Annotated in this window: 49 protein-coding genes and 3 tRNA genes (1 of these 52 cut by a window edge); 31 read left to right on the forward strand and 21 right to left on the reverse strand. The window is 71.1% G+C overall.

Annotation, left to right across the window (positions count from 1 at the left end):
* A partial coding sequence (locus BMW78_RS04350; protein WP_218144220.1) for a helix-turn-helix domain-containing protein occupies positions 1-1,504 on the reverse strand: 1,504 nt, incomplete at its 3' end.
* 63 nt (positions 1,505-1,567) lie between these two features.
* Positions 1,568-2,341, reverse strand: a complete 774-nt coding sequence (locus tag BMW78_RS04355) for a 3-hydroxybutyrate dehydrogenase (RefSeq protein ID WP_091756822.1) — start codon at positions 2,339-2,341, stop codon at positions 1,568-1,570.
* 218 nt (positions 2,342-2,559) lie between these two features.
* Here BMW78_RS04355 and BMW78_RS04360 point away from each other — a divergent pair, with 218 nt between their 5' ends.
* Together BMW78_RS04360 and BMW78_RS04365 are read left to right on the forward strand one after the other, a co-directional pair.
* On the forward strand, positions 2,560-3,603 hold the full coding sequence (locus tag BMW78_RS04360) for an SDR family oxidoreductase (protein WP_245735656.1): 1,044 nt from the start codon (positions 2,560-2,562) through the stop codon (positions 3,601-3,603).
* Positions 3,604-3,695: 92 nt separating this feature from the next.
* Entirely contained in the window at positions 3,696-4,181 is a 486-nt protein-coding gene (locus tag BMW78_RS04365; protein ID WP_091756826.1) for a MarR family winged helix-turn-helix transcriptional regulator, read from the forward strand.
* 38 nt (positions 4,182-4,219) lie between these two features.
* Here the strand turns inward: BMW78_RS04365 and BMW78_RS04370 are convergent, their stop codons facing one another.
* The 5 genes from BMW78_RS04370 to BMW78_RS04390 all read right to left on the reverse strand — a co-directional run bounded on the left by BMW78_RS04370 (position 4,220) and on the right by BMW78_RS04390 (position 10,592).
* Positions 4,220-5,749: a helix-turn-helix domain-containing protein gene (locus BMW78_RS04370; RefSeq protein ID WP_091756828.1), complete on the reverse strand. Its 1,530-nt coding sequence runs from the start codon at positions 5,747-5,749 to the stop codon at positions 4,220-4,222.
* A gap of 15 nt (positions 5,750-5,764) precedes the next feature.
* A complete protein-coding gene (locus BMW78_RS04375; RefSeq protein ID WP_143056142.1) occupies positions 5,765-5,998 on the reverse strand; it encodes a hypothetical protein in 234 nt (77 codons plus the stop codon).
* A gap of 127 nt (positions 5,999-6,125) precedes the next feature.
* Complete coding sequence (locus BMW78_RS04380; RefSeq protein ID WP_091756832.1) at positions 6,126-7,079, reverse strand: hypothetical protein; 954 nt, start codon at positions 7,077-7,079, stop codon at positions 6,126-6,128.
* 130 nt (positions 7,080-7,209) lie between these two features.
* Positions 7,210-9,378 (reverse strand): 3-hydroxyacyl-CoA dehydrogenase NAD-binding domain-containing protein, encoded by a 2,169-nt coding sequence (locus BMW78_RS04385; protein WP_091756834.1) that lies wholly within the window; start codon positions 9,376-9,378, stop codon positions 7,210-7,212.
* Complete coding sequence (locus BMW78_RS04390) at positions 9,375-10,592, reverse strand: thiolase family protein (protein ID WP_091756836.1); 1,218 nt, start codon at positions 10,590-10,592, stop codon at positions 9,375-9,377. The genes BMW78_RS04385 and BMW78_RS04390 overlap by 4 nt, the downstream gene beginning before the upstream one ends.
* 282 nt (positions 10,593-10,874) lie before the next feature.
* Here BMW78_RS04390 and BMW78_RS04395 point away from each other — a divergent pair, with 282 nt between their 5' ends.
* Complete coding sequence (locus BMW78_RS04395; RefSeq protein WP_245735657.1) at positions 10,875-11,573, forward strand: alpha/beta hydrolase; 699 nt, start codon at positions 10,875-10,877, stop codon at positions 11,571-11,573.
* A 65-nt stretch (positions 11,574-11,638) separates the two neighbouring features.
* Here BMW78_RS04395 and BMW78_RS04400 read toward each other — a convergent pair whose 3' ends face one another.
* Both BMW78_RS04400 and BMW78_RS04405 read right to left on the reverse strand, forming a co-directional pair.
* Positions 11,639-12,883, reverse strand: coding sequence for an HRDC domain-containing protein (locus tag BMW78_RS04400; protein WP_091756838.1), 1,245 nt, complete (start codon positions 12,881-12,883; stop codon positions 11,639-11,641).
* A gap of 32 nt (positions 12,884-12,915) precedes the next feature.
* Positions 12,916-13,497, reverse strand: coding sequence for a DUF3000 domain-containing protein (locus tag BMW78_RS04405; RefSeq protein ID WP_091756840.1), 582 nt, complete (start codon positions 13,495-13,497; stop codon positions 12,916-12,918).
* Between the two features lie 105 nt (positions 13,498-13,602).
* Between BMW78_RS04405 and BMW78_RS04410 the strand changes: the two genes are divergently transcribed.
* Together BMW78_RS04410 and hemE are read left to right on the forward strand one after the other, a co-directional pair.
* Positions 13,603-14,427 (forward strand): DMT family transporter, encoded by an 825-nt coding sequence (locus tag BMW78_RS04410; protein WP_091756842.1) that lies wholly within the window; start codon positions 13,603-13,605, stop codon positions 14,425-14,427.
* A 68-nt stretch (positions 14,428-14,495) separates the two neighbouring features.
* Positions 14,496-15,539: a uroporphyrinogen decarboxylase gene (gene hemE / locus BMW78_RS04415; RefSeq protein WP_091757380.1), complete on the forward strand. Its 1,044-nt coding sequence runs from the start codon at positions 14,496-14,498 to the stop codon at positions 15,537-15,539.
* A gap of 14 nt (positions 15,540-15,553) precedes the next feature.
* Here hemE and BMW78_RS04420 read toward each other — a convergent pair whose 3' ends face one another.
* Complete coding sequence (locus BMW78_RS04420; RefSeq protein WP_091757382.1) at positions 15,554-17,161, reverse strand: glycoside hydrolase family 13 protein; 1,608 nt, start codon at positions 17,159-17,161, stop codon at positions 15,554-15,556.
* 14 nt (positions 17,162-17,175) lie between these two features.
* Positions 17,176-18,147 carry a DUF4349 domain-containing protein gene (locus BMW78_RS04425; protein ID WP_177180268.1) on the reverse strand — a complete coding sequence of 324 codons (972 nt, stop codon included), beginning with the start codon at positions 18,145-18,147 and terminating at the stop codon, positions 17,176-17,178.
* Between the two features lie 118 nt (positions 18,148-18,265).
* Between BMW78_RS04425 and hemG the strand changes: the two genes are divergently transcribed.
* The 5 genes from hemG (at position 18,266) to BMW78_RS04450 (ending at position 22,563) form a co-directional block, all read left to right on the forward strand.
* Complete coding sequence (gene hemG, locus BMW78_RS04430; protein WP_091756844.1) at positions 18,266-19,681, forward strand: protoporphyrinogen oxidase; 1,416 nt, start codon at positions 18,266-18,268, stop codon at positions 19,679-19,681.
* Positions 19,682-19,691: 10 nt separating this feature from the next.
* The gene (gene hemQ / locus BMW78_RS04435) at positions 19,692-20,393 is read left to right on the forward strand and encodes a hydrogen peroxide-dependent heme synthase (protein ID WP_091756846.1); all 702 of its coding nucleotides are present in this window, start codon (positions 19,692-19,694) and stop codon (positions 20,391-20,393) included.
* A gap of 266 nt (positions 20,394-20,659) precedes the next feature.
* A complete protein-coding gene (locus tag BMW78_RS04440) occupies positions 20,660-20,992 on the forward strand; it encodes a hypothetical protein (protein ID WP_143056143.1) in 333 nt (110 codons plus the stop codon).
* A 102-nt stretch (positions 20,993-21,094) separates the two neighbouring features.
* Positions 21,095-22,111, forward strand: a complete 1,017-nt coding sequence (locus BMW78_RS04445; RefSeq protein ID WP_177180269.1) for a cytochrome c oxidase assembly protein — start codon at positions 21,095-21,097, stop codon at positions 22,109-22,111.
* Positions 22,112-22,128: 17 nt separating this feature from the next.
* The gene (locus BMW78_RS04450; protein ID WP_091756852.1) at positions 22,129-22,563 is read left to right on the forward strand and encodes a DUF1810 domain-containing protein; all 435 of its coding nucleotides are present in this window, start codon (positions 22,129-22,131) and stop codon (positions 22,561-22,563) included.
* 9 nt (positions 22,564-22,572) lie between these two features.
* Here BMW78_RS04450 and BMW78_RS04455 read toward each other — a convergent pair whose 3' ends face one another.
* Positions 22,573-23,214, reverse strand: a complete 642-nt coding sequence (locus tag BMW78_RS04455; protein WP_091756854.1) for a response regulator — start codon at positions 23,212-23,214, stop codon at positions 22,573-22,575.
* Positions 23,211-25,220, reverse strand: coding sequence for a sensor histidine kinase (locus BMW78_RS04460; RefSeq protein ID WP_143056144.1), 2,010 nt, complete (start codon positions 25,218-25,220; stop codon positions 23,211-23,213). Before BMW78_RS04460 ends, BMW78_RS04455 begins: the two co-directional genes overlap by 4 nt.
* A 113-nt stretch (positions 25,221-25,333) precedes the next feature.
* Here BMW78_RS04460 and BMW78_RS04465 point away from each other — a divergent pair, with 113 nt between their 5' ends.
* Positions 25,334-25,765, forward strand: coding sequence for a hypothetical protein (locus tag BMW78_RS04465; protein WP_091756858.1), 432 nt, complete (start codon positions 25,334-25,336; stop codon positions 25,763-25,765).
* Between the two features lie 63 nt (positions 25,766-25,828).
* Here BMW78_RS04465 and msrB read toward each other — a convergent pair whose 3' ends face one another.
* A complete protein-coding gene (gene msrB / locus BMW78_RS04470; RefSeq protein WP_091756860.1) occupies positions 25,829-26,251 on the reverse strand; it encodes a peptide-methionine (R)-S-oxide reductase MsrB in 423 nt (140 codons plus the stop codon).
* A gap of 70 nt (positions 26,252-26,321) precedes the next feature.
* On the opposite strand from msrB, the gene BMW78_RS04475 reads away from it, so the two are divergent.
* Together BMW78_RS04475 and BMW78_RS04480 are read left to right on the forward strand one after the other, a co-directional pair.
* On the forward strand, positions 26,322-28,460 hold the full coding sequence (locus tag BMW78_RS04475; protein WP_091756862.1) for an ATP-dependent DNA ligase: 2,139 nt from the start codon (positions 26,322-26,324) through the stop codon (positions 28,458-28,460).
* A 5-nt stretch (positions 28,461-28,465) separates the two neighbouring features.
* Positions 28,466-29,635 (forward strand): alpha/beta hydrolase family protein, encoded by a 1,170-nt coding sequence (locus BMW78_RS04480; protein ID WP_245735658.1) that lies wholly within the window; start codon positions 28,466-28,468, stop codon positions 29,633-29,635.
* A 21-nt stretch (positions 29,636-29,656) separates the two neighbouring features.
* Here the strand turns inward: BMW78_RS04480 and BMW78_RS04485 are convergent, their stop codons facing one another.
* Positions 29,657-30,391, reverse strand: coding sequence for a dihydrofolate reductase family protein (locus BMW78_RS04485; protein ID WP_091756864.1), 735 nt, complete (start codon positions 30,389-30,391; stop codon positions 29,657-29,659).
* Between the two features lie 32 nt (positions 30,392-30,423).
* Between BMW78_RS04485 and zapE the strand changes: the two genes are divergently transcribed.
* The 4 genes from zapE to BMW78_RS04505 all read left to right on the forward strand — a co-directional run bounded on the left by zapE (position 30,424) and on the right by BMW78_RS04505 (position 35,406).
* On the forward strand, positions 30,424-31,470 hold the full coding sequence (gene zapE, locus BMW78_RS04490; protein WP_091756866.1) for a cell division protein ZapE: 1,047 nt from the start codon (positions 30,424-30,426) through the stop codon (positions 31,468-31,470).
* A 15-nt stretch (positions 31,471-31,485) separates the two neighbouring features.
* A complete protein-coding gene (locus tag BMW78_RS04495) occupies positions 31,486-32,487 on the forward strand; it encodes a polyphosphate kinase 2 family protein (RefSeq protein WP_091756868.1) in 1,002 nt (333 codons plus the stop codon).
* 74 nt (positions 32,488-32,561) lie between these two features.
* Positions 32,562-34,943, forward strand: a complete 2,382-nt coding sequence (locus BMW78_RS04500) for a molybdopterin oxidoreductase family protein (protein ID WP_091756869.1) — start codon at positions 32,562-32,564, stop codon at positions 34,941-34,943.
* A 4-nt stretch (positions 34,944-34,947) separates the two neighbouring features.
* Positions 34,948-35,406 (forward strand): hypothetical protein, encoded by a 459-nt coding sequence (locus BMW78_RS04505; RefSeq protein WP_091756871.1) that lies wholly within the window; start codon positions 34,948-34,950, stop codon positions 35,404-35,406.
* A 2-nt stretch (positions 35,407-35,408) separates the two neighbouring features.
* Here the strand turns inward: BMW78_RS04505 and BMW78_RS04510 are convergent, their stop codons facing one another.
* Complete coding sequence (locus tag BMW78_RS04510) at positions 35,409-37,055, reverse strand: acyl-CoA dehydrogenase family protein (protein WP_091756873.1); 1,647 nt, start codon at positions 37,053-37,055, stop codon at positions 35,409-35,411.
* Between the two features lie 100 nt (positions 37,056-37,155).
* Here BMW78_RS04510 and BMW78_RS04515 point away from each other — a divergent pair, with 100 nt between their 5' ends.
* The 14 genes from BMW78_RS04515 to BMW78_RS04575 all read left to right on the forward strand — a co-directional run bounded on the left by BMW78_RS04515 (position 37,156) and on the right by BMW78_RS04575 (position 53,059).
* Entirely contained in the window at positions 37,156-38,310 is a 1,155-nt protein-coding gene (locus tag BMW78_RS04515; protein WP_245735659.1) for a YihY/virulence factor BrkB family protein, read from the forward strand.
* A gap of 115 nt (positions 38,311-38,425) precedes the next feature.
* A tRNA-Gly gene (locus tag BMW78_RS04520) sits at positions 38,426-38,498 on the forward strand.
* 23 nt (positions 38,499-38,521) lie between these two features.
* Positions 38,522-38,592, forward strand: a tRNA-Cys gene (locus BMW78_RS04525).
* A 28-nt stretch (positions 38,593-38,620) separates the two neighbouring features.
* Positions 38,621-38,695, forward strand: a tRNA-Val gene (locus tag BMW78_RS04530).
* Positions 38,696-39,209: 514 nt separating this feature from the next.
* Entirely contained in the window at positions 39,210-40,424 is a 1,215-nt protein-coding gene (locus BMW78_RS04535; protein WP_091756877.1) for an ROK family transcriptional regulator, read from the forward strand.
* Positions 40,421-41,302 carry a carbohydrate ABC transporter permease gene (locus BMW78_RS04540; RefSeq protein WP_091756879.1) on the forward strand — a complete coding sequence of 294 codons (882 nt, stop codon included), beginning with the start codon at positions 40,421-40,423 and terminating at the stop codon, positions 41,300-41,302. Before BMW78_RS04535 ends, BMW78_RS04540 begins: the two co-directional genes overlap by 4 nt.
* Before the next feature lie 102 nt (positions 41,303-41,404).
* Positions 41,405-42,256, forward strand: coding sequence for a carbohydrate ABC transporter permease (locus BMW78_RS04545; RefSeq protein ID WP_218144221.1), 852 nt, complete (start codon positions 41,405-41,407; stop codon positions 42,254-42,256).
* A 131-nt stretch (positions 42,257-42,387) separates the two neighbouring features.
* Positions 42,388-43,653 (forward strand): ABC transporter substrate-binding protein, encoded by a 1,266-nt coding sequence (locus BMW78_RS04550; RefSeq protein ID WP_091756881.1) that lies wholly within the window; start codon positions 42,388-42,390, stop codon positions 43,651-43,653.
* A 128-nt stretch (positions 43,654-43,781) separates the two neighbouring features.
* Complete coding sequence (locus BMW78_RS04555; RefSeq protein WP_218144222.1) at positions 43,782-44,999, forward strand: glycoside hydrolase family 15 protein; 1,218 nt, start codon at positions 43,782-43,784, stop codon at positions 44,997-44,999.
* Positions 44,996-47,260 (forward strand): glycoside hydrolase family 31 protein, encoded by a 2,265-nt coding sequence (locus BMW78_RS04560; RefSeq protein WP_218144223.1) that lies wholly within the window; start codon positions 44,996-44,998, stop codon positions 47,258-47,260. Before BMW78_RS04555 ends, BMW78_RS04560 begins: the two co-directional genes overlap by 4 nt.
* Before the next feature lie 2,672 nt (positions 47,261-49,932).
* Complete coding sequence (locus BMW78_RS04565) at positions 49,933-51,015, forward strand: fatty acid desaturase family protein (protein WP_091756885.1); 1,083 nt, start codon at positions 49,933-49,935, stop codon at positions 51,013-51,015.
* Positions 51,016-51,713: 698 nt separating this feature from the next.
* Entirely contained in the window at positions 51,714-52,052 is a 339-nt protein-coding gene (locus BMW78_RS20410) for a hypothetical protein (RefSeq protein WP_143056145.1), read from the forward strand.
* A 317-nt stretch (positions 52,053-52,369) separates the two neighbouring features.
* Positions 52,370-52,594, forward strand: a complete 225-nt coding sequence (locus BMW78_RS04570; protein WP_091756887.1) for a CsbD family protein — start codon at positions 52,370-52,372, stop codon at positions 52,592-52,594.
* A gap of 33 nt (positions 52,595-52,627) precedes the next feature.
* Positions 52,628-53,059: a hypothetical protein gene (locus BMW78_RS04575; protein WP_091756889.1), complete on the forward strand. Its 432-nt coding sequence runs from the start codon at positions 52,628-52,630 to the stop codon at positions 53,057-53,059.
* 737 nt (positions 53,060-53,796) lie between these two features.
* Here BMW78_RS04575 and BMW78_RS04580 read toward each other — a convergent pair.
* From BMW78_RS04580 to BMW78_RS04595, 5 genes are all read right to left on the reverse strand, one after another.
* Positions 53,797-54,726: a ribokinase gene (locus BMW78_RS04580; protein ID WP_091756891.1), complete on the reverse strand. Its 930-nt coding sequence runs from the start codon at positions 54,724-54,726 to the stop codon at positions 53,797-53,799.
* An 85-nt stretch (positions 54,727-54,811) separates the two neighbouring features.
* Positions 54,812-55,207 (reverse strand): D-ribose pyranase, encoded by a 396-nt coding sequence (gene rbsD / locus BMW78_RS04585; protein WP_245735660.1) that lies wholly within the window; start codon positions 55,205-55,207, stop codon positions 54,812-54,814.
* A 123-nt stretch (positions 55,208-55,330) separates the two neighbouring features.
* Positions 55,331-56,281, reverse strand: coding sequence for a substrate-binding domain-containing protein (locus tag BMW78_RS20670; RefSeq protein WP_177180286.1), 951 nt, complete (start codon positions 56,279-56,281; stop codon positions 55,331-55,333).
* Between the two features lie 84 nt (positions 56,282-56,365).
* A complete protein-coding gene (locus BMW78_RS20675; protein WP_245735661.1) occupies positions 56,366-57,364 on the reverse strand; it encodes an ABC transporter permease in 999 nt (332 codons plus the stop codon).
* Positions 57,357-57,671: the 3' portion of a sugar ABC transporter ATP-binding protein gene (locus tag BMW78_RS04595; protein WP_091756893.1), read on the reverse strand. The gene runs 1,188 nt beyond the window's last position; only the last 315 of its 1,503 coding nucleotides appear in the window; the start codon falls outside the window, past its right edge; the stop codon is at positions 57,357-57,359. Before BMW78_RS04595 ends, BMW78_RS20675 begins: the two co-directional genes overlap by 8 nt.

The following is a 57,671-nucleotide window of genomic DNA, read 5'->3' on the forward strand; positions in this document are numbered from 1 at the left end:
CTGCCGGCACCTGCTCGGCCGATGTCACGGGACCTGCACCGCCCACGGTGACGGTGCCCACCCGCCGCAGCCGGCGGGCCAGCTCGCAGGCCGAGCCCTGGGCGTCCTCCGAGGGTACGAGCGCGACCACGTGGCCGTCGTGCTCGCCGACGATCGAGCCGGAGCCGGCGGCGGCGTGCGCGGACATCAGGAGGGAACGCCGGGGAGTGTCACCGTCACCGGCGGCCACGAGCACCACGTGGGGGCGAGTGGGGTCGACCCCGTTGGCGCGGGCCCGGGAGTGCAGCGAGGTGGTGTCGCCGCGGCCGGTGATGAGGTCGGAGACCAGGTCGGTGCGCACGCGCTGCTCGGCGTCGGCGGCGGCCCGTTCGAACAGGAGGACCAGCGCCGAGACGACGGCCGCCCGCTCGAGGGTCCGCTGGTCGGCGTCGTCGAGCTCGTCGATGCCGCCGAGCACCAGCACGCCCATCTGGGAGTGCGAGGCCTGCACCCCGATGGCCCAGGTCTGCCCGTGCCGTGCCAGCCGTCCGGTGCGCATGGTCTCGAGCACCGCCGGGCTCGACCCGAGGCTGCCCGGGTCCGGGCCACCGTCCAGACGACCGTCGGCACCACCGTCCGGCTCGCCGTTTCGCGCGCCGGAGAGGCTGAGCACCTCGCCGTCGTCGCCCATGAGCACGACCCACCCGCCGAGGAGGTCGGCGAGGGCCGCGGTGATGTCCTCGACGCCACCGCCCTCGAGCACCAGGGCGGCGAACCGGTCGTGGGCGGCGGCCGCGCGCTCGACGCCGGCGGTGTGGCGGCGCACGAGGTCGTGTGCCTCTGACAGCTGCGCCAGCGCGTCGGCCGTCTCTGCCGCAGCACGGGTCTGCACGATCGACACGGCGGCGAGGGCGGCCAGTGACGCGAGCAGCGCCACCTGGTCGGGGCTGAACGGGCGGGGCGAGCGGTTCGCGGCGAACAACACCCCGAGGAACTCGCCCTCGGCCAGCAGCGGTGTGCCGCAGATGGCCACCAGGCCCTCGTCGCCGACCGCGCTGTCGATGGGGCCGGTGTGCGCGAACCGGGCGTCGTGGAAGTAGTCGGCCGTCCAGTACGGCTTGCGGCTCTTGGCCACCAGGCCGCCGAGGCCGTCGCCGAAGGACAGGCGCACCACCTGGAACTCGGCGCTCACCGAGCCGTCGGTGGCGCGCATGTAGGTGTCGCCGGCCTCGGGGTCGTAGAGCGTGAGGTAGGAGACGTCGGTGCCGATCAGCGAGCGGGCCCGGCGCACGATGGCGTCGAGCACGCCTGAGGGGTCGCGCAGGGCGGCGAGGTCGCGGGCGGTCTCGACCAGGGCGGTCAGCTCCGCCTCCCGGCGGCGGCGGGACTCCAGCGCCGCGCGCACCCGCAGCGCCAGCTCACGGGCCTCGCCGTCGCCGTCCTCGACCGAGGAGAGCTCAGCGACCGTGGCGCCCTCCGCGAGGAGACGCAGCAGGCGCAGGGCGGCGGCCTCGTTGCTGTCCATCGGCGCGAGTCTAGGTGGGGCGCCGACGGCGGCATCCGTTCGGTGGTCGGGGCGTGTCACGGGTCAGTGGGCGGTCCAGCCGCCATCCATCGTGAACGAGCTGCCCGAGACGGAGGCTGCCGAGGGCCCGCACAGGAAGGCGACGAGGTCGGCCACCTCGGCGGGCTCGATGAGGCGCTTGACGGCCACGGGGGCGAGCATGACCTTCTCGACCACCTCGTCCTCACCGATGCCGTGGCTGAGGGCCTGGTCGGCGATCTGGCGCTCCACGAGTGGGGTGCGCACGTAGGCGGGGTTGACGCAGTTGCTGGTGACGCCGTGGGCAGCGCCCTCCAGGGCGGTCACCTTCGACAGGCCCTCGAGGCCGTGCTTGGCCGACACGTACGCGGCCTTGTAGGCGCTCGCCCGCAGGCCGTGCACGCTGGAGATGTTGACGACGCGGCCCCACTGCGCGGCATACATGTGGGGGAGCGTCCGCCGCACGAGCCGGAACGGCGAGGTGAGCATCAGGCGGATGATGAGGTCCCACGTCTCGGTCGGGAACTCCTCGATCGGGCTGACGTGCTGGATGCCCGCGTTGTTCACGAGGATGTCGACGTCCGCCGGCAGCGCGTCGACCGCGTCGAGGTCGGAGAGGTCGGTCGGCAGCGGCGTCACGGCGCCCAGGTCGGCGAACTGGTCCAGCCCCTCGGCGTCGCGGTCGACGGCGTACACCTTCGCTCCGGCCTCGGTGAGCCGCGCGACACAGGCGGCTCCGATGCCACTCGCGGCTCCGGTGACGAGGGCGGAACGCCCGGTGAGGTCGAGGAGCGCAGCGGGCTCGGTCGTCGGCGACATGCGCGGAACACTAGGTAGGGACCCCGGCCGCGAAGATGTGCGCCGGCCCCACAGTTGTGCCCGGTCCTGTGTGGTGCGGCTCCCGGGGAACGCCGCGTCCCGCTCCGCGCGCCGCCCGCCGAGAACACTTGTACGGTGGCAAGGGTTCGGGTGCTGGTCCGTCCGGCGCGGACCGCGGAAGGAGTGGGCAGCCAGTGAGCGCAGAGACGGGCATACAGATGGGCACACAGACAGGCACGCAGATGGATGCAGGACGCAGCGCGGGACGGCGGGTGGTGGTGGTCACCGGTGCCAGCGGCGGTATCGGGCGTGCGACCGCCAGGGCGTTCGCCGCCCGGGGTGACGCCGTCGCCTTGCTGGCGCGCGGTGACGAGGGGCTCGAGGGCGCTGCCCGCGACGTCGAGGCGGCCGGCGGCACGGCCCTGGTCGTGCCCGTCGACGTGGCGGTCGCCGACGAGGTCGAGCAGGCGGCGGCCAGGGTCGAGGAGCAACTCGGGCCCATCGACACCTGGGTCAACGTGGCGTTCTCGTCGGTGTTCGCGCCGTTCTGGGAGATCAGCCCCGAGGAGTTCGCCCGCACCACGGAGGTGACCTACCTCGGCTACGTCTACGGCACGATGGCGGCCCTGCGCCGCATGCGTCCGCGCAACCGCGGCACCATCGTGCAGGTCGGCTCCGCCCTCGCCTACCGCGGGATCCCGCTGCAGAGCGCCTACTGCGGCGCCAAGCACGCCACCCAGGGCTTCCACGAGGCGCTGCGCTGTGAGCTGCTCCACGAGGGCAGCGAGGTGCGCGTGACGATGGTGCAGATGCCGGCCGTCAACACCCCGCAGTTCTCCTGGGTGCTCTCCAGGTTGCCGCACCAGGCCCAGCCGGTGCCCCCGATCTACCAGCCCGAGGTGGCCGCCAAGGCGGTCGTGTATGCCGCGGACCACCCGAAGCGGCGCGAGTACTGGGTCGGGGGGAGCACGGTGGGCACCCTCCTGGCGAACGCCGTCGCGCCTGGGCTCCTCGACCGCTACCTGGCCCGGACCGGGTTCTCCTCGCAGCAGACCGACCAGCCGCGGAAGCCCGACCAGCCGAAGAACCTGTGGGAGCCGGCCGACGAGCACCATGACTTCGGTGCGCACGGCCGGTTCGACGACCGGGCCACCGGGCGCAGCTTCCAGCTGTGGGCGTCGCAGCACCACGGCACCGTCCTGGCCGCGGCCGGCGCCGCCGTGGGCGGTCTCGTCGCGGCGACGCGGGCGGTCCGCCGCTGACGGGCGGTCCGCCGCTGACGGGCGGTCCGCCGCTGACGGGCGGCGCGTATAGGGTCCCCGGCCCGTCCCTCCCGCGGAACTAGGCTTCCGCCATGGCCACGGGTGAAGGGGTTGTGACCGAGGTTCCGGACGAGGATGTGGACGCCACGATCGGTGCGTCCCTGGCGCTGCTGGGCGTCGTCGTCCGATCGCTCGGCAGCGCGCTCGAGCAGGTGACGCTGCCGCAGTACCGCGCCCTCGTCGTCATCGCCGAGCACGGGCCGCTGCGCAGCGGCGACCTCGCCGAGCAGCTGGGCGTGCACCAGTCGACGATGACCCGCACCGTCGACCGGCTGGTCGCGGGCGGCTGGGCCGCCCGGCAGGTCAGCCCCGACAGCCGCAGGGAGGTGATGGTCGGCCTCACCGGCAGGGGGCACGACCTCGTTGCCCAGGTGATGGAGCAGCGACGGCGGGAGGTGGCGCAGGTGCTCGCACGCGCCGGTGAGAGCGACCGGCGCGCCATCCGCACCGGTCTCGCCGCCTTCGCGGCAGCGGCGGGGGAGCCGGAGCCGGGGGAGCTGCGCTCGCTGGGCCTGTAGCCCGCCGCGCTGGAGCCCGCCCCGGCCGGCCTGGCGCGTCAGATGTCGCGGAAGGTCTCGATGGTGGCGCCGAGGGCGTTGAGGCGCTCGGCGAGGTCCTCGTAGCCGCGGTTGATGACGTAGACGTTGCGCAGCACGGACGTGCCGGGGGCCGCCAGCATGGCGAGCAGCACGACCACACCGGGCCGCAGCGCCGGCGGGCAGATGACCTCCGCGGCGCGCCACCGGGTCGGGCCCTCGATCATCACTCGGTGGGGGTCGAGCAGCTGCACCTTGGCGCCCACCTTGGTGAGCTCGGTCAGGTAGATCGCGCGGTTCTCGTAGACCCAGTCGTGGATCATCGTCGTGCCCTCGGCGCAGGCGGCGATGAGGGCGAAGAACGGCAGGTTGTCGATGTTGAGGCCGGGGAACGGCATCGGGTGGATCTTGTCGATCGGCGCGTGCAGCGGCCCGGGCATCGTGGTGAGGTCGACGAGGCGGGTGCGGCCGTTGGCCGAGAGGTACTCGTCGGTGATGCCGTACTTCATGCCCATGCCCTCGAGCGTCGCGAGCTCGATCTCGAGGAACTCGATGGGCACGCGCCGGATGGTGATCTCGGAGTCGGTGACGACCGCGGCGGCGAGCAGGCTCATCGCCTCGATCGGGTCCTCCGACGGGGAGTACTCGACGTCGACGTCGATGGTCCTGCGGCCCCGCACGGTGAGGGTGGTCGTGCCGATGCCCTCGATCTCGACCCCGAGCTCCTGGAGGAAGAAGCACAGGTCCTGGACCATGTAGTTGGGGCTGGCGTTGCGGATGACGGTCTCGCCCTCGTTCCGGGCGGCCGCGAGCAGCACGTTCTCGGTGACCGTGTCGCCGCGCTCGGTGAGCACGATGGGCTTGCCGGGCACGATCTGGTGGTTGACCGAGGCGTCGTAGAAGCCGCCGGTGGCCGTCACGCCGAGGCCGAAGGAGCGCAGGGCGGCCAGGTGCGGCTCGACGGTGCGGGTGCCGAGGTCGCAGCCGCCCGCGTAGGGCAGCGCGAACTGGTCGAGCTCGTGCAGCAGCGGGCCGAGGAACATGATCACGGTGCGGGTGCGCCGGGCCGCGGCGACGTCGATGGCCGACAGGTCGAGCTGGGCGGGCGGCGTGATCTCGAGGTCGTTGCTGTCCGGCAGCCAGCGGGTGCGGACGCCGATCGAGGTCAGCACCTCGAGGATGCGGTTGACCTCCTCGATGCGGGCCAGGTTGCGCAGGGTGGTGCGGCCCTTGTTGAGCAGCGAGGCGCACAGCAGGGCGACTGCGGCGTTCTTCGAGGTCTTGACGTCGATGGAGCCCGACAGGGGAGTGCCACCGATGATCCGCAGGTGCTGCGGGCCGCTGTGCCCGAGCGAGACGAACTCGCTGTCGAGGCTCTCGCCGATGCGGGCCAGCATCTCAAGGCTGAGATTCTGCTTGCCCTGCTCGATGCGGGCCACCGCGCTCTGGCTGGTGCCGAGGGACTCCGCGAGCTCGTTCTGCGTCATGCCCTTGTGGCGGCGGGCGTCGCGGATGAGGGTGCCGATGCGCGTCAGGTAGGTCGAAGTCACGGCGACGAAGGTAACTCACATATGAGATAAATGCACACCCGCCACGCCGGCGGTTGTGACGGAGGGCTCCGGGAGAGCGGCCGTCGCCGCGGTGTCCATGACCACCGCTGCCCGGGCCAGGCGGGCGAGCTGCGGCTGCACGGGGCGTGCTGCCACGGCCATCACCCGCAGCAGCGTACGCGGGACGTGCCGTGGGCTGCCGACGGAGCTCACCGTTCGGGCGAGCTGGTAGTCCCCGACGAGAACCACGTCAGCCTCCCCGAGCCACTGAATCGCCGGCACGTCGTCAGTACTTCCCGCACCTTCCGTTGGCCCCATGGTGCGGCGGGCCCGCTGACCGGTGCGACCGGCACCTGTCCTAGGCACCGCGCCCGTGTCAGGCGCCGTAGGGCTTCACCGGAGCGGGGTAGGAGTCGATGTCGGCATCGGTCCCGGGGCGGAAGTCGTGGAAGGCCACCAGCGGGAAGGCGCTGTCGCCGGTGACGACCACGAGTCCACGGGCGTCGACACAGGTCGCGGTCCAGGTCCGGTCGCCCGCCGACCCGAGGCCCAGCGGCTCCCCGTCGAGCGCCCGGAGGGCGGTCGACGTCTCGGCGTCGACGGCGCAGTCGAGCACGCCGACTGGGGACTCCACGCTCGCCGTGCCCACGGCGTACCCCTCCTTGCGGGCACCCTCGAAGAGGTCGAAGGAGACCTCCTGCGAGGACTCCAGCAGGGCCAGCTGCATCAGCGCGGAGTCGCTGAGGTTGTCGAACAGGTGCGGCTTGCCCTCGGGGTCCTCGTCGCCGGTGACGCGCACGCACTCGTCACCGAGGCACAGCACGGCCGCACGCCCTCCGAGGCCGAACACACCCTTGCCCTTCTCACCGGGCCGCAGGGGCTCGACGTGCACCTCCAGGGCGGTGCTGCCTCCGGCGCCGAACCGCAGCCGGGCGTGGTCGCTGCGGTGGGCGTACTCGGCCGGCCCGAAGAACGACTCCACGGTAGCGGTGAAGTCGCGCCGCGCTGCGGCGCCGGCCCGCCGCCGCAGGTCCGCGACGTCGTCGTCGGTGGCCGGGCGCAGGTCTTCCAGCACGGGCTTCCAGCCCTGCCAGGCACCCGCTGCCACGGTGAGGGGGCCCCACGCCGTGCCCGCGGTGGCCGTTCTGGTTGCGGTGGTGTACGGGGTGACGGACGGACGGGCGCTCGAGGCGGCGGCTGTGGTGGCTGGGGCGACGGGCGCCGACCTGCCGCTCGGGTCGGCCGTGGGCTGCCGCAGGCAGGCGGACAGCCCGCCGGCGAGGGCCATGACCGCGGTGGCCGCGATGCGGCGGGTGCGCGTCGGTGTCACCTGCCGGACTCTGTCAGCGCGGGACCGCAGGGGTGGCTGGTTCCCTGGGTCGTGGTCCGTTCGGCCGAGAGACGGACGTGGCCGGCACACCTGGGGTGAGGTGTGCCGGCCACGTGCCCGGCTGCGTCCGTCAGGCGGGGACGCTGGCGGCTCCCGGCGGCAGGAAGCGCTTGCCGGTCACCTTCTCGGAGATGCCCTCGCGGTCCAGCAGGGGCGTGATGCCTCCGTTGGGGAACTGGAAGTTGGCTCCGGAGATCATCGCGAGGTCGATGTCCATCGGCGCCTGGGCGACGCCCTCGTCGAGCATGCGCCGGATCTCGTCCGCCAGCACCGACAGGATGCGCTCGCGCACCTGGTCGGCCGTGAGCACCACGGGGTTGGCGGGCTTGTCGAAGAGCGCCTCCACCTCGGGGTCGACGACCGGCTTGCCCTCGGGCCAGATGTAGATGGCCGACTTCTTCGCCTCGACGACGCGACGCAGGTTCTCCGACACGTAGAAGCGGTCGGGGAAGGCCTTGGCGAGGGTCTCGTTGTTGTGCAGGGCGATGGCCGGCCCGACGAGGCCGAGCAGCACGAACGGCGGCATGGGGGACAGGCCCGCGAACGCGCGGTCGGCGACCTCGATGGGCGTGCCCTCGTCGACGATCTTGGCGACCTCGCCCATGAACCGGCCGAGCAGGCGGTTGACGATGAAGGAGGGAGAGTCCTTGACCAGGATCGTCGTCTTCTTCAACGTCTTGCCGGTGGCGAATGCCGTTGCGAGAGTGGCGTCGTCGGTGCGCTCACCCTTGACGATCTCGAGCAGCGGCATGATGGCGACCGGGTTGAAGAAGTGGAAGCCGACGACCCGCTCAGGGTGCTCCAGGTCCGCCGCCATCTCGGTGATCGACAGCGACGAGGTATTGGTGGCGAGCACGCACTCGGGTGAGACGATCGCCTCGACCTCGGCCCAGACCTGCTTCTTGACGCCCATCTCCTCGAAGACGGCCTCGATGACGAAGTCGGCGTCGGCGAAGCCGTCCTTGGAGGTGGAACCGGTCACCAGGGCCTTGAGGCGGTTGGCCTTGTCCTGGCCCAGCCGCCCCTTGGCGAGGAGCTTGTCGACCTCGCCCTGGACGTAGGCCACACCCTTGTCGACGCGCGCCTGGTCGATGTCGGTCATGACGACCGGCACCTCGAGCCGCTGGGCGAAGAGCAGTGCGAGCTGGCTGGCCATGAGGCCGGCACCCACGATGCCGACCTTGGTGACCGGACGCGCCAGCGCCTTGTCGGGCGCGCCCGCGGGCCGCTTGGCGCGACGCTGCACGAGGTCGAACGCGTAGAGGCCGGCGCGCAGCTCGTCACCCATGACCAGGTCGGCCAGCGCCTCGTCCTCGGCGGCGAACGCCTCGTCCCGAGTGGCGGTGCGAGCCGCCTCCACGAGCTTGAGCGCGCGGTACGGCGCAGGAGCCTTGCCACCGGTCTTGAGGTCGACCAGACCCTTGGCGGCCTTGAGGGCAGCCGCCCACTCCGCCTCGTCGCGCGAGACCTCCGGGCGTTGCACGGTGACTTCGCCGGAGACGACGCCCGCAGCCCAGCCCAGCGACTCCTCGAGGAAGTCTGCGGGCTCGAACATGGCGTCGGCCATGCCGAGCGAGAACGCCTGCGGGCCCTTGAGCATCCGGTTGAAGTTCATCGGGTTCTCGATGATGACCTTCAGCGCGTTGACCGGACCCACGAGGTTGGGCAGCAGGTAGCAGCCGCCCCAGCCCGGCACCAGCCCGAGGAAGGTCTCCGGCAGCGCCACGGCCGGCACGCCCGAGGAGATGGTGCGGTAGTCGCACGCCAGGGCGATCTCCACGCCACCGCCCATGGCGGCGCCGTTGACGAACGCGAAGGTCGGCACCGGAAGGTCCATGATCGCCCCGAAGGCGTGGTGCCCGGCGCGGGCGACGCCCAGCGCCATCTCGCGCTCAGCAGCCTGCGACACGGCCTTGAGGTCGGCACCGACAGCGAAGATGAACGGCTTGCCGGTGATGCCGACGGCCTGGATCTCACCGGCCTCCGCGCGGACCTGCAGCGCCTCGATGGCCGCCCGGACGTTCGCGATGCTCTGCGGCCCGAAGGTGTTGGGCTTGGTGTGGTCGAACCCGTTGTCGAGGGTGACCAGCGCCATCGTGCCGGCGCCGCCGGGAAGGGCGATGTCGCGCACGTGCGCGTGGGTCACGACCTCGGCGAAGTCCCCGCCGCCCCGGCGTGCTGCGGCCGTGGCGGCCGCCTTCTCCGCGGCGAGGTTGGTGCTGCTCGGTGCCTCGGTCATGCTGCGTTCTCCTTGCCGTAGTCGGCGTGGTGGGGGTTCTCCCAGATCACGGCTGCGCCCATGCCGATGCCGATGCACATGGCGGTCATGCCGTAGCGGACCTCGGGGTGCTCCTCGAACTGGCGGGCCAGCTGGTTCATGAGGCGGACGCCGGAGGAGGCCAGCGGGTGGCCGACGGCGATGGCTCCGCCGTACTGGTTGACCCGCTCGTCGTCGTCGGCGATACCGAAGTGGTCGAGGAAGGACAGCACCTGCACGGCGAACGCCTCGTTGAGCTCGAACAGGCCGATGTCCTCGATGGTGAGCCCGGCCTTCTTGAGCGCCTTCTCGGCGGCCGGCACCGGACCGATGCCCATGACCTCGGGCTCGACGCCGACGAAGGCGTAGTCGACCAGGCGCATCTTCACCGGGAGCCCAAGCTCCTCGGCGGCCTCGGCGCTGGCCAGCACGCAGGCGGTGGCCCCGTCGTTGAGGCCGGCGCTGTTGCCCGCGGTCACCTTGCCGTGCGGACGGAACGGCGTCTTCAGGCCGGCGAGGTCCTCGACGGTGGTGCCGGGGCGCGGCGGCTCGTCGGCGGTCGCGAGGCCGTAGCCCAGCTCGTCGTGGCGGGTCGCGACCGGCACCAGGTCGGGCTGGATCTGGTTGTTGGCGTAGGCCTTCGCGAGCTTGTCCTGCGAGCCGACGGCGAACGCGTCGGAGCGCTCCTTGGTCAGCTGGGGGAAGCGGTCGTGCAGGTTCTCGGCCGTCTTGCCCATGACCAGCGCAGAGGGGTCGACCAGCTTCTCGGCGACGATGCGCGGGTTGGGATCGACGCCCTCGCCCATCGGGTGGCGGCCCATGTGCTCGACACCGCCGGCGATGGCCACGTCGATCGCGCCGAAGGCGATGGAGGAGGCAGTGGTGGTCACCGCGGTCAGGGCGCCGGCGCACATGCGGTCGACGGAGTAGCCGGGCGTGGTGTTCGGCAGACCGGCCAGCAGGCTGGCCATGCGCCCGAGGGTCAGGCCCTGGTCGCCGATCTGGGTGGTGGCCGCGATCGCGACCTCCTCCACCCGCTCCGGCGGCAGGCCGGGGTTGCGGCGCATGAGCTCGCGGATGCATTTGATGACGAGGTCGTCGGCGCGGGTCTGGGCGTACATGCCCTTCTCCCCGGCCTTGCCGAACGGCGTCCTGACGCCGTCGACGAACACGACCTCTCGCAGAGTGCGGGGCACGGGTGGCCTCCTGGCTTGGTGGTCGGGTGGACGTCACCGGTTCGAGCCGGTGGCTTCCCACGATGCTACTTGCCGGTAACCGAGGCGTCAGGCACTCCCCGTCGTGAGAGCCGTCACCTCGCAGGGTGATGACCCGGTGATGGCCCGGTGATGGGCCGGGGCGGCCCGTCCGCTCCGCCGCCCGTGGCGTGCGGTGGTGGACGCACGGGCCTGCTGGGAGGGTGGGCGGGTGTTCGAGGGGTTCGTGGACGAGCGTGTCGACGTCGGCGAGTGGAGCTGCGGGTGCGGCACGGTGGCAGTGGTCCACCGGTGCTGCTCGTGCACGGCCACCCGCGCACGGGCGCGACGTGGCACCGCGTCGCCCCCGTGCTGGTCGAGCGCGGGTTCACCGTGGTCTGCCTGGACATGCGCGGCTACGGCGCCTCGGGCTGTGCGCCCGTGCGGCCCGACCACGCCCAGCAGAGCAAGCGCACCGTTGCCACCGACCTCCACGTCCTCATGCGGCGGCTCGGCCACGAGCGCTTCCACCTTGCCGGTCACGACCGCGGGTGCACCGTGGCCCTCCGCCTCGCCCTCGACCACCCGGACGCGGTGACCCGGTATGCCGCCCTGGACGGCATACCGGTCAGCGAGCACCTCGCCCGCGCGGACGCGACGTTCGCGCAGGCCTGGTGGCACTGGTTCTTCTTCGCGGTGCCGGAGAAACCTGAGCGAGCGATCCTCGCCGACCCGCAGGCGTGGTACGGCGCCACACCCGAGCACATGGGCCAGGAGGCGTTCGAGGAGTGGCGACGTGCGGTGCACGACCCCGACACGGTGCGCGCCATGCTCGAGGACTACCGGGCCGGTCTCGGTGTGGACCGGGCCGACGAGGAGGCGGACCGCGCCGCCGGGCACGTCGTGCGTTGTCCGACACTGGTGCTGTGGTCGAGCCGCGACGACCTCGCCGAGGCGCTCGCCGGCTTCTTCTCGGCTCCGTGAGGCTCCCGAAGCTCAGGTCTTGCAGCTCAAGGTCTCGAGGCTGCGGTCTCGAGGCCCTTCGGGGCTCAGGCGTCGGGGTTGGCGGCGAACGCGGCGGCCACCATGGGCGCCACGATCTCCACCTGCCACCGGCGCGCGCCGAGCGCGGTGAGGGCTGCGGCGAAGCCCTGCTCCGAGCGGTCCTGCGGCGGCGCCCAGATGACCCGGCGCAGCGGGTCGGGCGACATGACGTTCTCGACCGGCACGCCGTGCTCGTCGGCGAAGGCGGTGAGGGCGGCCCGCGCGGCGACCAGGCGCTCGGCGGCGACCGGGTCGCGGTCGGCCCAGGCCCGCTGCGGCGGCGGCCCGTCGGAGCGCAGGGTCAGTGGCGGCAGGTCCGCCTCGGGGATGGCGTGCGCGCGGCGGACCGCCTCGAGCCACTGCCGTTGGTAGCGCTGGATGGCGCGGTGGCCGCGGGGGAGGTCCTGGGCGGCCTTGGGCGCCGCCATCGCGAGCTCGACCAGCACGGCGTCGGGCATGACGCGGCCAGGCGAGACGTCGCGGTCCATGGCGATGCGGTCGCGGGTCTCCCACAGCTCGCGCACGATGGCCGCGCCCCGGCGCTGGCGCACCTTGTGCATGCCGGAGGTGCGGCGCCAGGGGTCCACGCGCGGACCCGGGCCGGTGAAGTCGAGCAGCGACTCGAACTCCTCACGGGCCCAGCCGGCCTTGCCCTGCCGGGCCAGGTCGACACCCATGAGGTTGCGCAGCTCCACCAGCACCTCGACGTCGAGGGCGGCGTAGAGCAGCCACGGCTCGGGCAGCGGCCGCGTCGACCAGTCGACGGCGGAGTGCTCCTTGGCGAGCGACAGCCCGAGGTAGTGCTCGACCACCGCGGCGAGCCCGACCCGGGGCAGGCCCAGCAGGCGGCCGGCGAGCTCGGTGTCGAAGAGCTGTCGCGGACGCAGCCCGACCTCAGCCAGGCAGGGCAGGTCCTGGGTGGCCGCGTGCAGGATCCACTCCGCGCCGCCGATGGCCTCGCCGACGGGGGAGAGGTCGGGCACTGCGATGGGGTCGATGAGCCAGGTTCCAGAGCCCTCGCGGCGCAGCTGGACGAGGTAGGCCCTCTGCCCGTAGCGGTAGCCGGAGGCGCGCTCGGCGTCGAGGGCGACGGGCCCCTCGCCGGCCCGGATCGCGTCGGCCGCCTCCATCAGGCGGCGCTCGTCGGTGACGACGTCGGGGACACCATCGGCCGGGGCGTCGAGCGGCGTCAACGCCGGCTCTGTCGCGGCCTCCACCTCTGTGGTCGCCGCGGGTTCCGATGGTGTCACGCGGCTAACCTACCGGCCACCCGCAACTCAGGTCAGCGTCGCTGCCCGGGCAGGGCGATGACGCCCTCGGGCAGCGGAGGCAGGCCGGCGATGGTGCAGAGCAGGTCGGACCACGCCTCGAGGTGGTCACCGAGGTTGCCGCCCAACGGAGTCCACGACGCGCGCACCTCCATCTCCACACTCGCGGGGCGGTCGGACAGGCCGGCGAACGACTCGGAGACGACGCGGGTCACCGTGCCGGCCTCGGCGGCATAGGCGAGGCCGTGGTCCTCGAGCGCGTCGATGAGCCACGACCACCCGACCGATCCCAGCATCGGGTCGCTCGACAGCTCCGGCTCGAGCTCGGCGCGCGCGAACGTCACCGCCCGCCACACGCCGTCCCACGGCTCGGGTGCCGAGGGGTCGTGCAGCAGCACGAACCGGCCGGAGGCCAGCTCCTCGTCGGAGCCGGCGGTCGCGACCTCGGCGGTGAGCGCCACGGCATACGGTGCGATGCGTTGCGGCGCCGGCACCTCGGTGACGCGAACCTCGGGGCGCAGTCGTGCGCCCCGCAGCTCGCTCAGCGCCTGTGCGAACTCGGGGGACTGGTCACCGGTGACCGATCTGCTGCCCACCAGGTCAGCGTATGCCGGGGGGCCGGCTTTGGGAGGTAGGCCGCGCCGTCCGTGTCGCGCGGTGCCGCGTCCTGCGGTGGGCGCCCGGGTGGATACGGTGCCGCCATGCTGTCGCTCCTCGCCCTCGCCTCGAGCGCCTGCTGGGGCACCTCCGACTTCTTCGCGGGCCTGAAGTCGCGGGACAGGGCGGCGGCGGCGGTGGTCGCGTGGTCGCAGGGCCTGGGGCTGGTCGCCATCTCCGTGGTGGTGCTGCTGCAGTGGCGCACGCTCACCTTCGACGGCTGGCCGCTGTGGTCGGTGGCGGCGGGACTGGCGGGCGCCGGCGGCCTGGTCTGCTTCTACTCGGCCCTGGGCAGCGGGACCATGGGCGTCGTCGCGCCGGTGGCGTCACTGGGTGTCGTGGTGCCGGTGCTGCTGGGCCTGCTCGGGGGTGAGCAGCCGGCGGCCAGTGCCTGGTTCGGGATGCTGCTGGCGGTGCTCGGCGTCGCCCTCGCCTCGGGGCCGGAGCTGTCCGGTGACGTGTCGCCGCGACCGGTGCTGCTGGCGAGCGTCGCCGCCGTCGGCTTCGGCTTCGCGCTCTACTGCCTCGACCGCGGCGCGCGCGAGTCGCTCCTCCACACGCTGTGGGGCATGCGGCTGACCTCCGTGCTGCTCTTCGTCGTCGCCGGGCTGGTGCTGCGCACCGCCGGTGGGATCGTGGCGCGTGAGGTGCCGGCGCTGTTCGCGATCGGCATCGGCGACCTGGTGGCCAACGGCCTGTTCGCGTTCGCGTCCTCTCGTGGGCTGGTGAGCGTGGCCAGCGTGCTCGGCTCGCTCTACCCGGTGGTGACGGTGCTGTGGGCGCGCTTCCTGCTGCAGGAGCGGCTGCGGCCGGTGCAGTCGGCCGGTGTGGTGATGACCCTCGTGGGTGTGGCCGTCATCGCCGCCTGACAGGAGGCGGCGGCCCGGCTCGGCGCACCCGGGCGGCGTGAAAGACTCGGGCCGTGACCGCCCCCCACATGCTCCACGACAGCAGGCTCGACGACAGCAACCTCGTGCGTGCCGCGCGGCAGCAGCCGGTGACCCACACGCCCGTGTGGTTCATGCGCCAGGCCGGCCGCTCGCTGCCGGAGTACCGCCGGGTGCGCGAAGGTATCCCGATGCTCGAGTCGTGCCGTCGCCCTGAGCTGGTCGCCGAGATCACCCTGCAGCCGGTGCGCCGTCACGGCGTCGACGCGGCGATCTTCTTCTCCGACATCGTGGTGCCGCTGGCCGCCGTGGGGGTCGACCTCGACATCAAGCCCGGCGTCGGTCCGGTGGTGGCCGAGCCGTTCCGGACCCGCGCCGACCTCGACCGGCTGCCCGAGCTGACGCCGGAGCACGTGTCGTACGTGACCGAGGCGGTGCAGATCCTCACCCGCGAGCTCGGTGACACGCCGCTCATCGGCTTCGCGGGCGCGCCGTTCACCCTGGCCTCCTACCTCGTCGAGGGTGGCCCCAGCAAGAACCACGAGCACACCAAGGCGCTCATGTACGGCGACCCGCAGCTGTGGCACGACCTGTGCGCGCGGCTGGCGCAGATCTCGGGTGCGTTCCTGCGCGTCCAGGCGTCCGCCGGCGCCTCTGCGGTCCAGCTGTTCGACTCGTGGGTCGGTGCCCTGCCTCGCGCCGACTACGAGCGCTTCGTGCAGGAGCACTCGGCTGCCGCGCTGGCCGCCGTGGACGACCTCAGCGTGCCCAAGATCCACTTCGGGGTCGGCACCTCCGAGCTGCTCCCGGCCATGGGTGCGGCCGGCGCCGACGTCGTGGGGGTCGACTTCCGGATCTCCCTCACCGACGCGCTCGCGCGCCTCGGCGGCCGGTATTCCGTGCAGGGCAACCTCGACCCGGCGCTGCTCTTCGCGCCGTGGGAGGCCCTCGAGGCCAAGGTCCGCGAGATCGTCGAGCAGGGACGCCAGGCGCCGGGCCACATCTTCAACCTCGGCCACGGCGTGCTGCCGGAGACCGACCCCGACGTGCTGACCCGGGTCACCGCGCTGGTCCACGAGCTCAGCGCGCGCTGAGCCACGCCGCTGGCTCAGCGCGGGCTGAGCCAGGCCGCCGTGTCGGGCGGCAGGTGACCGTCACGGCCGAGGGGACCGCTGGCGAGGAGCACCTCTCCCTCCGGGAGCGGCTCCGGGTGCTCGCCGAGGTTGACCGCGAGGCGCAGGCCGGGTCGCTCGGCGACGAGCAGCCCCTCGCCCTGGACCGACGCCGTGGCTGGGTCGTCCGGGCTGAGCCGGCCCTCGGCGTGCAGACGTCGACGCAGGGCCAGGGCAGTCCGACAGAGCTCGAGTGACGACGCGGGGCCGCCGGCCTGCGCCTGCACCGAGAGCTCGCCCCAGCCGTCGGTGGGCACCGGCAGCCACGGCTGCGCCGACGATGACGAGAACCCGTGCGTCCCGCCGGGGTCCCTCGTCCACGGCAGCGGCACGCGAGCCCCGTCACGGGTCACCCCGGACCGCAGCCACGCCGGGTCCTGCCGGGCTCCGACGGGCACGTCCACCTCGGGTAGCCCGAGCTCCTGGCCCTGGTAGAGGTAGGCGGAGCCGGGCATCCCCAGCACCGCGAGCAGCGCGGCCCGGGCCCGGGCGGCACCGCGAGGGCCGCCGCCGTAGCGGGTGGGGGTCCGCACCACGTCGTGGTTCTCGACGACCCAGGTCACGGGCGAGCCGGTGCGCCGGGCCGCCTCCAACAGGCCGGTGGCGGCCTCGCACCACGCCCTCGCCTCCCAGGGCGCAGCCAGGAACGCGAACGCGAAGGCCTGGTGCAGCTCGTCGGGCCGGACGTAGCGTTCCGCGCGCTCCGGCACCAGGTTGACCTCGCCGACGAGCACCCGTTCGGGGGAGTACCCCTCGCAGATCCGGCGCCACCGCCGGTAGACGTCGTGCACCTCGTCGCGGTCGCAGGCCAACGGGTTGCCGCGCAGGCGCATCGGCTCGATCGACGCGGGGTCCTCGTGGTCGGGCAGCCCCTCGGCCTTGAAGAGCCCGTGCGCGACGTCGATGCGCACGCCGTCGGCCCCGCGGTCGAGCCAGAAGCGCAGGGCGTCGTCCATGAGCTCGGCGGTCGCCGGGTGGCGCCAGTTCCAGTCCGGCTGCTCGGGCGCGTAGAGGTGGAGGTACCACTCGCCGGGCGACCCGTCCGGCTCCGTGACCCGTGTCCAGGCGGGCCCGCCGAAGACGCTCGGCCAGTTGTTCGGCGGCAGCTCGCCGCCTGCGCCGCGGCCCGGCCGGAAGAGGAAGCGCTCCCGCTCGGGGCTGCCCGGCCCCGCGGCGAGCGCCGCTCGGAAGGCAGGGTGCTCCGACGAGCAGTGGTTGGGCACCAGGTCGACGATGACGCGCAGCCCCAGCCGGTGCGCGCTCGCGACGAGGGAGTCGAAGTCGGCGAGCGTGCCGAACAACGGGTCGACGTCGCGGTAGTCGCTCACGTCGTAGCCGTGGTCGGCCTGCGGCGAGCTCTGGAACGGTGTCAGCCACACGGCATCCGCCCCGAGGCCGGCGACGTGTTCGAGGCGGCCGGTCACGCCCGCCAGGTCACCCACGCCGTCGCCGTTCAGGTCGGCGAACGAGCGTGGGTAGACCTGGTAGACGACGGCGGACCGCCACCAGCCTGCTCCTGCTGTGCCCACGGACTGCTCACCCATGGGCAGCGAGTCTGTCAGCCGGCAGCCGTGACGGCAGGCTGGGTGCGGCGCGCGCGGCGCCGGCGCACGCCCCACCACACCGGCAGCCCGATGACCAGGGCGAGGACCAGGAAGGGCAGCAGGGCGCCGACGACAGTCAGCAGCGCCGCGACCGAGGAGGTGAAGGCACGCCAGCCGGAGGTGAGCCCGGCGAGGAAGCCGGTGGCCTCGTGTGGCTTCGGCTTCACCACCGTGGCGACGGCGGCGAGGCTGACCTGGATGGGGGAGCGGGCCACCCGGTCCTTAAGCGAGGCCAGCTGCGCCTCGAGGGCCTCGAGGTCGGCCTCCCGGCGGCTCAGCTCCGACTCGAGGGTGACGACCTGGGCGATGTCGGTGGCCTTGGTCATCAGGGCCCGCACCCGGTCGACGCTGGCGCGCATGGTCTCGACGCGGCTCTGGGTGTCGACGTACTCGTCGCGCACGTTGTCGCTGGCGCTCTGCCGCCGGACGACGGTGCCGACCCGGGCGAGCGAGTCCAGGGCCCGGTCGAGGCGGTCCGCGGGGACGGAGATCGTGATCTCGCCGTACGTCGTCGGGGTCGCCGCGCTGTCCGGCTGGACCGGCCCGTCGCCACCGTCGCCGATGTTCTCGCTGAGGACGATCCCCTCGTTCGCGGCGCTGATCGACCGCACCGAGGCGGCAGCGGCCTCGATGCCCTTGACCTTCAAGGCCATCGAGGCGCTGCGCGCGAGGTACTCGGTCGAGGCGGCCACCGCCGCCGGGTCCACGCGACCGCTGCTGCCGGTGGCCTTCCCGCCGGCCTTCGGAGCCGCCGGCTTCGCCGACCCGCCCGCCTCCGACTGCGCCTGACCGGAGGCCGCGTCGCGGCCGGCGGCGGACGACGACGAGCCGCTGTCAGAGCCGCTGCAGGCGCCGACGAGGAGGAGGGCGGCGATCCCGACCGAGAGCGCGGCGGTGGTCTGCTGTCGACGACGGTTGGCTTTCATGGCGGCCCCCTGGGCTGACGCGGTTGACGCGGGCTGGACATCTCTTCGATGCGGCGGGGGAGCCCCACGTTCCCACCCCGCGGTGTCGAATCGGTCACGGGCTTGGCACAGTTGGGACATGTCCAGCGCGCGGGTGATCGTCGTCGGAGGAGGCATCTCGGGCCTGGCAGCTGCCTGGGAGCTCTCGCAGCGCCTGCCAGGAGCGCACATCCGCGTCCTCGACGCGTCGGACCGTCCCGGTGGCAAGCTGCGCCTCGCGTCGATCGCCGGGCAACGGATCGACGTCGGTGCCGAGTCGATGCTGGCTCGCCGACCTGAAGCCGTCGGCCTCGTCGAGGAGATCGGTGCCGCAGACCTGCTCACGCACCCGGCGACGACGGCGGCCAACGTGTGGTCGCGGGGCCGGCTGCACCCGTTGCCGAAGGGCACGCTCATGGGTGTCCCCGGCGTCGTGGAGACGGCTCGCGGCCTGCTGACCGACGACGAGGTCGACCGAGCCGCCCACGAGGAGCCCTGGACCGGCGGGCCGCTCGAGGACGACGTCGCGGTCGGCGACTACGTGGGTGCGCGGCTGGGCAGCGCGGTGGTCGACCGGCTCGTCGAGCCGCTGCTCGGTGGCGTGTATGCCGGGCACGCCCGCCGTCTGTCCCTGCAGGCCTGCGTGCCGGGCCTGTTCGAGGTGGCACGCTCGGGCGGCAGCCTCACCGCCGCGGCCCGCGCTGCCGCCGCTGCGGGGGCGGCCAACCCGGCTCCCGTCTTCGCGGGCGTCGTCGGAGGAATGGGCCGGTTCGCCGAGCTGCTCGTCGACGCCCTTCGCGCTCGCGGGGTGGAGGTCTGCTCCGGCGTCATCGCCCGCGAGCTGCGCCGCCGATCCGGCCGTGGCTGGACCATGGTGACCGGCCCGCGGCCCGCGCCCGAGTCCATCGACGCCGACGCGGTGGTGCTGGCCGTGCCGGCGACGCCGACGTCGCGCCTGCTGGGCGAGCACGCCCCCGAGGCCGCGGAGGAGCTGGCCGGCATCGAGTACGCGTCGATGGCGATCGTCACGCTGGCCGTCGCCAGGGAGGGGCTCGGCGAGCTGCCGGGCTCGGGCTTCCTCGTGCCGCCGGTCGACGGCCGCGGCATCAAGGCCAGCACCTTCTCCTCGGCGAAGTGGCCGTGGGTCGACCAGCTCTCCGACGAGGCCTTCTTCGTGCGGGCGTCCGTGGGCCGGGCCGACGAGGAGGCCGACCTGCAGCGCCCGGACGAGGAGCTCGTGCGGCTCGCGGCGCGGGAGGTGAGCGAGGCCCTCGGGCGAACGCTGCCCCCGGTGCTCGATGCGCAGGTCCAGCGGTGGGGCGGTGGGCTCCCGCAGTATGCGGTGGGCCACCGGGCCCGCGTCGCCCGCGTGCGGGCGTCCGTCGCCGACCTGCCCGGGCTGGAGGTGGCCGGGGCGGCCTACGACGGCGTCGGCATACCGGCCTGCATCGCCAGCGGCCGGACTGCTGCGGAGGCGGTCGCCACCCACCTGACCGGCGCCGGCGAAGAAGGGTGACAATGGGGTCATGACCGGCAAGCCCTCCCCGTCGCGCATCCGCGAGATCAACGCCTCCATCCGCTACGCCATGTGGTCCGTCTTCGCCGTGACCGCCCCGCTCGGCGACGAGCGGGACGTCATGGCCAAGGAGGTCGACGAGCTCTTCGCCGAGCTGGAGGCCGAGGGTGTGGTGACCCGCGGTGTCTACGACGTCGGCGGCCTGCGCGCTGAGGCCGACTTCATGGTGTGGTGGCACGCGGAGCGCATCGAGGACGTCCAGGGCGCCTACCGCCGGTTCCTGAAGACCCGGTTCGGGCAGCTGCTGGAGCCGACCTGGTCGGCCGCCGCCCTGCACCGCCCGGCGGAGTTCAACAAGAGCCACATCCCGGCCTTCCTCGCCGACGAGGAGCCGAAGAAGTTCATCAGCGTCTACCCGTTCGTGCGCTCCTACGAGTGGTACCTCCTCGAGGACAAGGAGCGCCGCGACATGCTGCGCGAGCACGGCCAGATGGCGCGCGAGTACCCCGACGTGCGGGCCAACACCATCGCCTCGTTCGCGCTGAACGACTACGAGTGGGTGCTGGCGTTCGAGGCCGACGAGCTGTACCGCATCGTCGACCTGATGCGCGAGCTGCGTGCCGCCCGGGCCCGGCTGCACGTGCGCGAGGAGATCCCGTTCCACACCGGCCGTCGGGTCGAGGTCGGCGAGCTGCTGCAGTCCCTCCGCTGAGGACGGCGAGGGGACGCGGGTGACTGGCCCCGGTCCCCGGGTGGACCACCCCCGGTGGCCCGCCCTGAGTGACCCCCTGAATGGCCCCCCGGGTGGGCCGCCGCGAATGACCCCGAGTGACCCCCCGAGTGACACCGGAGTGACCATGGTGCCGTGCTGACGGCGCGACGACACTGCTCCTAGCGGCGTCCCGTGTGGCGCCGCCGCAGCAGGGGTCACCAGATCGCTCAGGAGGTCCCCGCATGGAGAAGGTTGCCGTATCCGTCATGCCCATCACCGACATGGGCGGCTTGAAGCAGTTCACCGACGAGATCTCGTCGGGGTCTCGCGCCGAGGCGCACCGTGAGTTCCTGCGCCGCGTCGGGGTCTCCGCGGAGCGCGCGTACGTCCAGCCGACGCCCATGGGCGACCTCATGGTGCTCGTCTGGGAGGGGGTGGACCAGGCGGAGATGAACGAGCGCTTCGGTGACATGGTGCAGAACCCGCAGAGCGACCACGAGCGTTACCTGAAGGACGTCGTCATCCCCAAGATCCACGGCGTCGACCTGTCGCAGCCGCCGCCTCCTCCGACGCAGCAGTTCACCACCGTCACGACCTGACCCCTCCCGGCCCCAGTCACGAGGTTGGCCGTCGCCGGCGCCGACGGGCCTCGGCTCCTTCCACTCAGGTTTCTCTCAGATAGCGGGAGCACGCTCGGCCCCGTGCCTGCGTTCACCTTCGGCAGCGTGTTCACCACGTGGGTCGCCTCACCGGTCGGCATCGGGCTCTCCGTCGCGCTGGTGGCGTCCTACGGGGCGGGGATCGTCGCCGGTGCCCGGCGGGGCACCGGCGTGCCGGTCCTGCGCGCCATCGTCTTCCTCGTGCTGGGCGTCGGCTCGCTGCTGCTGGCGGCTGACGGGGGGCTGGCGGCGTACCGCGACACCTCGTTCCCGGCTGCCGCCGCGCAGTCGGCGGTGCTGGCTGCGATCACACCGATCGGCCTCGCCCTCGGGGACCCCGTGGGGGTGGTCAGACGGGCGCTCGGCGAGGAGCGGGCCCAGCCGGTGCTGAGGGTGTTGAGCGGGAAGGTCGCCCGAGTGGTGATGTTCCCGCTGCTGGCGTCGGTCGTCGCCACCGCGCTGCACCTCCTGCTGTTCGTGACGCCCTGGTTGGCGGAGTCCCTCGCGCACGCGTGGGTGCGCGAGCTGACCTACCTCGTGCTGCTCGGCACCGGCCTGCTCTTCGTCATGCCACTGCTCGCCGACGAGCTGGTCCCCGCCTGGTGCACCCCGCCGCTGCGGGCGCTCATCGGGTTCGCCGACGGACTCCTGGACGCCGTGCCCGGAGTGGTGGTGATGGCCTCGCCGGCCCTGCTCGGTGCGCCCGTCGCGGCCTACCTGGCGGCAGCCGACCCGATGTACCAGCAGCGCGTCGGCGGCACGGCGATGTTCGCGATCGCCGAGTGCGTGGGCCTGCCGCTCCTGGCCGCGACCGTGGTGGCCTGGGTCCGTTACGACGCCAAGGAGGCCGCAGCCGTCGACGCGGCCCTCGACGCGGAGCGACTTCGGCGCCGGGCCGCCGCGGTGGCCGATGGAGCGGTGCTCGACGGTGTCGCGGTGGATGGGTCGGTCACACGGGACGTGGAGGCCGAGCTCGATCGTCCCTGGTGGGAGACCGACCCCCGCTTCACCCGCCGGGCGCCCCACGGAGGTGACCCGGCAGGCGCCACCGACGCATGAGTGGCAGCGTCTGGGGCATGAGTGCGAGCGTCGACCTGACCCGTTTCGTCACCGCCCAGGAGGACGGTGGCACCTACGCCTCGGCCCTGCGTGAGCTGCGCGGCGGCCGCAAGACGGGGCACTGGATGTGGTTCGTCTTCCCGCAGGTCGCCGGGCTGGGGCGCAGTGAGACGGCCCGCTTCTACGCCCTGTCCGGGGTGGAGGAGGCGAGGGCCTACCTCGCGCACCCGACGCTGGGGCCCCGGCTCCTCGAGTGCGCGGACACGCTGGCCGGCCTGAACACCCCCGACCCGGTGTCGGTGCTCGGCAGCATCGACGCGATGAAGCTCCGCTCGTCGATGACCCTCTTCGCCCAGGCGGCGGAGACGGACGAGGACCGCGCGAGGTTCCGCGCGGTCCTCGAGAGGTTCTACGGCGGCGCCGAGGACCCGGAGACGCTGCGCCGCCTCTGAGCCGACCCGTCAGGCTCCCAGTCCGGCGTCGCGGGCCCGGGCGACCGCCTCGGCCCGGCCGGCGACCTGGAGCTTGGCGAACACGTTGGAGACGTGGTTGCGCACGGTCTTGTCACTGACGAACAACCGCCGCGCGATCTCGGCGTTGGTCAGCCCCCGGGCGACGAGGTCGAGCACCTCCCGCTCGCGGTCGGTGAGGTCCGGGAACGGCGTGGCCGTCACCGAGCCGCCGCCGGAGAAGTAGGCCAGCACGCGGGGCGCGATCCCGGCCGAGAAGACCACCTGGCCCTGGCTCACGCTCTCCAGCGCGCGGGCGATCTCGGCCCGGTCGGCGCCCTTGAGGAGGTAGCCCCGTGCACCCGCGCGCAGTGCGGCGAAGACCGACTCGTCGCCGTCGAGCATGGTCAGCACCAGCACGGCGACGCCCGGGTCGGCCGCCGTGATGGCGCGGGTCGCGTCGACCCCGTTGAGCACCGGCATGTGCAGGTCCATGAGCACGACGTCCGGCGCCAGCTCGTGGGCCAGGCGCACGGCCTGCTCGCCGTTGTCGGCCTCGCCCACCACCTCGGAGTCCGGCAGGGTGGCCAGGACGGTGACGAGCCCCTCGCGGTAGAGCGGGTGGTCGTCCACGACCAGGACGCGGACGGTCATGCGGGTGCTCCTCTCCGGGCGCCGAGCGCCGCCTCGTCCGTCACGAGGGGCACCACAGCCATGACCGTCGTGCCCCGGGCGCCGGAGGTGACCTCCAGCGTGCCGCCCACCTCCTCGGCGCGCAGGCGCATTGACGAAAGCCCGAGGCCCAGCGCGCGAGACTCCTCGGCCGGGAGGCCGGTGCCGTCGTCGGCCACCGAGACGCGAAGGACGCCGTTCCTGACGGCCGCGGTGAGGCAGACCGTGGTGGCGCCGGCGTGCCGCACCGCGTTGCTGACCGCCTCGCCGGCGATCCGGTATGCCGCGACCTCCTGCGCTGCGGGCATGGCCGGTAGCGTCTCGACATGGGCGCGCACCGTCGTACGAGCCGTGGCGAGCCGAGCCGCCAGCTCCTCCAGGGCCGGACCGAGGCCAAGCTCGTCGAGCAGGGGCGGGGTGAGCTCGTGGGCCAGTGCCCGCACGCTCTCGACGGCCCCGGACAGCCGTGTGACCAGCCGGCCGAGGATGGCGAGCGAGGCCTGGGGGTCGCTGGCCGCCAGCTCGCGAGCGGTCTCGGCCTGCAGGGCCAGCGCCGCCAGGGTGGGACCGACGTCGTCGTGCAGGTCGTGGCGCAGCCGTCGCCGTTCCGCCTCGCGGGCGAGGGCCGCAGCCTCACGCGCCGACTGGGCCTCCCGTGACAACAGGACGGTGTGCGCCGCGACGGACGCCTGGGCCGCCAGGCCCTCGAGGAGCTGCTGCTCGCCGGCGGCGAACCCTCCCTGACGCCACAGCGCGAGGTGCCCGACCGGCCGCCCCGCGTAGTCGAGGCGGGTGTCCAGCGCAGCCTCACCCGTTGGGTTGCCGTGGTCGGCGGTGCTGCCGTCGGCCAGCACCAGGCGGGCGCCGTCGGCGCGCAGCACCCGGCACACCTGCGTCAGCACCGAGGGCACGACCCGCTCGGCGAGCTCGTCCGGGGTGGAGGCCGCCTCCAGCTGGCGCCCCACGCGGGCCAGCGCCGCGTGGGGCTCGTCGACGTCGCCGTGGACGAGGCGGTTGACCCGCGGCCGCACGTACTGGTGCAGGGCCAGGGCCGCGAAGGCGGCGATGAGCGCGGAGGCCGCCGACACCGTGCCCTCGGCTGCTGCCAGGGAGGGCACGGAGCCCAGGAGCCGGATGGTCACCTCGAAGACCACGACGACCGACACGGCGAGGGCGGCATACAGCAACGAGCGGGAGATGACGGTGTCGACCCCCCACAACCCGTGACGCAGGCAGGCGACGGCCGCGGCCACTGGCACGGGCAGCATCGCCAGGGCGGCGAAGGCCTCGGTGAGGCCGACGGGCAGCAGCTGGCCGACCCCGGCGACGGCCACCGTGAGGGCGAACCCGAGCCCGACCCACTTCAGCTGTTGCCGCTCCACCCCGGCCGAGCGCCGCCAGCGCAGGACGAGCGAGCTCGCCGACAGGGCCACGGCCGCCAGCACGAGCGCGCCGCCCACGGCGGAGAGAAGGGGGCTTGCCACGGCGGCGACGCCGACCGGGTTGACCGCGCCGGGCGGGAGCGAGCCGGGGAAGTCCTGCAGGTCGTAGGGCGTCAGGGCCCACTGGAGGGCGACGAACGCAGCTGCCGCGGTCCCTGTGGCCAAGCCCCACCGCCAGCGTGGCGCGACCACCTGGCCTTCCGGCAGCAGCTGGGGGAGGACAGCGAGGACGGCCACGTAGCCGGGCGCCCAGGCCCACGAGCCGACCCACAGCGCCCACTGCCAGCTGCCTGTCCCGCTCCAACCCCACTCCTGGCCCACGAGCGCCAGCCCCTGGGCCAGCCCGATCGCGGCCATGGTGCCGCGCAGCAACCGGGCGGGGGAGCGGCGCAGCAGGACCGCCATCGCCCCGTAGGCGATGGCGGCGGCCAGGCTCATCAGCCAGAAGGAGGGAGTCGGGGTGCGTCCCAGCGCGGCGTTGCCGGCGTGCAGGAGCGCGCCGACCAGCCCGGCCAGCACGGCCAGCACTCCCGCCACGACTCCCACGGCGGCCATTCTGGGGCGCGTGTCGTCCCGCCGTCACGGGACACCATGTCCCGTCGCAGGTCGTGACGCCGTGCTCTCACGACCGGGACAGCTCCGGGACGACGGTGTGGCGCATGACAACAACGCACTCGGCCCCCGAGCGGGCCACCCTCGACAGCACCGTCACGACGACCCCCGCAGGGCGGTCCGGTCGTCCCCCTGCCACCGCCATCGCCGCGGGAGCGCTCACGCTCCTCGTCGCCGGCTTCGGCGCCTACGGCGCCGTGTACTTCACCGGCCTCGACGGGTTCACCGACCTCGGGCTCACGTTCCTCGTGGCCTACGAGTTCCTCTCGGTCCTCGGCATCGTCTCGGCGATCGGGACCCTGCGGGGCCGGCCCCTGGCGCACGCCGGTCTCGTGCTCTACGCGACCTGGATGCAGGTGTTCACCGCCTTCAAGGTGGGCTACATCCACGAGACGCAGGCGATCCCGTTCGCGGTCGTGGGCCTCGCCGTCCTCGTCCTGTCACTCGCACCGGCGACCCGACGGTTCGTGGGGCGCTGACCCGCTGCCCCCGGGCGGTCTCGGGCCCTTTCCGGTCCGAGCCGCCTGGGGCGTCCGTGCGCCTCAGCCGGCCTTCGGCCGCAGTGTCATCGAGATCGAGTTGATGCAGTAGCGCTGGTCGGTGGGGGTGTCGTAGCCCTCGCCCTCGAACAGGTGCCCGAGGTGGCTGCCACAGGTGGCACAGCGGACCTCGACCCGGCGCATGCCGAGGCTGTTGTCCTCGATGTACTCGACGCTGTCCCCGGCGAGCGGGGCGTAGAACGACGGCCAGCCGCAGTGGCTGTCGAACTTGGTGTCGGAGGTGAACAGCTCCGCGCCGCAGGCCCGGCAGGCGTAGACGCCCTCGGTCTTGGTGTCGGTGTACTCGCCGACGAAGGGCCGTTCGGTGCCCGCCTGGCGCAGCACCTGGTACTCCGCCGGGTTGAGCTCGGCCCGCCACTCCTCGTCGGACTTCGAGACGGCGTAGCTGCGGTTGGTCTTCTCCATGCCTCTGCCAACCGTGCCGGGCCCGAGAACGTTCCCTGCCCTCGTGGTCCCAGCCGGTTAGGCTCCCGGCATGAGCGCCAAGCCGCTGGTCCTGGAGGTGCCCGGCCCCGACGGGGTGCGCGAGGTGCGCGTCTCCAGCCCCGACCGGGTCATGTGGCCCGACGCGGGCATCACCAAGGGTGACCTCGCGGCATACACGGTGGCGGTGGCGGAGCCCCTGATGGGCGCACTGGGCGACCGGCCGGTGACCCTGCAGCGGTTCCCCGAGGGCATCGAGGGGGAGGAGTTCTACTCCAAGAACCCGCCCCGCGGCGTGCCCGACTGGGCGCGCACCGTGATGTGCACCTACCCCTCCGGGCGCCGCCACCCACAGCTGGTGGTCGACGAGGTGGCGACCGCGGTGTGGGCCGTGCAGATGAACACGGTGACCTTCCACCCGTGGCCGGTGCGCACCGAGGCGGTCGACAACCCGGACGAGCTGCGCATCGACCTCGACCCACAACCGGGCCGCACCTTCACCGACGCTGTCGAGGCCGCCTTCGCGCTGCGCGAGGTGCTCGCCGAGGTGGGCCTGACCGGGTGGGCCAAGACCTCCGGCAACCGTGGCGTGCACGTGTACTGCCGGGTGGGCCCCACCCACGAGTTCCTCGACGTCCGCCACGGCGTCATCGGCATCGCCCGCGAGCTCGAGCGGCGCCTGCCCGACCTCGTCACCACCGCCTGGTGGAAGGAGGAGCGGGGCGAGCGCGTCTTCGTCGACTTCAACCAGGCCTGCCGCGACCGCACCATCGCGTCGGCCTACAGCCCCCGCCCTCTCCCCGGAGCGCCGGTGAGTATGCCGGTGAGCTGGGAGGCGCTGAAGGGCGTCAGTCCCAGCGACTTCACCGTGCGCACCGTGCCCGAGGTCGTCGCGAGTGAGGGCGACCCGTGGGCCGGCATCGACGACGCCGTCGGTGACGTCGCGAACGCCATCGCCCTGTGGGACAAGGACGTGCACGAGCGGGGCCTGGGGGAGATGTCCTTTCCGCCCGACTACCCCAAGATGCCGGGGGAGCCGCCTCGGGTGCAGCCGAGCAAGCGTCGCAAGGACCGCGAGGACGGCGACTACCTCGGGCCGAAGGCCGACCGCGACGCGGAGTGGAAGATGCCCGTGGTGCCGCCGGTCTCGCCCATGCTCGCCAAGGCCGTCAAGGCGATGCCGGAGGGCGAGCTGCTCTACGAGCCGAAGTGGGACGGCTTCCGCTCCATCGTGTTCCGGTCCGGCGACCGGGTGGAGATCGGCAGCCGCAACGAGAAGCCGATGACCCGCTACTTCCCCGAGGTCGTGGAGGCGGTGAAGCAGAGCCTGCCGGAGCGGTGCGTCGTCGACGGCGAGATCGTCGTCATCGGTGCCAGTGGTGACCGGCTCGACTTCGACGTGCTCCAGCAGCGGATCCACCCCGCCGCCAGCCGGGTGAAGAAGCTGTCGCAGGAGACACCGGCGCACTTCGTGGCCTTCGACCTGCTCGCCCTCGGCGACGAGGACCTGCGTGACCGGCCGTTCGCCGAGCGCCGCGCCCGGCTCGAGGAGGCGCTCGCCGACGCGACCCCGCCGGTGCACCTGACCCGCGCCACGCGTGACCGGTCGGTCGCCCTCGACTGGTTCGAGCAGTTCGAGGGGGCCGGGCTCGACGGGGTCGTCGCCAAGCCGCTCGACGGCACCTACCAGCCCGACAAACGCGTGATGTTCAAGGTCAAGCACGAGCGCACCGCCGACTGTGTCGTGGCGGGTTACCGCACCCACAAGAGCGGCCCGGACGCCATCGGCTCGCTGCTGCTCGGGCTCTACCGCGGCGACGACCTCGTCAGCGTCGGGGTGATCGGGGCCTTCCCGATGGCCCGCCGGCGCGAGCTCTTCGAGGAGCTCCAGCCCCTCGTGACCACCTTCGACAACCACCCGTGGGCCTGGGCACGGCAGGAGGAGGGCACCCGCACGCCCCGCAACGCCGAGCAGAGCCGCTGGGCCGCCGGCAAGGACCTGTCGTTCACGCCGCTGCGCCCCGAGCGCGTGGTCGAGGTGCGCTACGACCACATGGAGGGCGAGCGGTTCCGGCACACGGCGCAGTTCGTCCGCTGGCGCCCCGACCGCGAGCCTGGTTCCTGCACCTACGAGCAGCTCGACGAACCGGTCAGCTTCGACCTCGGCGACGTCCTGGCCGGGAAGGACTGACCCGGGTGGCACCGAGTCGCGAGGCGGTGAGGCGGGCTGCCGTCGGGGCGGCCACCACCGCCGGCTGGGTCACGGCGCTGGGCGCGGTGTCGTCCGTGAGCGCGGCCGCCTACTTCGCCCGTCGGGTGCTGACGCCTGACCGCGAACGGCCCGACGACACCGAGGTCCTCGCCGTCGACGACCACACGGTCACCCTAGGGATCACCGCGGACACCGTCGTCCCGGGGCGCTACGGCCTGTGGCTCGACGGGACCGACGGTCACTGCCGGCTCGGTGACGTGGTGGAGCTCGACGAGGAGCGCGGCCGGGTGACGCGCGAGCTGCTCGGCGTCGACTTCGGCCACCTGACACCGGGTCTCGCGCGGTGGAACCAGTACTACTACGGCTCCCCGCCCGACCGGTCGCTCGGCCTGCCGACGCAGCACGTCGAGGTGCTCACCGAGCTCGGCCCGATGCCGGCCTGGCTGGTCGAGGCGGAGCAGCCCACCGACCGCTGGGCGATTCTCGTGCACGGCAGGGGAGCGCGCCGCGAGGAGTGCCTTCGGGGCATCACCCCGTTGCGGGACAGCGGCATCAACGTCCTCGTCCCCTCGTACCGCAACGACCCGGGGGCGCCGAGCGGCCCGGACGGCCGCTACAACCTCGGCCTGTCGGAGTGGCGCGACATCGAGGACGCCGCCCTGTACGCCGTGCAGCAGGGTGCCCGGGAGCTGGTGCTGGTGGGCTGGTCGATGGGGGGCGCCATCGTGCTGCAGACCCTCGACCGCTCGTGGCTGACCGGGCACGTCAGCCATGTCATCCTCGACGCGCCCGTCATCGACTGGAACGACGTGCTGGCCCACCACGCCCGCGAGCATGGCGTACCGGCACCGGTCGGCACCCTCAGCCGCACCCTGATGGGCAGGCGGTGGGCCCGCCGCCTCGTCGGGGTCCACGACCCGGTCGACGTGGCCAAGACCAACTGGGTCGCCCGGGCCGACGAGCTGCGCCACCGCATGCTGCTCATCCACTCGGTCGACGACGAGTTCGTGCCCGTCGGGCCGTCCGAGCAGCTGGCGGAGGCGCGGCCCGACCTCGTCCGGTTCGAGCCGTGGGTGACCGCCCGCCACACCAAGGAGTGGAACACCGAGCCCGAGCGCTGGGAGACCGCCGTGCGGGAGTTCGTCTCGCTGTAGGGCCCTCGTCGACCCGCTCGCTCAGCCGGCCTCCGGGCGCCGGACCTGCCAGCGGCCCATCACCGTGCCGTCCTGCTCGACGAGCGCCAGCGGGGAGAGCGCCACGTCGAGGTCGGGGGCGTGCGCGATGCGCGGGTGCTCACCGCCGACCACGGCCGGCGCCCAGGTCAGGTCGAGCTCGTCGACCGCCCCCGCGGCCAGCATCGCGCCGAGCAGGCTGGGGCCCCCCTCGGTGAGCACGCGCGGCATACCCCTCTCCTCGAGCCGGTGGCGGAGGTCGAGCAGGTCCACCGCGTCGTCACCGCAGAGCAGCACGTTGTCGGCGCCGAGCGCGGCGCGCGCGTCGGCCAGGGCGTCACCGGGTGCGCCGCCGTGGGTGACCAGCAGGACGTCGCCACGGCCCTCCGCGGGGGAGAGGAGGACCTCGGGCACCTTCGCGCTGTTGCTCACCACCGCGAGCGGGAGCGGACCACCGTCGTCGGCGCCGAGGCGGGTGTAGCCCTCGGTGCGCACGGTGCCGGCACCGACCACGACGACGTCGCTCAGCCGGCGCAGCAGGCGGAAGACCACACCGTCGGCCTCGGTGTTGATCGAACCCGACCGGCCGTTGGCACCGGTGGCCGCACCGTCGAGGGTGGAGACGAAGTTGGCCCGCAGCCACGGGCCCTCCGGTGGGGCGTAGAGGTCGGCCAGGGCCGTGTCGTCGAGGGACTCGCAGGGGGCGTGCCGGCCGGTGGCGTCGAGGAGCAACCGCATGGCCGCAGTGTCGCACTCACTACGCTGCCCGTGTGCCCACCTCGATCACCACCCGCCGCCCGCACCTCGACCGTGAGCGGCTGCTGCGTGAGCTCGTGCCCCCACCGCGGTTCGACGCCGAACGCTTCTCCACCTACCGGCCCGACCCGGCGCAGCCGAGCCAGGCCGCCGCCGTGCAGCGACTGGAGGAGTATGCCGCGGAGCTGGCGTCCGCGGCCGGCAACGGCTCCGGCGGTGGTGGGCTCGGCCGCCTCTTCCGTCGTGGGAGTGGGGGGCGTGCAGCCCCCAAGGGCGTCTACCTCGACGGCGGCTTCGGCGTCGGCAAGACCCACCTGCTCGCCAGCCTGTGGCACGCCGCTCCCGAGCCCAAGGCGTTCGGCACCTTCGTCGAGCTCACGAACCTCGTTGGGGCGCTGGGCTTCTCGGAGACCGTTGAGGCGCTGCAGGGCTACCGGCTGGTGTGCATCGACGAGTTCGAGCTCGACGACCCCGGCGACACCGTGCTCATGGCCACGCTGCTCACCCGGCTCGCCGAGGCGGGCGTCGGGCTGGCCGCCACCTCCAACACCCTCCCCGGTGCGCTCGGCGAGGGCCGGTTCGCGGCGGAGGACTTCCTCCGGGAGATCCAGAAGCTGGCCGACCGGTTCGAGGTCCTCACGATCGACGGCGAGGACTACCGGCACCGCGGCCTGGCGCCCAGCCCGCCACCGCTGTCGGACGAGGAGGTCTCCGCCCGCGTCACGGACGACGGCCTGTGCGACAACTTCGACGACGTCATCCGGCACCTGGCGACGGTGCACCCCAGCCGCTACCACGCGCTGCTCGACGGAGTGGGCTCCGTCGGGTGGCAGGGCGTGCACCCGGTCTCCGACCAGATGGTCGCGCTGCGGCTGGTCGTGCTGGCGGACCGGCTGTACGACAACGACATCCCCGTCTACGCCAGCGGCCACCCGCTCGGCGAGGTGTTCACGCCCGAGCTGATGCAGGGCGGCTACCGCAAGAAGTACTTCCGCGCGGTGTCCCGGCTGACCGCGCTGGCCCGTGAGGGAGCCGGAGAGGTCGCGCACGGCATGGGGTGATGCCACCATCCCCTCATGGCGAAGTCGACGAAGACCTCGAAGAAGAGCGGCACCAAGAACTCTGACAAGAGCCGCGGCAAGGGCGGCACCAAGCCCGGCGGCAAGAGCAGCAACAGGTCCGGCAGCAACAGCAGCAGCACGAAGGTGTTGCCCACGCCCAAGGCCGCTGCGAAGCCGCTGGTGCCCGACTCGTTCACGGAGGCGCTGCGGGTCGGCGACGGCTTCAACCTGTTCGACACCGACCCGCGCTCGACGCCCGGCTGGGACGGTGACAAGCAGTCCGCCAAGGACGCCATGCCCGCTCTCGGGGAGGAGATGAGCGAGCTGCAGGAGCGCCTCTACGCCGAGTCCAAGATGGGTGGGAAGCGCTCGCTCCTGCTCGTCGTGCAGGGGATGGACACGTCCGGCAAGGGCGGCATCATGCGGCACGTGGTCGGGCAGTTGGACCCCCAGGGCGTGAGCTACACCGCGTTCAAGGCGCCGACCGCCGAGGAGAAGAAGCACCCCTTCCTGTGGCGCATCCGCAACGCCTTGCCGCAGCCCGGCCAGATCGGGGTCTTCGACCGCTCGCAGTACGAGGACGTGCTCGTGGTGCGCGTGCACGAGCTGGTGCCGCGCGCCACGTGGTCGCGCCGGTACACCCAGATCAACGCCTTCGAGAGGTCGGTCGTCGACTCGGGCACGACCATCGTCAAGGTGATGCTCCACATCTCCGCCGACGAGCAGAAGGCCCGGCTCACGGAGCGGCTCGACCGTCCCGACAAGAACTGGAAGTTCAACCCCGGCGACGTCGACGAGCGGATGCTGTGGCCGGCGTACCAGGAGGCCTACCAGGCCGCCCTGGAGAAGTGCTCGACCCCTGAGGCGCCCTGGTTCGTGGTGCCGGCCGACCGCAAGTGGTACGCCCGGCTCGCCGTGCAGAACCTCGTGCTCGAGCACCTGCGCGCCATGGACCCGCAGTGGCCGGCGGCAGACTACGACGTGCAGACCGAGAAGGCGCGCCTGAGCGCCACCTGACCCCGCTGGCCGGCCGTTTCGGCTCCGGTTGCCGACTCCGTCGCCAGTGACAGGATCGGTGCGGAGGTGGACCGATGGCACACGACCGCATCAAGGACATCTGGGGTCCGACCACGGGGTTCGCCGCGGGTGAGCCGTGGCCGATCCGGGTGGACACGCACCTGCGTGACGGGCTGCGTGAGGAGGACGTGGAACACTGGGTGCAGTCGGCCTGCGTGCTCTGCAGCAACGGCTGTGGGGTCGACATCGCGGTCCGCGACGGCCAGATGGTGGGGGTGCGCGGCCGCGAGGACGACCGGGTCAGCCGGGGCCGGCTCGGGCCCAAGGGCCTCTTCGGCTGGCAGGGCCAGCTGCGCGACCGCATCACCACGCCGCTCGTGCGCCGGAACGGCACCCTGGTCGAGGCCAGCTGGGACGAGGCGATGGGCCTGGTGGTGGAGCGCTCGAGGGCTCTGCTCGACACCAAAGGCCCTCTGTCCCATGGCTTCTACACCAGCGGCCAGCTCATGCTCGAGGAGTACTACACCCTCGCGGTGATCGGGAAGGCCGGCATCGGCACGCCGCACATGGACGGCAACACGCGCCTGTGTACCGCGACCGCGGCGGCGGCGCTGAAGGAGTCCTTCGGCACCGACGGGCAGCCCGGCAGCTACACCGACCTCGACGTGTGCGACGCCGTCTTCCACTACGGGCACAACGTCGCCGAGACCCAGACGGTGCTGTGGGCTCGCATGCTCGACCGGCTCGCCGGACCGAACCCGCCCCTGCACGTCTGCGTCGACCCGCGCCGGACCAAGGTGGCCGAGGCCTCGGACGTGCACCTGGCGGTCCGCCCCGGCACGAACCAGGCGCTGATGAACGGGCTCCTGCGCGAGCTGATCCACCGTGACTGGGTCGACCACGCCTGGGTCGAGGAGCACACCGTCGGCTACGACGAGCTGGCGAGGACGGTCGAGCCCTACACGCCGCAGCAGGTCGCCGAGATCTGCAGGGTGGAGGCGCGTGACGTCGAGCGCGCGGCCGAGGTCTTCGGCACGAGTGACCGGGTCGTCTCCACCGTGCTGCAGGGCTTCTACCAGTCGCACCAGGCGACGGCCGCCTCCGTGCAGGTCAACAACCTGCACCTGCTGCGCGGCATGCTCGGCCGGCCGGGCGCCGCCATCCTGCAGATGAACGGCCAGCCGACCGCGCAGAACAACCGCGAGACCGGGGTCGACGGCGACCTGTCCGGCTTCCGCAACTGGAACAACGAGTCCCACGTGCAGGAGCTCGCCGACCTCTGGGACGTCGACCCGGTCGTCATCCCGCACTGGTCGCCGCCCACGCACGCGATGCAGATCTTCCGCTATGCCGAGCAGGGCTCGATCGGCTTCCTGTGGATCGCGGGCACCAACCCGGCCGTCTCCATGCCGGACCTGGGTCGCATCAGGCGCATCCTCGGTGGCGACCAGGTGTTCGTGGTGGTCAACGAGGCCTTCCGGAACGAGACGACCGAGCTGGCCGACGTCGTGCTGCCGTCCGCGCTCTGGGGTGAGAAGACCGGCACGTTCACCAATGTCGACCGCACGGTGCACCTCGCCGACAAGGCGGTTGACCCGCCCGGCCAGGCCAGGAGCGACCTCGACATCTGGGTCGACTACGCGCGGCGGATGGGCTTCACCGACCGCAGCGGCCGCCCCATCCCGCGCTGGGACAGCCCGGAGGACGCCTTCGACGGGTGGCGCGAGTGCTCCAGGGGCCGCCCGTGCGACTACTCCGGCATGAGCTACGCGAAGCTGCGCGGCAGCGGCGGCATCCAGTGGCCGTGCACCGACGACGCCCCCGAGGGCACGGAGCGGATCTACACCGACCACGTGTTCAACACCCAGGACGACTACTGCGAGAACTACGGGCACGACCTGCTGACGGGAGCAGCGGTGGACGCCACCGAGCACAAGGCCATGCGCTACGACGGCCGGGCCCGGCTCAAGGCCGCACCGTGGACACCCCCGCCGGAGTTCCCCTCCGACGAGTACCCGCTCGGCCTCGGCACCGGCCGCACGGTGTTCCACTTCCACACCCGCACGAAGACGATGCGGGCGGCCGAGCTCGACGAGGCCGCACCCGACGCGTGGGTGGAGATCGCCCCCGAGGACGCCGAACCGCTCGGCATCGTGGAGGGCGACCTGGTGCGGGTGGAGTCGGCTCGTGGGGCGCTCGAGGCCAAGGCCCGGGTCAGCGACATCCGGCCCGGCGCGGTGTTCGTGCCGTTCCACTACGGCGACGTCGACCGCGGTGGCCGGCCCACTCGGGCTGCCAACGAGCTCACCATCACGGCCTGGGACCCGGTCTCGAAGCAGCCGGCGTTCAAGGGCGGCGCCGTGCGGGTCACGAAGGTGGCCGACGGTGACGGACCCTCCCCGGCGCCCGACAACACCGCCTCCGCGCGGACGAGCAGGACGAGCAGGAAGGGCTGACGCCATGCACCTCGCGACCTACCTCGGCCTCCTCGACGAGGGCGAGAAGACGCTGGCCGCGTCGTTCCGGCAGGTGGCCGAGGGCCACGCCGAGGAGGCCGACGTCTACCACCTCTGCAACCGGCTCGCGGCGGAGTGCGACCGGCACCGCGAGCACCTCGCACCCGCGGTCGCACGGTATGGCGAGCAGAAGGTCGAGGAGCCGGAGGACCTGCATGCCGAGGGGCTGACCACGACACGCACGGGCGGCGTCGGGCTGCTGCGCGACCTGCACGACCTCTACCTGCTGGTGTGTTACCTCGACATCGCCTGGACCGTCGTGGGCCAGGCCGCCAAGGCGGCCCGTGACAAGGAGCTCATCGGGATCGTCGACCACTGCGAGGGCGAGACCTCGACCCAGCTGAAGTGGCTGAAGACGCGGATGAAGGAGGCGGCGCCGCAGGCGCTGATCGTCGCGAGCTGACGTCAGAGGCGTAGCGCCCGCTCGAGGATGCGCTCGGCGCTGCCCTCCACAGCGCCCGGCTCGAGCGTCCCGAACGTGTGCCCGTGGCCACCGGCGATGCGGCTGGCGACGAACGCGTCCGCGACCTCCGTGGGCGCGTGCTGAGCCAACAGCGAGGCCTGCAGCGTCACGGCGAGGGTCTCCACGACGCGCCGCGCGCCGACTGCGGCGGCCGGGTCCCCGGCATACCGGGCCACGTCGTCGAGGCCGGTGATGGCGGCGTCGAGGGCTGCGCTGTGGCCCAGCCCGCGCTTGGCCTCGGCCACGAACGCCTCGAGCGCCTGCGGCTGGCGGGAGACCGCGCGCAGCACGTCGAGGGCGTTGACGTTGCCGGAGCCCTCCCAGATCGAGTTGAGCGGTGCCTCGCGGTAGAGCCGGGCGAGCCCGTTCTCCTCGACGTAGCCGTTGCCGCCCAGGCACTCCATGGCCTCCGCCACCACGGGCGCGGTGCGCTTGCAGACCCAGTACTTGCCCACCGCGACGGCCAGCCGCGAGAAGTCGGAGTCGCCCTCGTCGACGGCGTGGGCCAGCCGCAGCGACAGCGTGGTGGCGGCCTCGGTCTCCAGCGCCAGGTCGACGAGCACGTTGCGCATCAGCGGCTGGTCGACGAGACGGGCGCCGAAGGCGGAGCGGTGGCGGGCGTGGTGCACGGCGCGCGAGACCGCCTGCCGCATGGTCGCGGTGGAGCCGAGCACGCAGTCGAGCCGGGTGGAGGCGACCATGTCGATGATGGTGCGCACGCCGCGGCCCTCGTCGCCGACCCGGACCGCCCAGGTGCCGTCGAACTCGACCTCGGAGGAGGCGTTGGAGCGGTTGCCCAGCTTGTCCTTGAGGCGCTGCAGCGCGAAGGGGTTGCGCGTGCCGTCGTCGAGCACGCGCGGCACGAGGAAGCAGGTCGGGCCGGCACCGGTCTGGGCCAGGACGAGGAACGCGTCGCTCATCGGGGCCGAGAGGAACCACTTGTGGCCGGTCAGGCGGTAGGTCTCGCCGCCGGCGAGCGGACCACCCGGAGTCGCGGTGGCGACCGTGGTGTTGGCGCGGACGTCCGAGCCGCCCTGCTTCTCCGTCATGCCCATGCCCGCGATGGCGCCGCGCTTGCCGGCCAGCGGCCGCAGCCCGAAGTCGTACTCCCGGGAGGCCAGCTTGGGCACCCACGCCGCCGCGAGGTCGGGGTTCGCGCGCAGAGCGGGCACGGCGGCATACGTCATCGACACGGGGCACAGGTGCCCCGCCTCGACCTGTGACCAGATGACGAAGCCGGCGGCGCGGCGCACGTGCGCACCGGTGCCGGCCGGCTCGGTCCACGGACCGGCGGTGAGGCCGTGGACGACGGCGGTGTCCATGAGCTGGTGCCAGGCGGGGTGGAACTCGACCTCGTCGACGCGCTCGCCGGTGGGGGAGTGCGTGCGCAGCACGGGGGTGTGCGTGTTGGCGAGGTCGCCGGCCCGCTGGGCCTCGGGGCGGCCGGCGAGCTCGCCGAGCACCGCGATGTCCTCGTATGCCGTGCGGCCGGCCCACCGCCTCAGGCCCTCCTCGAGCGCGGGGTCGGAGGTGAGGAGGCTGTGCCCGGAGAGCGGGGGAACCTGGTTGGTCAGGGCGTGGGTGGTCACGTCGGCAGCGTAGGTCGCGCAGGGTCGCGGGGTCAGGCGCTCGCGCCGTCAGACGTGTCACATGCGAGCCGGTCGTGACCGGCCGGGATACCGTGGCTGCGTGATTCTCAAGGCGCGGGTGAAGAGGGAGCTCGCCCGGGTCCCCGGGGCGACGGCCCTGGCGCGCCTGACGATCGAGACGATCCGGGTGTGCCTGCGCTACCGCGTGACGGGTCTGGCGTCCGAGGCCGGCTTCTTCGCGCTGCTGTCCCTGCCGCCGCTGGTGCTGGGGCTCTTCGGAGGTGTCGGCTACGTCGGCCAGTGGCTGGGGCCGGAGACCGTCCACGAGATCACCGGCGGCATCCAGACGTGGGCGGAGCGGTTCCTGACCGAGAGCCTGATCAAGGAACTGCTCGTGCCGACCGTCGACGACGTTCTGGGCGGCGGGCGCTTCGACCTCATCTCGGTCGGTTTCCTGCTCTCGATCTGGTCGGGTTCGCGCGCCCTCAACGTCTTCGTCGACACCATCTCGATCATGTACGGGCAGTCGGGCGTGCGGGGAATCGTGCGCACCCGGGCCCTGTCGCTCACGCTCTACTTCGTCTCGCTCATCGTCGGGATCATCGTGATCCCGCTGGTGCTCATCGGGCCGACCTGGCTGGCCGCCCTGCTGCCCCAGAGCCTGGAGTTCCTGTTCTGGCTGTACTGGCCGGTCGTGACCTTCATGGCCGTCGCCAGCCTAACCACGCTCTACCACGTGTCGACACCGATGCGGACGCCGTGGCTGAGGGACATGCCCGGGGCCGTGCTGACGCTCGTGATCTGGGCGCTGGCGTCGTTCGTGCTGCGCGGCACGATCAGCGCCTCGCTCGGCGGCACCTCGATCTACGGGCCACTCAGCGCCCCGATCGTGCTGCTCATCTGGCTCTACTTCCTGGCCATCGCCGTGCTGATCGGCGCGGCCCTCAACGCCGCCATCCGCGTCATGTGGCCGGTCGAGGAGCGGCCCAGTGTGCGAGTGCGGGCCGTGGGATGGGTCAGGAGCGAGGTGCGGCGAAGGCGGGCTCCCGAGCCTGGTGTCGGGCAGGGGCTCGAGCCGGGGCTCAAGCCGGGGGTTGAGCCGGAGCGGGCAGCTGGCCGGGCTGCCGCGAGGAAGGGTGGGCCGGTGGCGGGTGGGGCCCGGCCGGCGGAGGGTACGAAACCGGCGCGCCCGCTGACGCCGATGCCCGAGGGGGCCGAGGAGGAGAGCCGCAAAACGGCCCGTTCGGCGTCCTGACCAGCGCAGACACGGTGCGAAAACGGGTCAGGATGGGCCGGTTTGGAGTTGGCGCAGGGAATCGGCTAATGTCTTCCACGCCGCACAGCGAGGAAATAACAACGTTGTGAGCAGCGCGGATGTAGCTCAGTTGGTAGAGCGCAACCTTGCCAAGGTTGAGGTCGCCGGTTCGAGACCGGTCATCCGCTCGGAGGATTGGAACCGCCTTCACGGTGGAGTGGCCGAGAGGCGAGGCAGCGGCCTGCAAAGCCGCGTACACGGGTTCAAATCCCGTCTCCACCTCGATCACGCACAACCCAGCAGCACCCCAGGGCGATTGGCGCAGTGGTAGCGCGCTTCCTTGACACGGAAGAGGTCACTGGTTCAAACCCAGTATCGCCCACCATCGATGAAAAGGCCCTGACCTGCGGCAACGCGGGTCGGGGCCTTCTTCGTCGCGGTGGTTCTGAGGACGCAATTCGGCCGATGCTTGACTAACTGAGTGACTAGGCGTGCCGATTTCGCTCGGAATCGCGGCCTCTACGGGTCCGTCGGCGTGCGTGGACGTCCGAAGCACCCCTGACCTCTTCCCATGCACGGAAGAAGTCAGCCCGGCACTGACGGCTGGGCGAGCACGCCTCTCGCTAAGCCACCGCTGGCAGGAGAGGTGTTGCTGAGCTGCCGACGCGCGCAGTTGCTTCTTGCGTGCGGGAGGCACCTTCCATGGTGGCGTGTCGGCTCACCGAGGCTTCGCCGTCGATCGGGGGCGCGCCTTGTGGGGGCGGACGCACTGGGGGAGTCATGGGCGAGGTCACGGTCGGAAGTCGGGCCCAGGAATCTCTACAGCCCCCTTGACGTACTTGGAGATCAGGCTTAAGTTCCTCCCTAAATTTAGTACCAAACAAAGGGATGAGCCGACGATGTCTCAGAACGGGCAGGCGACCACGCGAGGTGACCTCGTGCGCGCCGCAGTGCTGGGTTTGCTGGGTACCCGGGGACCGAGCTCACGCGCCGAGATCGCGCGCTCGCTCGGGGTCAGCCCGGCCACGGTGACGCAGACGACCAAGGAGCTGCTGGCTCGCGAGCTGGTGACCGAGCTCGAGTCAGTTCCAAGCCAAGGCGGGCGCCCTGCGCGGCTACTGGGCCTGGTTCGGACGGCCGGCGGGGCGATCGGCGCCAAGGTCACCGCCGACCACGTCGCGCTCGTCTCGGTCGACCTCGACGGTACGGTCCGTTCCTCGCGCACAGTCCCCTTTGACCCTGCCCATCCCTCCGCGCTCAACACGCTATGCGACATCCTCGGCGCGACGGTCGACGCGCACGAAGGTCACCTGCTGGGAGTCGGTGTCGGCCTCCCAGGTGCGGTCGACTCTCAGGCTTCCGGCGTGGTCGACGCCCCGACCTTCGGCTGGGACCGGGCGCCCGTCGGCCCGCGCCTGCGCGACGCCCTCGGCGTTCCGGTCCTTGTCGACAACGACGTCAACACCCTTGCAGCTGCCGAGAGCGTCTACGGAATCGGCCGCCGTTACTCCTCCTACCTCGTGGTCACCATCGGTCGCGGTGTCGGATGCGGCATCGTGGCGCAGGGCTCGGTCAGTCGCGGCTCCCACGGTGGCGCCGGTGAGATCGGGCACATCCCGGTGACCGCCGACGGACCAGTCTGCGGCTGCGGCAACACTGGCTGCCTCGAGGCTCACATCGGTGAGAGTGGTCTGGTCGCCGCCGCCCGTGCGGCCGGTGTGGTCACCGGGGAGGGCGGCATGACCGAGCTCGTGGCCGCCGCGTACGCAGGCGACGAGCGCGCACATGCCGTCTATGCCGACGCAGGGCGACTGCTTGGCCGCGGGCTCGCCGGAGTGGTCCACGTTCTCGACCCTGAGCTGATCGTGCTCATGGGTGAGGGCATGACCGAGTGGACCCTCTGGCAGGCCGGCTTCGAGGAGTCCTTCCGCCGCCACCTCATGCCGGCCCGACGCGCTCTCCCGTACATCACCGAGTCGTGGACGGAGAGCCAGTGGGCGGTCGGGGCTGCTTCCCTCGTCCTGGCCTCGTCGTTCGATGCGCAAGCGGCTGGCGCCCAGGGTGAACTCGTCCGCGCACGCCTTCAGGACGTGTCCGCAGCAGGTGCCCGATGACCGCCCGCGCGCGCTGGCGCAAGGCCGGTTGGGTGCTGTTCTTCCTGGCCCCGAGCGCCGTCCCGCTCGTGCTCTTCACTGCGGTGCCGATGGTCTCCTCGGTGTGGGTCAGCCTCCACCAGTGGAACCTCATCTCGCCGATGAAGTGGGTCGGGCTCGACAACTACCGCACGCTGCTGACCGACCCGGGCACCCGTACGGTCTTCCTGCACACGTTGATGTATTGCGCTGGGTATCTTCCGCTGGTTTTCGCGGGCGGGTTGGGTCTGGCGCTGGTGCTTAACCGGAAGCTGGCCGGCCGCTCGTTCTTCCGCGCGGCGTACTTCCTCCCGGTGGTCACGAGCTGGGTCGTCGTGGCCCTGGTCTGGAAGTGGCTGCTCAACCCCACGAATGGTCTGGTCAACACACTCCTCGGCGCCGTGGGTCTGCCCCAGCCGGGCTGGTGGACCGACCCGAACTGGGCGCTCCCGGCGGTCATCCTCTCGTCGGCGTGGAAGGACCTCGGCTTCGTCATGGTCATCATGCTCGCCGGGCTGCAAGCGATTCCCCAGGACGTCCTCGAAGCCGCTTGGGCTGACGGCGCCAACGGCTGGCAGCGGTTCTGGCGGATCACTCTCCCACTGCTGTCGCCGTCGACGTTCTTCGTCATCGTCATCTCGCTCATCAACGGCTTCCAGGTCTTCGACCAGGTCTACGTCATGACCGGCGGTGGCCCCTCGGGCTCGAGCCAGGTGGTCGTCGGCCAGATCTACGACCTGACCTTCCGGTACGGCCGTGCCGGAGAGGCGAGCGCGCTGTCGTGGATCCTCTTCGCCGTCATCCTGCTCATCACCGCGGTGCAGATCCGCGGCCAGCGCCGGTGGGTGCACTATGCCTGAGATCGTCACTCCCACCGCTACCCCCGCCCCGGATCCCTCACCGCCGCAACGGTTTCCGACACCGCCAGGGTCTCCGGCACCTCGGCGGACGGGTCTGGCGCCGTGAGGCACGCACCCTCCACCGTGGGGCCCCGCCGTCGCCAGGTCCGTGCCCTGAGCCTGCTGCGGTATGCCGCGGTGCTCGCCGGTGCAGTCGTCATGCTCTTCCCGTTCCTGTGGACGGTCATCACCTCCATCACCCCTGAGGGAAGCCTCGCGGGCGGACCGACGCTGGTGGTCGAGAACCCGACCCTGGCGGCATACCGGACGCTGCTCGACACGCTCCCCATGTGGCGGATCGTCGTCAACTCGCTCTGGGTGGCGATCGCCTCCACCCTCCTGCAGCTCATCACCGGGTCGATGGCGGCCTACGGGTTCGCCCGGCTGCCGTTCCGGGGCAAGAACGTCGTGTTCGCGCTCTACCTCGCCACCCTGATGGTGCCCATGCAGGTGCTCGTCGTGCCGCTGTTCATCGAGATGAAGGCGCTCAACCTGCAGGACACCTACATGGCCCTGCTCGCACCGTCGATCGCCTCGGCCTTCGGTGTGTTCCTCCTGCGGCAGGCCGTCGAGTCGGTGCCGAAGGAACTCGACGAGGCCGCCACCCTCGACGGCGCCGGCCACCTGCGGATCTTCGTGACGATCATCGTGCCTCTGATCCGCCCGGCCCTGGCCACCGTCGCGGTGTTCGCATTCATGGGCAGCTGGAACAGCTTCCTGTGGCCGCTGGTCGTCATCCGCTCGCCTGAGTTCATGACCCTGCCCCTGGGTCTGGCAACGCTGCAGGGCCAGTTCACCACCGAGTGGGACGTCGTCATGGCCGGCTCCGTCTTCTCGATCCTGCCCATCGCCGTCGTCTACCTGCTAGCCCAGCGGCACATCATCGCCGGCGTCGCCCACACCGGCATCAAGTAGCAGGCGCAGTTTCACCTCGCCTCCAGTCCTCCCACCCGTCACCCTCACCCACCACCCAGCACACCCTCGAGCACCACACAGCAGTCCCGACCGCGTGCCAACCGGAACGCGGCAGGCCCGAAAGGAACACCATGAGGATCACCGCCAGGCGCAGCGTGGCGCCTGTCATCGCCGCCGGTCTGGCGCTCGCGCTCGGCGCCTGCGCCCAGGGCTCGGCGACCCAGTCCGCCGACGCCCCCTCGTCGGGTGGTAAGACCACCGTCCGCTACATGAACTTCTCCGCCAACGGCGGCCACGAGAAGGACCTCGACGCCATAAAGGCCGCCTTCGAGAAGGCGAATCCCGACGTCACCGTCCAGATCGAGACGACCCCCTACGACGACTACTTCACCAAACTCCAGACGGCGGTCGCCGGCGGCACCGCAGGTGATGCCTACGAGCTCAACTACGAGAACTTCGTGACTTACGCGTCCAACGGATCGCTCGCCGAGCTCAAGGGCGTTGACGGCTCCAAGTACAAGCCGTCCCTGCTGAAGGCGTTCTCCGCCGACGGCAAGCAGTACGGCCTGCCGGAGTCCTTCTCGAACGTGGTGCTCTTCTACAACAAGGACCTTTTCAAGGCAGCCGGCGTCGCCGAGCCTTCCGCCAGCTGGACCTGGAAGGACGAGCAGGCCGCCGCAGCCAAGCTGACGAACAAGTCCAAGAAGGTCTGGGGCGACTACCAGCCGATCTCGTTCTTCGAGTTCTACAAGGCGCTCGGCCAGTCCGGCGGCGAATTCCTCAGCGCCGACAAGAAGTCCGCGACCTTCAACTCCGACGCCGGCCGCGCCGCCGCCGAGTTCCTCGTCTCGAAGGCGGGCAAGACCATGCCGACCGAGGCCGACGGCGCAGGCACGCCCGACTTCGACAGCAAGCTGTTCAAGAGCGGCAAGCTCGCCATGTGGCACACCGGCATCTGGATGTTCTCCGGTATGGCCGACGCGAAGTTCGACTGGGACGTCGCGGTCGAGCCCGGCAACACGACCAAGGCCTCGGCCATGTTCACCAACGGTGCCGTCGTCTCCGCGCAGAGCAAGAACCAGGCTGCCGCGCAGAAGTGGGTCACCTTCCTGACCTCGTCGGACGAGATGGTCAGCAAGCGTCTCGAGACCAGCTGGGAGCTTCCGCCCGTGGCAGACGAGACCAAGCTCGCCTCCTACCTCGGCGCCGGAAAGCCGGCCAACCGGCAGGCAGTGTTCGACTCGCTCGACGCCACGGTCCTGCCGCCGGTCATCGAGCGCCAGCAGGAGATGCAGGACGCCGTCACCAAGGAGCTCAGCTCCGCCGCAGCCGGTCGCAAGAGCGTCGCCGCCGCCCTCGCCGACGCGGAGAAGGCGGTCAACGCGCTGCTCAAGTAGCGCCCGCCGAAGACCCGGGTGGCCGGCCGTCCGCGACGGCCGGCCACCCATCCCGACCGCGTCTGCCGGGCCAGCCCCCGAACGACCCGACAGCCGCCTCCACCCCGCCACCCACCGGACTGGACCACATGACTTCCCTCCCCGAGACCGCGCCGACCAAACCAGCCGGGATGCCGCCGGCACCTTCCGCCGCCGCTCCCGACGCGGCTCCCGCATCGGAGTGCGCCCCCGTGCCGACCAGCGAGGACCTGCTGGCCCTGGCGTATCGCAGCCACGAAGTGATCACCGAGCACCAGCATGCAGGTGGGGCCTACCCCGCTTCGCCCACGTTCTCGGCATACCGCGGCTATGCGTGGCTGCGCGACGGTTCCTTCACGGCCGAGGGGATCTCCCGTTGGGGTGACGTGGACTCGGCTGACCGGTACCACGACTGGGTGAGCCGGGTCCTTGGCGCACGTCGTGAGCAGGTCGACGGACTGGTCGCCGACGCCGCACGTGGCGTCGAGGTGCCGCTGGACCGCATGCTCCCCACGCGCTTCACCTTTGACGGCCTTGACGGCTCCGATCCGTGGTGGGACTTCCAGACCGACGGCTACGGCACCTGGCTGTGGTCGCTCGTGGCCCACGCGCAGCGGCACGGCGGCGACCTCACCCGGTGGCTGCCCGGCATCGAGGTGGCGGTCGACTTCCTCGCCGCGTTCTGGGACCTCGCCTGCTACGACTGGTGGGAGGAGCACGTCGAGCACCGGCACGTCTCCACCCTCGGCGCCGTCGCCGGCGGCCTGCGTGACATTGCCGAAAGCGGCGTGCTCGACGCGGAGCGCGCTGACCGGGCCAGGGCGGCATCGCAAGGTGCAGCGACCCTCGCGCTCAACCAGGGGGTTGTGGACGGCCACCTCGTGAAGTGGCTCGGCACCGCCGCGGTCGACGGCAGCCTGCCGTCGTGCATCGTGCCCTTCCGGCTCGCCGAGCCTGGCGGTGAGCTCGCGACGGGCACCCTCTCCCGCGTCGCCGCCGACCTCGACGTCGACGGTGGGGTGCACCGGTTCCGTGCCGACGTGTTCTACGGCGGAGGTCAGTGGCTGCTGCTGTCGGCGCTACTCGGGTGGAACCTCGCCGTCGCCGGCGACCGCGACGGCGCGCTGCGCCACCTGCACTGGATCGCGGCCCACGCCACCGCCACCGGTGAGATGCCCGAGCAGGTTCCCGACCACCTGCTGCACCCCGATACCCGGGCCGAGTGGATCGAGCGTTGGGGCGAGGTCGCCGCGCCCCTGCTGTGGTCCCACGGCATGTACCTGATCCTGGCCGACGAGCTGGGCTTCCTCGAAGGACGTTCCCTGTGACCCGCACCACGCTGCTCGGGCACCGCCCCCATGGCATCGAGCACCCCTACGCCACCTCACTCGACCAGCGCATCCCCGTCATGCCGCAGATCGGCGAGCCTGTTCTCCTGGGGGTCCAGGCGCTCGCCGACCTGGAGTCAGTGACCTGCGAGTGGGTGTCCGCCGAGGGTGACGCCACCACCCTGGTCCTCGAGCCCCGTGTCGCCGACGCGGCCGACGCCGCCGCGCTCGCGGGTGGTGAGGGGCACCTGGCCGCCGCGCAGGCCGCCTCCCTCGGGGGTGACGGCGGCTGGGCCGTTCAGACCCCGCCCGTCGAGGAGGCCGGCGGCTACAGCTACCGCTTCCACGCGACCACCCGAGACGGTGCGACGCAGACCACCGACTGGTATGCCCTGGCCCCGGGCCAGTGGGTCGGCGAGCTGCCCGCCGGGCTGGCAGGGACCCTCACCGGTGCGGACACGCGCCTCGTCGACGGCTCCGTCGAGTGGCTCGTCACCGAGTCGGGGGTCCACCGGGTGCGGTTCGCCCTCGCCCTCCGCGAGGGAGACCACGTCGTCGGGTTCGGTGAGCGGTTCGACCACCTCGACCAGAGCGGCCGGCGCCTCGACGCGGTCGTGTTCGAGCAGTACAAGTCGCAGGGCGCCCACGGCCGCACCTACCTGCCGATGCCGTTCGCGCACGTCATCGGGGCCGACGGGTCGACGTGGGGCTTCCACGTGAGGACGACCCGTCGCTCCTGGTACGACGTCGGCGCGTCGCAGGCGGACCGACTCGTCGTCGAGGTCGCCCTCGGTGGCACGGGCGAGGAGTCCCTGGATGTCGCGCTCTACGACGGTCACCCGACCGCCGTGCTCCGCTCGTTCCTCGACGAGGTCGGCCGGGCTGAGGAGCTGCCCTCGTGGGTGTTCCGTCTGTGGGCGTCCGGCAACGAGTGGAACACCCAGGCCCTCGTGACGCAGCGGATGGACAGCCACAGCGAGCTCGACATCCCCGTCGGCGTCATCGTCATCGAGGCGTGGAGCGACGAGGAGGGCATCATGCTCTTCCGCGACGCGACCTATGCCCCCCGTCTCGACGGATCTCCTTTCGCCGCAAGCGACTTCACCTTCCCGGCCGACGGTGCGTGGCCCGACCCCAAGGCCATGGTGGACGACCTCCACTCCCGTGGCATCAAGGTCCTTCTCTGGCAGATCCCCCTGCTCAAGACCGAGCAGTCCGAGGACGGCCTGCACGAGCAGGTCCTGGCCGAAGGCGAGGCGATGGTCCGGGAGGGGCACGCCGTGCGCGAGGCCGACGGCACGGCATACCTCAACCGCGGTTGGTGGTTCCCGAAGTCGCTCATGCCCGACCTGTCCGTGCAGCGGACGCGCGACTGGTGGACCGCCAAACGCGACTACCTCGTGGGCGACCTCGGCATCGACGGCTTCAAGACCGACGGTGGTGAGCACGCGTGGGGGCACGACCTCCAGTACGCCGACGGCAGCCGCGGTGACGAGGGCAACAACCTCTACCCGGTGCACTACGCGCGTGCCTTCGGTGACCTCCTGGGCAAGCACGGCAAGGCGCCGGTCACGTTCTCCCGCAGCGGTTTCACCGGCTCGCAGGCCCACGGCGTCTTCTGGGCGGGGGACGAGGACTCCACGTGGGAGGCGTTCAACAACAGCGTCACCGCCGGACTCACCGCCGCGTCGTGCGGCATCGTCTACTGGGGCTGGGACCTCGCAGGGTTCTCCGGTCCGGTGCCCGACGCCGAGCTCTACCTCCGTGCCGCTGGCGCCTCGGTCTTCATGCCGGTCATGCAGTACCACTCGGAGTTCAATCACCACCAGCTCCCGCTGCGCGACCGCACGCCGTGGCACGTCGCCGAGGTGACGGGTGACGAACGCGTGGTGCCGGTGTTCCGCGAGTTCGCCCACTTGCGGGAGCGTCTCGTCGACTACCTGACCGAGCAGGCGGGCGAAACCGTGCGCACCGACAGGCCGTTGATGCGTGCCTTGTTCTTTGACCACCCGGGGGATGCACAGGTGTGGGAACACCCGCGCCAGTGGATGCTCGGCGCCGATCTCTTGGTCAACCCAGTCACCCAGGAGGGCGCGACCACTTGGTCGACCTACCTGCCCGCAGGCGAATGGGTCGACGTGTGGAGCGGCGAAAGCCACGAGGGAGGTCAGGTGGTGGAGCGTGACGTACCCATCAACGAGGTCCCGGTCTATTGCACGTCCGACGGATGGAGCCGGCTGGTCAGAGTCTTCCAACCCTGACGCGTCACCCAGACTCGGCCGCTCTCCCGATCACTCCTTGTGCGGGCGCCCGGTCGAGCTCCGGGTCCGTGGAAAGCCTCAGAGCGATGCTTGACTAACTGCTTGACAACAGCGACGTGTTCGGCCGAACGTAGCCGGACTTCGGGGGACCGGTTCGTGCTCGGATTGACGCCAGCGGGCGTCCACGCACAGGTCGAGAATGCTTGACACGGAAGAGGTCACTGGTTCAAACCCAGTATCGCCCACCATCGACAGACAGCCCCTGACCAGCGGAAACGCCAGTCAGGGGCCGTTTCTCTGCCAGACCGTCAAGACGCCTGCTTGACCAAGTGCTTGACTGAGGAAGTCGGTTCCGGACTTACCACCGGTCCGCTGGCGTTCGTGGGCGTGCGTGCACGTCCGAAGAACCCACTGTCACTTCCCACGCACGGAAGAAGTCATTCAGTGGGTCGAATCGCTTCAACTCCAACGTCTTCCCGATCCCGGGCCGGGCCTGTACCGCCGGCGCCGGCGCGCTGCTCCCGGGCCTGCCCAGTTGAGCTGGTCACAGCTCGCAGCACCGACGGCAGCAACATCGTCTCCCTGACATGCCAACCTCCATGGCCCGTGCCCGCCGACGCCTCCCTGACTCTCTGGAGGACCGACGAGAAGGGCCTCATCGCGCACGACTACCCACAGAAGCCTGATCTACCACGGCGCGGCCGCAGAGGTCAGTCGCCACGGAGGTTTACGGCGCAATCAACCGGGGCACCCTGTCGGCACGGCGCGTCATCCTCGTTGACGCGGCCGACGTCCACAAGCTCTAGTTCTGCAACCCGAGCGCACAGCGCCCCCGCCTCACGTCGAGGCGGGGGCGCTGCCACGTCTCCGCGGTCGAAGCGGCCCGGTCGCCCGCAGGGGGAAGCGTTCGCCGGGGCTTAAGGCGACACCTGGAATTCGGGGGGGCCGGCGTCGCCCTACGGAAAATCTATACCCCCCTGGGTAACCCCATCGACCAGGGGGCTTTGTGAACAGCTGCCAAGCCGCAAGGACCACACAGCCCTCCACCAATCGGGCCGACCTCCCGAAACCTGACACAGAGCACGAAACGGCCCCATACGTTGGCAATGTGCTGCTCCTAGGAACCCACACCCTCCGGGCCATCGCCTGCCACCCCGAGGAGCCCGCGGACGGTCGGCACATTCGTTGCATCTGCGCCGAGCCTAGCTGCGACGGAGCCTGCGAGACCGAGATCCTCGAGCGCTGACCGTCGGCATCGAGCGGGTCATGCGCCCAGACATAAAACAAGGCCCGCGCCACAGTCCCCGAGTCCGTGGTGCGGGCCTTGCCTCTCAAATCCCTGCCCAAGCTTTCGCCGGCTCACACAGCATGCGGCACCTCCTACGCACTACGGCATCCCCCAAACAGTCGTGGACATGACGCGCACCATGTCCTAGACCACCCGCCCGAAGTGGCGGACAGGCAGCGGGGGTCACGATGGAGGAGGCCGCAAGCCTCCGCACCTGCCCTCCCGCGGGCGGATCGGGAGACAGCGGTTAGGGCGCAGTACCCGCGCAAGCGCCCCGCCCCTCGTGCCAGCCCCGGACCATGCGGCGCACGAGCGGGCGCACTCTTTCCCTATACCCCGGCAACGCGTTCAGCCGGACGGGGGTGCGTCGGCGCAGATTCCAGCGGCGCACCTCGCGGCCGTTGATCCTCACCCACACGCCCGGGCAACTCCACATCTGCCAACCGTCAGCGGCCATCCGGCGCCCCCAAGCCTCCTCGGTCCCGCAGTTCGAGGGGTCGTAGTCGGCCAGGGTGCAGCTCCACATAGGGACACGGTAGGCAGCCACCCTGACACGCGGGCAGTGGGAAATGTTTGAACCCTCCGCACCAACGGGAGCAATCCCCAGAGGTCCCGCGCCGGGGCCGTCCGGGATCACCCCCTACCGGGTGGGGGCGGACCTCGACGACGGTCGCACCTCAGGCTCCCGGCACACTGAGGCTTCTCTCCCCACGCTGTCCTGAGCGCCGCAGATGGCGGTGAGAACGACGGACATGGGCGTCACTGCGGTGGCCGATCCGCCTGCGTTGGTGGCTGCGATGGGGACGGCGGTCCCGGTGCTGGAGGCCACAACGGGGCGCGCCCTCAGGTAGTCGACCGATGCGATGGTCCTGGTGCTCGTCGTCCCGCCGTGCAAACGACGAGGTTTGTCACGGCCACACCCCGAAGATGCATCCCCGAGGCTCGCCTGGCTTCGGTTGGTCACCCTTGGAGCTGACAGCCGGGTGACCCCGGAACATTCGGATGCAAGCGGTGATGGCGTGGTGAGCACCTTTTCACATGGCTGGCGTTCTGTCTCAGTGACCACGTGAGTGACAAGGGGGGCGGATTCGGGCGCACTTGGGGGCGCGTGGGCGGACGCCCGGCGCTTCCCCTGGCACTCCCATGCATTGATCGTCGCCAGAGGCGAAGCCTTCGCAGGTCGGCGGGCGGTCGTCGCGCGGCTGCCCAGGCATACCGCGCGGGTCTGTTGCTACGACCCGTTGCTCGTGGTGCACGGTCCCACCTGTAGTGGGATGCTGGAACCTAGGCGAAGGAGTTGCCCCGGACGTGGCGGCCCGTTCGCTGACAGGGTCGCTGCGAACCGCAGCGGCCCACGCTGCACGTAGTCACAAGAGAGCTCTGGATGCCAGCCGACACCGATGCCGGTGCCCCGGTCCGACGCACAGCCCGGCTGCGCCCGGCGAGCATCTACGCAGGCCTGTCACGGACCGTTCAGGAGCAGGGTCTGCTGCGGCGCTGCTACCGGTACTACTGGACCCGGATGGTGGCTGCGGTCACCGCGTTTGCGCTGGTCTGGGTGGCGGTGGTGGTCCTCGGTGACTCCTGGTGGCAGCTGGCGCCGGCGGCTGTTCTTGCCGTGGTCAGCGCCCAGCTGGGGTTCCTGGGCCATGACCTGGCGCACCGGCAGGTGTTCGTTTCGGCGGCGTGGAACGCCTGGACCGCCCGGGTCATCTCCGGGCTGTTCACCGGGCTGAGCTACAGCTGGTGGATGGGCAAGCACAACAAGCACCACAGCGCGCCGAACCAGGAGGGCAAGGACCCCGACATCGCACCAGGCCCGCTCGCCTTCACCCCTGCGGTGGCCGCACCGCGTACCGGGATCGCGGCACTGTTCACCCGATACCAGGGCTGGGCGTTCTTCCCCCTGCTGACCTTGGAGGGTCTGAACCTGCACGCGACCAGCGTCCGCTCCTTGCTGCAGAACAAGGCCCACCAGCACCGCTGGGTGGAGCTGACCTTCATCACGGTCCGCCTTGGCGGGGGCTTCGCGCTCCTGCTCATGGTCCTGCCGGTCGGCAAGGTCGCGGCATTTTTGGGACTGCAGCTGGCCCTGTTCGGGGTGCTACTCGGCGGGTCGTTCGCCCCCAACCACAAGGGCATGCCACTGGTCCCGGCCACCGCGAAGGTGGACTTCCTGCGCCGCCAGGTGCTGATGTCACGCAACATCCGCGGCGGAGCAGTCACCGACTTCATGATGGGCGGTCTGAACTACCAGATTGAGCACCATCTGTTTCCGAGCATGCCGCGGCCCAATCTGAGACGGGCCCAGCCTCTCGTCCGGGCCTACTGCGCCTCCCAGGGGGTGGCCTACACCGAGACCAGCCTGGGACGCTCGTACCTGATCGTGGTGCGCTACCTCAACGCCGTGGGTCTGGCAGACCGAGAGCCGTTCAGCTGCCCGCTGGTGCAGCAGTACCGCAATTAGTGCCGGCGCATGCGAGCGCGTCGACCGGACGGCTCTGAGGCGCCTGCATCGCAACCACCCTCCGCCACCTGTCACGCGTGCGGGCTCACCCGCGCGCCCCGATGCGGCGCCGTATCGCTCCAATGGGGCTGACCTGCCCTTGGGCTCCCTCACCTCCCGTCACCGGGTCGCGATGGAGGGGGTACTTCTGGCGTTCTACGGATATGGTCGCGCAGCGCGGGGTCTGCGCTGACGGGGTGCAGCGATCCAGCCGCGGGGCGTGGGCTCTGGTCGGGTGGGCGCTCATCCCGGACGGTTCTGGCGCCAGGGCGTTCTGATGGACGCGCAGGCTAGGCCGGACGGTCCAGGCGCCCGGGCGGGTCGCTGTTCTTCGGAGATGATCGGCGCATCGTGGTCGACGTGGCGCCGGACGCCCCCGGACGTCACTCTCTGCGACCTGACGTGGTGGCTGTGGACGCGCCCGTTCGCCGGATCGAATTGGTTCGAGCTGATACCGCGACTGAACCAGTGCTGGCACCCGCGGCTGTTGGACGGACGGCCGCCGGTACAGCCGCGATCGGCCGTGCAACGTGGCGGCTCAGCGACGCGCGGGTGTATGCCGTGAAGAACTGGGCGTCCGAGGGCTCCCCACGTCGTGGTGGTGGGGTGCGCAAGGCTTCGCGGAGCAGGACGCTTGCGTTGCTTTCGCAGGCGGGGAGGTGTCGATCGGCCCTTTCCGCACCAAGGTCGCCGGCCTGATGGTCCGACTGCCCGCTGGGACGCTGCTGCGCATCGGGAATGCGGGAACCTCGCCGGTGCGCGCGATCATCACCGACGACGGCTGGGTGCTCAACGGCCGCAGTCGCTTCTGGCAGGTGGAACTGGGGGGCCATGCGCCACGCGCTCGTCATACCGGTGCCCTTGGGGGAGGAACGCAGGGCCGCCAAGGGCGCGCTGGAGCACCTGGGCGCCACGATGAGCGTTCGGCGAGCGAGCCGGCCTCCGCTCTCGTGTTGATCAGGGTGGTTCTGTTCGAAGCCCTGTGCGTCAGGCTGTGATGTGACTCCACCGTTGAGTTCCTTGCCTCAACGCGCAGTACAAGGCGGAGGTCTCGGCCGAGTACGACGAGCGGGGAAGTCTGGCAGTCCAGGTCAGGGCTCTCGCCGGCGCGCCTCGGCGGCAGCCCGTTCCAGCCACCGTGCTCGAAGCCCGCGAGGCGACTAGTCCCTTAGGCATGCGTCACTTGCACTCAGTCCCCTGGTGCGGGCAAGTCGTGGCCCTCCACGAGGTGAGGTGATCGAGCAATCGCGCTGTCCTGCCCGCGAGCATCGGCCAGCGGTAGAGTTGACGTAGACGATCGAGACGGCGGTACGAGATGAGTGGCAAGTCTGATCAGGTGAAAGGCCGCGCCAAGGAGGCCGCTGGAATCCTCACCGGGGACAAGGACCTCGAATCCGAAGGCAAGGCCGATCGGCGAACCGGTGAGGCCAACGAGAAGGTCGACCACGCGAAGGACGAGGTCGACGAAATGATCGACAAGGCCACAGCCGAGGTCGAGCAAGCGGCAGACAAAGTCAAGGATGCTCTGGATCGGAAGTAGGCCTCCGATGGTCTATAGGCGGGTGGGGTCGCGATGATCGTCATTCTTGGGTTGATCCTGTTGGTGGCCGCATCGATCGTCGGTGTCGCTGGCGTGCTCGGCAACGCGGGCAGCGGGCACGCGCTGACCAGCGGATTCTCGGTGTTCGGCTACGACGTGACCGGCTCGACCGGCACGCTGTTTCTCTACGGAATCGTGGTCGGGGCCATCGGCATGCTGGGGCTGAGCATGCTGCTGGGCGGTGCGCGCCGCACCGCCCGTCGGGGCCGTGCCGCGCGCACGGAACTCAAACAGTCTCGCCGCGAGACCGCAGTCGTCAGCCGGGACCGCGACGATCTCCTCCACCAGCGCGAAACCGATCACGCCGACCAAGAGGCGGACGCCCGGTACACCGCTGCGCCCGATGCCGACGGCAGACCCGGCCCGGGCGCCGATCCCCCTCCTGCCGAGGCCCCACCTCGGTAGGCGCAGACACCCCAACCCGCGACCCAGCCACGACCGCTCGCGTCCCGGAATCGATCGCGGTCCTCGCGGAACTACTTGGACGTCGCTTCACCACCGATGCCGTGGCCCATCCGTGCCGGAGACGGCCCCGTATGGGCGCTTGACCCCCAAGGCAGAAATGTCCTGTCAGCCGCGATGCGCGCTCCCGCGTAGCGTTCGCACATGATCCGGGGGATCGGCGATCGGTTGGCCCCGGTTTACGGGGCGCACAAACGGCCTGTGGTTTGGCGCTGGCTCGAGAGCTCAGGGCATCACGGGGCAGGGCAGCACCGGGAGGAGTACGGGCTGCTGCGCCCCGTGGGCTGGTCGCCGAGGACCTCCGGCAGGCGAGGGCGGCCAGCGCCGGATCCCACTACCGGAGCAACTCCGCACTAGTGGCCGCGCGTGACCCCCAGCAGCGACCGCGGCACGGCTGCAACGAGCAAGGGCGCGCAGCCCAGGAGGCGGCCGACCGTGACCGGCGCAAATGGGTCGCGTGCATTGGCGCGCATCTGTCATCTGGCTCCGGAGAATCTCCGGGTGACTCTCGACGCCGTCCTCCGTCAAGCGCGGCCCCCCATCACCTCTGGCAGGACGGCTCTCTGTCCAGTCACTCCTCTTCTCCCGGCCCGGCTCGAAGGGGCTGGCTCCCTCGTGTGAGGATCGGTGACCGGTCGAGGACCGCCACGGACAGACACTCGAGCATCGTCGTCTCGTGCTCAAACGTGTATTTTGACTTCGTTCACGGTGGGGTATGAGTCCTGGGCACCTTTTGTCGCCGCCGCCATCGACGCGACCACTGCGGCTCGTCGGGCTGCTGCGACCAAACCGTCTCCGCGGGCCAACGAGTCCGCAACCGAACCGGTGAAAGCGTCCCCGCAACCGGTGGTGTCGACGACGTGGGTCGGCACAGCTGGAATCGGAGTGAGGAGTGGGAGGTTCTCCGGGCCGCCTTGGATGACCATCGACCCACGTGCGCCCAAGGTCACCACCACGTCACCCACACCTCGAGCGATGAATCCGAGAGCGGTGGCACCCCAGTCGATGGTGGGATCGGTGGACCCCAGTAGCTGGGCCGCCTCGTGCTCGTTGACCAGGAGCAGGTCCGCATCAGCCAGCAGCTGGGCTGGAACCTCCCTGAACGGCGAGAGGTTGAGCAGCACTGTGGCGCCGGCCTGGTGGCCCAGTCGAGCCGCGGTCATGATGGTCTCGAGCGGACTCTCGAGGCACAGGCAGACGACCGCCGCTGCCGCTATGCGTTCGGCCTCCTTCTCGACGTGGTGTGGCGCGAGTCGGCCATTGGCGCCAGGGAAGACGACGATGCTGTTCTCCCCGTGGGCGTCGACCTCGATGACAGCCACCCCCGTCGAAATGTCGGCGATCGTGACAATCGAGTCCGTGTCGATGCCGTCGCATCGGGCCGCTTCCAGGAGCATGCTGCCGTAGGCGTCGGCTCCCACTGCGCCGATGAGCGACACTGCGCTACCGAGTCGCGCCGCCGCCACGGCCTGGTTGGCGCCCTTGCCGCCCGGACGGGTCACGAAGCCGTGCCCGGCGACGGTCTCGCCCGCCGACGGCAGGCGGTCCGTCGTGATGGTGAGGTCTGCATTCAATGAACCGACGACAACGACGGCAAAGGCCGGGGACATGGTTTGGCTCCTCAGAGCGGGCGCAGAATGCCTGACTGCGACGTGCCGGCCGGAGTGGTTTCTCCGACCCATCGCGGTGATTCACTCAGAACGCGACTCCGCAGTGCAGGATCACGTTTGCGTAGGGTGTCGATTCCCCCGTGCGCACCACAAGCTGCGTCTCAGGCAACCGCGCCTTCAACTGTTCGTGTGAGATGAGGCTGACGCTGTCCAGACGTGCGGTGATCCACTCATGTGCTGGAAGCGACTGGCTCTCGACAGCGGCCTCCGCCCATTCGACGACCACGGCGTCCAAGACCGCGTCGAGGACCTGTTCGAATCGCGGTATGCCAGCCACGAGGGTCAGGTCGACGATGGTGCAGCCTGGGATGCCGTACGGAAGCGGCAGTCCCGCATCGGTGATCACGATCTGGTGGGTGTGCCCGAGGCGGGCAAGAGCACCAGCCAGACGTGCGTTGAGTATGCCGTGACGCAACATCATGGGTCCTCGGAGATGCACTGTTTGGTGCACAAAGGATAGGTGGGTATGGCTGGCATGCACCCTGACTTGCGGGGTGGTGGGCCGCCGCACCGGATGCGGAGGCCCACCATGGTGTAGCTGTCGTCAGCCCTTGAAGGTGGCCGCGTTGGTCTCCGTGATGACGGTGGTCTTGACTGGCACGTTGGCGTCAGCCTTGCCCGCGAGGGCTTTGACTGCCTGTTGCACGGCCAGTTTGCCGAGCACGCTGGGCAGCTGGGCAACGGTGCAGTTCAGGGTGCCGGCCTTCACCGCCGAGACGCCTGCGGCTGTCCCGTCGAAGGCACACAGCTTCACGGCCTTACCGGCTTTGGCGCCGAGTGCCTTGATGGCACCCAGTGCCATCTCGTCGTTCTGGGCGAAGATTCCCACAACACCGGGATGCGCCTGCATCAGGTTGGTCGTCACGTCCAGGCCCTGGGCGCGGTCGAAATTCGCGGTTTGCGTGGCCACGATTTTGATGCCCGGGAAGGCCTTCATCCCTTCCGTGAAGCCCTTGCCGCGGTCGCGAGCCGCGGATGTACCGGCGGTGCCCTGCAACACGATGATGTCGCCCTTGCCGCCAAGCAACTTGCCGAGCTCGGCCGCTGCCTGCTTACCACCGGCAACGTTGTCCGATGCGATGAATGATGCCACTTTGGCGCCGTTGACGGTGCGGTCGACGGCGATGACCGGGATCTTGGCCGTGTTCAAAGCCTTCACAGGTGCCCCGGCACCATCGGAGTCCACCGGGTTCACGATGACCGCCTGGACGTTCTGGGACTGGGCGTTTGCGAGCTGGTTCGCCTGCGTTGCCGCGTCGTTCTGGGCATCGACGACGTTGAGGGTGACGCCCTCGGCCTTGGCCTCGGCAACGGCACCCTCCTTCAGGGAGACGAAGAACGGGTTGTTCAGCGTCGAGACCGCGAGCGTGAACTTCTTCGCGCTGGATGCGGTCGCGCTGGTCGTGGGCGAGGTGCGGTTGCACGCCGCCAGCGGGAGGATCGTGAGGCCGGCGACCAGGGCTATGGCGGTGGCGCGGTGCGGAGTGAAATGCATGCGTTTCTCCAATGACGGGGTCACACGGTGACCGTGGGTATTCAGATGTGTTCGAAGCCCTGGTAGGCGGGGAGACAAAGAGAGTCAGGCTCGCTTTCGGCGGAGCACGTCGATGCCGACGGCCACTGCAATGACGAGACCGATGATGACCTGCTGCCAGAACGCGGAGACGTTGAGCAGGTTCAGGCCGTTACGAATGACGGCCAGGACGAGAGCGCCGATGAGGGTGCCGGATATTCTTCCGACGCCACCGGCGAGACTCGCACCGCCGATCACCACGGCCGCGATGGCGTCGAGCTCGTATCCTGTGGCCGCCTGGGGCTGGGCCGAAGCGAGTCGTCCGCTGAGCACGAGGCCTGCGACGGCCGCGAATATGCCGGACAACGCATAAACGGTGACCAGAACCCGTTTGACCGGGATCCCGGACAGGCGGGCTGCCTCGAGATTGCCCCCGACGGCATACATCGCTCGCCCGACCGACAGACGGTTGAGGATGAACCAGCCGATGGCTCCCATCACGAGCAGGACGACAACAGGCATCGGGATCGGGCCGATGCTGCCGCCCAGCCAGGTGACGACCGACGAGGTAGGGACCGGGATGCCGTTGGAGACGACGAGGGTCAGCCCTCGGGCGACGCTCAACATCGCCAGTGTGGCGATGAACGGTGGGAGCTTGGCGTATGCGGTGGCCGCTCCCGAGAGCATGCCCGCGGCCAGACCTGTCAGTAACCCGAAGAGGAGAGCCACCAGCGGCGGCATACCCCATGATTGGCCGGTGAAGGCCGCCACCATCGCGGAGAGGGCAGCGACGCTTCCGACGGACAGGTCGATGCCGGCGGTCACGATGACAAAGGTCTGGCCGAAGGCCAGGATGGCGACGACAGAAGCCTGAATGCCGACGTTCAGCAGGTTGTTCGGTGTCAGGAAGTCGGGTGTCGCGATGAACATGGCGACGCAGAGCACCAGCAGGCCGACCAGAGCGCCGTTGGCGGAGACGAAATCAGCGATCTTGGCCCGCTTCGACGTGACGTCGGCCCCTGGCGCCTTCTGGGCGGTGGGTGTGGTCTCTTGAGTGTTAGACACGGTCGGGCTCGACTTCCTTGACGGCGAGGGACATCACGGTGTGCTGGTCGGCGTCGGCTGCGGCGAGAACGCCGGCCACGCGCCCGTCGGACATGACGAGGATGCGGTCGCTCATTCCGAGCACCTCGGGCAGCTCGCTCGAGACCATCACCACGGCTCCGCCGGCGGCCGTGATCTCGTTCATGAGCTGGTAGATCTCGACCTTGGCCCCGACGTCCACGCCACGCGTGGGCTCGTCGAGGATGAGGACCTTGGAGCCGGCCGAGATCCATCTCCCGAGGACGACCTTCTGTTGGTTGCCGCCCGA

It is taken from the genome of Pedococcus cremeus (assembly GCF_900111375.1).
Classification (GTDB): Bacteria; Actinomycetota; Actinomycetes; order Actinomycetales; family Dermatophilaceae; genus Pedococcus_A; species Pedococcus_A cremeus.

What these genes read in the sequence shown, in the direction of transcription:
- BMW78_RS04355 (WP_091756822.1), bottom strand. Translation starts at nt 2,341, where the DNA reads ATGTCGCCGACGACCGAGCCCGCTGCGCTCCTCGACCTCACCGGGCGT.
- BMW78_RS04360 (WP_245735656.1), top strand. Translation starts at nt 2,560, where the DNA reads ATGGGCACACAGACAGGCACGCAGATGGATGCAGGACGCAGCGCGGGA.
- BMW78_RS04365 (WP_091756826.1), top strand. Translation starts at nt 3,696, where the DNA reads ATGGCCACGGGTGAAGGGGTTGTGACCGAGGTTCCGGACGAGGATGTG.
- BMW78_RS04385 (WP_091756834.1), bottom strand. Translation starts at nt 9,378, where the DNA reads ATGACCGAGGCACCGAGCAGCACCAACCTCGCCGCGGAGAAGGCGGCC.
- BMW78_RS04410 (WP_091756842.1), top strand. Translation starts at nt 13,603, where the DNA reads ATGCTGTCGCTCCTCGCCCTCGCCTCGAGCGCCTGCTGGGGCACCTCC.
- hemE (WP_091757380.1), top strand. Translation starts at nt 14,496, where the DNA reads ATGCTCCACGACAGCAGGCTCGACGACAGCAACCTCGTGCGTGCCGCG.
- BMW78_RS04420 (WP_091757382.1), bottom strand. Translation starts at nt 17,161, where the DNA reads ATGGGTGAGCAGTCCGTGGGCACAGCAGGAGCAGGCTGGTGGCGGTCC.
- BMW78_RS04425 (WP_177180268.1), bottom strand. Translation starts at nt 18,147, where the DNA reads ATGAAAGCCAACCGTCGTCGACAGCAGACCACCGCCGCGCTCTCGGTC.
- hemG (WP_091756844.1), top strand. Translation starts at nt 18,266, where the DNA reads ATGTCCAGCGCGCGGGTGATCGTCGTCGGAGGAGGCATCTCGGGCCTG.
- hemQ (WP_091756846.1), top strand. Translation starts at nt 19,692, where the DNA reads ATGACCGGCAAGCCCTCCCCGTCGCGCATCCGCGAGATCAACGCCTCC.
- BMW78_RS04440 (WP_143056143.1), top strand. Translation starts at nt 20,660, where the DNA reads ATGCCCATCACCGACATGGGCGGCTTGAAGCAGTTCACCGACGAGATC.
- BMW78_RS04450 (WP_091756852.1), top strand. Translation starts at nt 22,129, where the DNA reads ATGAGTGCGAGCGTCGACCTGACCCGTTTCGTCACCGCCCAGGAGGAC.
- BMW78_RS04455 (WP_091756854.1), bottom strand. Translation starts at nt 23,214, where the DNA reads ATGACCGTCCGCGTCCTGGTCGTGGACGACCACCCGCTCTACCGCGAG.
- BMW78_RS04465 (WP_091756858.1), top strand. Translation starts at nt 25,334, where the DNA reads ATGACAACAACGCACTCGGCCCCCGAGCGGGCCACCCTCGACAGCACC.
- msrB (WP_091756860.1), bottom strand. Translation starts at nt 26,251, where the DNA reads ATGGAGAAGACCAACCGCAGCTACGCCGTCTCGAAGTCCGACGAGGAG.
- BMW78_RS04475 (WP_091756862.1), top strand. Translation starts at nt 26,322, where the DNA reads ATGAGCGCCAAGCCGCTGGTCCTGGAGGTGCCCGGCCCCGACGGGGTG.
- BMW78_RS04485 (WP_091756864.1), bottom strand. Translation starts at nt 30,391, where the DNA reads ATGCGGTTGCTCCTCGACGCCACCGGCCGGCACGCCCCCTGCGAGTCC.
- BMW78_RS04495 (WP_091756868.1), top strand. Translation starts at nt 31,486, where the DNA reads ATGGCGAAGTCGACGAAGACCTCGAAGAAGAGCGGCACCAAGAACTCT.
- BMW78_RS04500 (WP_091756869.1), top strand. Translation starts at nt 32,562, where the DNA reads ATGGCACACGACCGCATCAAGGACATCTGGGGTCCGACCACGGGGTTC.
- BMW78_RS04505 (WP_091756871.1), top strand. Translation starts at nt 34,948, where the DNA reads ATGCACCTCGCGACCTACCTCGGCCTCCTCGACGAGGGCGAGAAGACG.
- BMW78_RS04535 (WP_091756877.1), top strand. Translation starts at nt 39,210, where the DNA reads ATGTCTCAGAACGGGCAGGCGACCACGCGAGGTGACCTCGTGCGCGCC.
- BMW78_RS04540 (WP_091756879.1), top strand. Translation starts at nt 40,421, where the DNA reads ATGACCGCCCGCGCGCGCTGGCGCAAGGCCGGTTGGGTGCTGTTCTTC.
- BMW78_RS04550 (WP_091756881.1), top strand. Translation starts at nt 42,388, where the DNA reads ATGAGGATCACCGCCAGGCGCAGCGTGGCGCCTGTCATCGCCGCCGGT.
- BMW78_RS04555 (WP_218144222.1), top strand. Translation starts at nt 43,782, where the DNA reads ATGACTTCCCTCCCCGAGACCGCGCCGACCAAACCAGCCGGGATGCCG.
- BMW78_RS04565 (WP_091756885.1), top strand. Translation starts at nt 49,933, where the DNA reads ATGCCAGCCGACACCGATGCCGGTGCCCCGGTCCGACGCACAGCCCGG.
- BMW78_RS04570 (WP_091756887.1), top strand. Translation starts at nt 52,370, where the DNA reads ATGAGTGGCAAGTCTGATCAGGTGAAAGGCCGCGCCAAGGAGGCCGCT.
- BMW78_RS04575 (WP_091756889.1), top strand. Translation starts at nt 52,628, where the DNA reads ATGATCGTCATTCTTGGGTTGATCCTGTTGGTGGCCGCATCGATCGTC.
- BMW78_RS04580 (WP_091756891.1), bottom strand. Translation starts at nt 54,726, where the DNA reads ATGTCCCCGGCCTTTGCCGTCGTTGTCGTCGGTTCATTGAATGCAGAC.
- rbsD (WP_245735660.1), bottom strand. Translation starts at nt 55,207, where the DNA reads ATGATGTTGCGTCACGGCATACTCAACGCACGTCTGGCTGGTGCTCTT.
- BMW78_RS20670 (WP_177180286.1), bottom strand. Translation starts at nt 56,281, where the DNA reads ATGCATTTCACTCCGCACCGCGCCACCGCCATAGCCCTGGTCGCCGGC.